Here is a 57,671-nt window from a genome sequence, read left to right on the forward strand (position 1 = left end):
TATGGTAAAGTAAAAAAGTATTTCCCTACATATTAGGAAAATACTTTTTTTAAAGGAACCTCAAAACTCACACATACCCTATACAGTAAAGGAAGTTTGGTACATGCAATTTTCTATAGACGCGATTCGTAATTTCCTCATACATGATATGGAATCCTATCGTGAAATGCTCCTACAAGAAAATGATTATGACAATATGAAATGGAGCTACACTACATTCATCGATATGAATAATTACCTAAAGAAAACAAATATGGATCAAGAGGAAATTCAAGAGTTATTATCGGTGAGCCGTGAAGGGATCTCTTTTGGATCGGTAACAAAACGTGATATGCTCTTTATACATTCTCTTACTAGTCCAAATCGATGTTTGGAACTAGTGGAAACCTATAAATTGATGGAACGAACAAACGAATACGTTCCCAATATGAAAGAAGAATTGCAATGGCTCAAAGATCGATGGGAAAAAGGGTTTTATATTTTTGTTAATCAATAAATATGTTGTATTTATAAAAGCGCTTACCATAGCAAATGTAGAAGATTCAAAGAATATGAATATAGCTTAGAAAAAAGCAAATCTTCTTAAAAGGGAAGCTTGCTTTTTTCTTATTTCCCCTTTTCGAGGGGATGAGCAAAAACCACCCTTAGTGAACTTTATAATTTATGTTTGGTACTTGTTAACAGCAAGAGGAGCAAAATAGGTGTTAAAGAATAGTTATTTTATTGGAATTTCCAACTCGTGTTGTTTTAGTATGTTTATCCGTGAGGAATGAAGACTGGTTTTTATTTAATATTTTTCGAAAATAAAAAAGAGACCTACTAACTAGGTCCCTTTTTATTCTACATTTAAGTTTCATTTCTGTTTGTTTTTGAAATTGTAAGGTATAAAATTGTATATGATGGTGTTTTCTTAACCTTACTATCAATAGCTAATTCGTGGATTTCAAAATTGCTTACTTTCTTAGCTCTACTATTCTGTTCCTTCCCCTAAAATTCCAATATCCCCATAACTTCTTTCGTAAATAATTTAAAATCAGTTAAATGTTTTTCAATAATTTGACGAACAATATCTAAATTTACACTTTGATAATCATGAACAGCAATATTACGAAATCCCACCATCGCCTTTAACTTATTTGCTAGCTCTGCGCTAAGTAATCCTGCTGTAACCAATAAATCAAAAGCCTCTCGACTAGATTGGGGTAATCCTAATTTTTTCCCAGCAACAATATGCATTGCTAAATCAATACTCGCTTCACAAGCTCTTTGTATATTCAATATTATTGAATCTTGCTTTGTGTAATCCTCCAAATTTTCAGGGTCATTTCCATATACATCTTGGATTCTTTTTATACAGCGCTCTATTGTGGAAATTTTATTTAAAATAACCTCATTCTTCATATATAGAACCTCTTTTCTTTATATCATCGAACACTATCTTGCGTTCCTCATTCAATTTTGAATACATTTTTAAAGTTTTCATTTCAAAAATAATTTTCCGTTCTTCATCAGAACAAAATATTGTCTTTCCTGTATGTATAATCTGAGCTTGAAAAACTGTAGAAGCTTCGGATAAATCAACTAAATCAACATCTCTATGAACAATGTTAGCTAACTCCTGTGCTAATAAAAAACGTTCATAGTTCCCTAAAGTTGTGTCACTTAAATAAGCTATATCAATATCACTATCTTCCCGTTCTCTGTTCTCAGCCGTTGATCCAAACACAATTATCCAATAGGGATTCACCGTCTCTTGTAATTTTTCTATAATAGCTGTTATCATGCTTTGAAAAATCATTTAATTAATCCCCCTTATTATACTTGAATTTTATTATATCATAACCATTACAAAATCCATTAAGCTACAACAAGTACATAAACAAAATTAACCTTCTTAGTACTTAAAGCACCTCAAAATTACGTGCTTATCCCTGTAAAAGCAAAAGACTTACAATAACTGTCAGTCTTTTGCTTTTTAAACTCTAAACAAATAGGGGCTATATTTCTCTATCAATGGCGTCTTTTATATGTTAATTCACCTTTGATTTTTCTTTTACTTTTGTATACAGTTCGTCTTTCTTAACCTCTTCCAACTTTTCATAAACGTAAATGACTTCCGTTGCTCCTTCTACATACTTACCTTTGGCATTTTTTTGCTTTTCTATCAACTTGTAGCCTGGAATTTCTTATTAAAGAAGGAATCGAAAAAAATGAAACTAAAAATGATATAGATGTTATGTCACTTGCTTCTTTCCTATCTTCTTCAATGAAAGAAGCTATTATAGCTAGTCGAATATGAAAAAATAATATACACCATCATTATTTTATAGAACAAATAAGACATCTTTTTAATTCATATTCTGCATAAAGAATGCATAAGAAAACTCAAAAAAAATTAGACTCTTTTTTGAGCTCTTTTCTTTTCATAATGCAATTTATTATTTTAAATCTACGCAAATTCTATCCTTTAATGCAGGGTAGATTTATAGCCTGTGAAAATGTTATTTCATTTTTGAAGACCTCTTCACAAAATCCTTAATATCCTTTAATTTTTTTCCACTAATATTATCTTTGATGGTTGAATCTATTTCATTTTCAATATAAAAAGTTTTCTCTTTAACCTTTACCTCAAATTTATATTTATTTTTATTTTTATCCCAATCTATTAAATTGCTTTTTAGTTGCGCAATATCCCTTAAATCAAACTGAATCATAAAAGGTTCTAAAGCTGGATAAAAATGTCCAAGTTTACTATTCTCTTTTAAAAAAACTATATATGTGTCACCAGATTTAGGTTTTATATACAATGGATCTTTATTTTTTACTTTTTTTGTAAACACTTTCGTAGCACCTTTCAGAATTATTCCATTGTCATCAATAACTTCATTACTTTCCTCTAATACAAGGCTTTCTGAGTATCTATGATTTATTAAAATTTTATTCTCTACAGAGTCCCCTTTTAAAATTTCTTTAACATGAAAATTAAACAGATGGCCTTCGACATCTTCATCTTGAATCTCATATGATGAATTGTTTGCCATATTCCATTTAGAGTGTAAACCGTCATATTTACCTAGTACAATTACATCTGCTTCTTCTACCATTTCACTTAAATGATTTGTAGTTTTGAATGTCTTACTTAATACTATAGTTTCAGAATTCGATGAAACATTAGACACTTCTGCTATGTCTGTATTTGACCAAATTGTCTTACCAATAATAATTAAAAAAGTAAATATTAATAAACATAGACTCCATTTTATTACTTTATGTTTATACATTATAATAACGTCTCCTTAAAAGATATTTTATACCATTTTCTCAATATAAACATTCCGAATTTTTAAAAAATATTAATTCAAAACAAGATAATGATGCTATAATTCTCTTGTTAAAAATAATCTTTGGAGGGATAATATGAATTTTAGAAAAGGGATTACTGCATTTTTATTAGGTAGTGTGTTTGTCTTTTCCAGCGTTGGAGTTTCAGAAGCTTATGTAAAAGAAGGATGGAAGCTACCTTCAAAATCAGCTACATATAAGTGGGGAGACAGATTAGACGATGGATCCAGTATCATTAAATCCGGTTGGCAAGCTGCAGATTCAGCCTGGTACACTGCTTCTCGTATTAACTTTACAGTTTCTTCTTCTTCTGTGAACAAATTAAACTCTTGGTTTGAAAGTTCCTCTACTTATTATGGAAGAATGAACACAACTTATAATACATCCACTAAAAAAGTAACGAAATTCGCTGGTGATATTAATGCAGGGAATACAAATATTACAAAATCTAATGTTGCTAAAAGTACAGGAGTACATGAGTTTGGTCATGCAATAGGAATAGGTCACAACAGCGGCACTTCAATTATGAACAGCAATCGTAATCGTACTACTATGCATGTCCCTCAAACTGACGATAAAAATGGTGTGAATGCAATCTATTAACAGAAAAAGGAGATGATTTCTTAATGTTAAGTAAAAAAGCAAAAACTATAGTAATTGCAATTCCTTTAGCTGCAATGATTGGTTTTGGAGGATATTCAGCATATAATAGTCACTTCTCCAATGTTGCTGGCGGAGATAAGAATGCTGAAACTGTCATTCTCAGTAAAGATTTCCCTGCTACAAGTGATTTAAATCAAATGATTAATGAAGCCGATCTAGTTGTAATTGGTGAATATGGAGGTCTTGACTCTAAGTGGAATATGGCACGTAATCCAAATAATCCATCGGAAGAGGACAAAGAAAATTATGTTGAAGGACATCTATATAATTTTAATATTTCCGAAACAATTAAAGGTGTGAATGAAAATAAACAAATAAAAATCAATCATCGTTTCGCTGAAACAGTTAAGCTTGAAGATTCTAATGCAGTTGTTGCACCAGATGGCACAGTTACAAAACAAGCTACTAAGGTAACTACTAAAGAGGTTCAAAATAAGGATCCTTTATATATCGAACCTAAAGTTAATAAAAAATATATGATGTTTTTAAAGAAAGATCAATTATTTGGAAACTACTACGGAGCAATTGAACCATTTGCAATTACTTTTGATGAAAATAACAAAGCTGACCTTCAAACAAACATAGAAACTATTAATGAAAGTAAGATGTCTTCCAAGGCAGAAATTGCAGGTAAAACAATTGTATTGAAAAATGAAATACATGAAACTATTACTGACAATATTAGCGGTAAGACCCTTAATGAATTAAAAGATCAAGTAAAACAAAATGTTAAGTAATAACCATAACTTATAATAATTTATCCTAATTCATACGATAGTAAAAATTAATTTATTAAAGTTGTCAAAAATTAAATACAAATTATCTTAAACTACCCCTACTTCCACATTCGTTTCCATCACTCTATACAGCAATTTCTATAACAATGGATTACCTATTTCAAATAGTGAAAACTACAAATTAGTTGAAAAATTAAACGTTTATGCAGTTGGTTGGACTGCACTATTACCACCAATTGCCGTTATGCATATAATTGAAAAATAGTTCATTTCTAAATTTATAAAGAGGCTACACTGAATATTATATAAATGTAAATATAAGACACTTCACTACACTAAAAATATATCCAGAGGTACTTTCTACCTCATATGATTAAAAGTACAACAGATAGGCTCTTATGCTATTACACATAAGAGCCTATCTGACTAGTATTATTACCAACTATTTTTATAAAAGTCTTTCATACTAAATAAAAGATATCTCTACAATTATTCTGGGAAAATGAAGCTAGAGTTCCCTTCACTATTAGCTGAATCCTCTTTTGGGAATGTAATAGTAGATCCTTCATTTCCCTTATTTCCTTTATTTATTTCTTGTTCCTCAGGAAATACAATGGAAGAATCATTACTTAAGTTTGGTGAAAAACCAAGTTTAGATAAAATGGCTTTTAAGTCAGGTAAAACACCAATTTTATCAGAAGTTGGATCATTAGATTTCGTTCCAGTACTAGAATCACTTAAAATATCCCTTAGCTGGCTTGGTGTATATACTTTCCCCTGATTATTTTTTGCGATCCCTTGAATTGATGCAGCAGCACCAGCAATAATAGGTGATGCACTAGACGTTCCGCTAAAGCTAGATGTATATAGATTTGTCATAAATTCACTTGGTTTTGCATCTGTTGTGTCTACTGCATTTCCCCACCCATAAACATCCACTCTACTACCGTAATTAGAGAAATATGAACGTTTATGAGGGACCCTTGCAGAAGCTGCCCCAACCATAATTGCCCCTGAATCTTTAAAATCTGGACTATTACGATTTAAAACTTGTTTACCATTACGGTCTCTAAATTGATCCAAATCATTTCCGCCGTTTGCACCTGCTTCAATAATAATAATTCCCTTATTTGCTCCTATACGAATTGCATCAAATATATCTGGTTTTACTTCTACAGGAAGATAGTTCTTATCTCCATATCCATCATATGTTGCTTGGGCTTCTAATAAAAGGATATCTCCAGCTTGCATATTGCTAACTGCACTTAATATAGCATCTGCTGTATTATATCTACCGTTATCTCTAATCTGGGATACAACTTTTACCTTAGCTTTTGGTGCAATACCAATTCCGCCTATGTTATTATCTTCTGCCGAAACAATCCCTAAGACTGAAGTACCGTGATCATGGTGTTCACTCTTATTCTGTCCTGATATTAATTCGATTTTCTGATTCACTAAATCTTCATGCGTAAATAACCAGCCATACTCCATATCTACAAAAGTTGTTCCTTTTCCATCTCCACCTTTTATACCCCAGGCATAAGGTGCATTGATTCCTAATGGTGCTGGTTCAAGGTAACCTTGCCTTGTAAGTCTAGGCTCATCATATGGATTAACAGATAAATTCGGTAAACTCTCTTCTGGTGGTGCTTCTTCTTCCTGTAGATATGCCGTTTCAACAAGAGATGATTTCTCAAATTTTACAAGTAATGCTTGTACATCGATATTACCTTGGGTTTCTACAATATAATAATTTAGCAAATTAGAAGAAATATGATCCGAATCTTTTATTTCTTCACCTAAATTTTTAATTTCTGTAGGGTTTAAAGAACTAAAAAGTCGATTTATAGTTATATTTGGGTATTCCGCTAAAATTTTAATTAATTCAGGGTCTTGTTTTTCTTCTTTAATGAATTTTTCTACCCCATCCTGATATGGTAAATTTGCTTCATTTTTAAATTTCAAAATTAATTGTTTAGTAACTTGCTTATGTACAGTAGAATTCAATTGCTTATTTGAATAATTGTAAGTAGCGGCGTAGGCAACTTCTGATTTTTCGCTTGGAAGTATACCACCTACCCCATTAAATGCTGTTAACGCAATTGAAGAAACTAGAATTCCCTTAAAAATTTTCAAAATGTGCACCTCTTTTAATTTATATATGATTATAAAAAAATGTATATTACCTAACTTCTTTTCTTATACAAACGTCTTAAATGTAGGCTTATATTTTCAACTCCATTCATTTTTTAATAATTGCTTATACATCACTAATACAACTAATTCATGTCATCAAATCTATTAATTCAGTCGCTTAGCTGTAACTATTATAGTTACAGCTATAGTGAATAGTCAACCTTATTTTTTATGCAATTTCGCATTTTTAAAAATACATACTTCTAATAATTTGCTCCTAATTATCTTAAGAGAAGTTGAGCTTCTATCATTTTAAGTACTTACATATATATAATAAAAAGCATATAAGGGGGATGGAAACGTGGTAATTTCAAGACAAGATTCCTGGACTAACGATAACGATTTACTTCTCGCAACAATAGTGCTTCAAAATATTCGTAACGGCGGAACACAATTAGCTGCATTTAAAGAAGCGGCTAAACCATTGGCCAGAACTCCTGCTGCTTGCGGATTTCGTTGGAACTCTTACTTGCGAAAACAATATGAAGAAGAAATACAACAGGCAAAACAAAATCGAAAAGTGGAAAATAACATTTCTCCCTCCCAACAAAAAAAAGAAACAAACTCTTTATCTATTAACTTAGATGACATTATTTCATTTCTACAAAATTATAAAGAAATGGATGAATTGACAACTTTACAAAATCAAATTGAATATTTAGAAGCAGAGAATTACTCTCTTTCGCAACGTTTAGCTATGTATGAAGAAGAGTATAGTATGTTACTTAATCATATCGATAAGAAAAGAAATTTAATTGTAGCCAATTAAATTTAGAAATAGATTAACTTTTATAATTTCTAAACCGTAGTATTAGTTAAAAATAAAATTTGATTTATAGGCAAGTCTAAAGAGCATTTTTTGAAAATAAGATCGATAATCAGATTTTGTTATAAATTATCACAAGGTAAAGCAATAATTACTTTACCTTGTGATAATCTTCCACTCTTATTAAGAGTTAGTAAATCCAATAAATTTCCCGCTTTAAATTCATTTAATCCATATAATAGGTATACACATTATTTTATTTCTGTTTTTTCATCTCTTCCATTTCTTGCTGCCATGTAGCACCCACACCTCCTGATGGCGTATTCCAACGGTCCTCTTGTCGTTTAATCCGTTCCATGTCTGCATCACTCGGCTTAAATTCTTCTACTTCCTTACGTTGTTGTTCAACTTCGTTATTATTAGGTTTATGTTTGGTAGTAACTTCTTCGGGCTTATCATTGGCTTCAACATTCTTGCCTTCGTCCATTTGAGACTTGTGATTATTTGACTTACTCTCATTAGATTGCACGCTTATGTTTTTCTCTTCAGCCCAACGATTATTTTTGACATCCCATCCGACAGGAATAACTGAATACATTTCCTTATCTTGGCCAACATAATCCGCACCAAATAACTTACCGTCCTTAAATTGAACTTGTATCACCGCTTCTGGCGCCTCATAAATATATTCAATTAATTCAGTATCAAACTTCTTCGTTTTAAATGCACTTGTCGCATTACGGTGTAATGCCTTAGCTACTTCTTCATATGGCATACCATGTTCAAGTGCTTCAAAGTAATCGACAGGCATTGTAGAACTACTTTCATCTACTGGAAGCTGATACTGCACAATATCAACTTTATCCTCATTTTTTTCCGTATCAATCGCTTTGTTTTCGTTATCCCTTGGCACATTATCATCCAAATTTTCCGCGTCCTTTAATTCATCACGCTTTGTTTCATCTACCTTCTTATCGGCTTGCGCGTCCTTCTTCACTTCCTGCTCACTCTTAGGAGTTTCTTTCTTGGTAGAGGCGTTCTCCTGACCACACCCCACTAATAAACTTGACAACAATAATCCTAATACTAGATATCTTTTCATGTCCATTCTCCCTGTTTGCGCTATATTTATACAATAACATTAGCGTATTTACCTTATATTACCTTATTCCCTTCGTAATATTATAACAATATATTAAAATATACAACAATTTAATTCTCTATTATGCTATCTATTACGAGATATCTAACGAGTTTAATTCTGTCAATCATGCTATGGCTTTCTAACACTTCTTTTGCACACTTTCTTCTTCCCCCCGAGATGCACCTTTAGCGAAAACAAATGAACAAAATTTCGTTAACCTGGTATGTATAGGTACTTATACAAATCAATCATTAATACGTTCACAGTATTGACCAGTCAGACATTTCAATTCACCCCAATATTCACCCTAACATGCGTTTCTCATTGTAAATAAAAAAACGGCGAATCCTCCATGTAAGAGAATCCGCCATCACAAGTAACTAATTATTTCATATCTGTTTTTTCTTTTGCTTTCGTTGGAAGCTCGTCTCTCTTCACTTCCTCCCAAACTTTCCTAAGTAGTATACACGAAGGGGTGCTTCTTTAAGAAGATTCAAGTTGTACCGCTTGTATCATTTCACTGTTTATAAAATACAGTTAGGATCAAAATTCTTCCACTTGAACAACTTTTTTGTTTCCATACCAATTACAAGCCTTTTTAGAGTAGTAGTATCGGTATATCCAAGCTTAATAATTTTTTGCACCAGAACCCACAACTATATTTGGTTCAACTGTTCCGATCACTACCATATCTTTATCAGTGATTATCTTCACCGTTTGATCTTAAATTATAATTTTTTCATAATATATGCAGAAGAAATATAACCTACTAGTTTTTGATCTGCAGTTTTAACTGGATACCATACAAACTGATTGCTACTATCTACAGATTCATCATATGCAGCGTTTCCTTGAATAATCAAGTTCGTATTTTTACTTAACGGTTTCCCACTTGAAGCGGAAGTAGGTTTAGATCTTAAATTTACTCCATCTCTTGTTACAAGGACTTGATCACCTGTTTTTAGGTGATAGATAGAAGAATGTGGATTTGTTAGTATGTACTCCTTCTTTTTAAATACAATATTTGTGCTCGTGTTAGGATCATATTCGAAATCAGCTGTACTGAAAGGAAACTGCCCCAATTTTGTATCATTTAAAAAACTGTATTGTTCTAGAATAGAAAACACTTTTTCTTGGTAAGCATTTAAATTTTTTTGACCGGTAGCTTTATACAAAGGACTGTTTGCAGGTTTTGTTCCATTATAAGCCATAACGGAGAAGTACCAGTTTTCGATTACTTCTGGTCCAGCAGCTTTTACCTTAGGTAGATCTGTTCGCTGATACATGCTACGAAGAACTTTAACACCTGCTTCAATATTATAATTAATATCATATTTTAACTTTTGTTGATCGAACTGAGTTTGATTGGTAATTTGCATAATCCCAATTCCACCATCTTGTGCTATGATTGGCTGGCCGTTTCCATCAAATTGTTTCCATCCACTTTCTTGTGTAGCTACAGCTTTTACAACTTCAGGAGGAACATTTTCTTTTAATGCTGCGTTCGTTAGTAAACAATTTATGTGCTGACGAGAGGGATTTTTGTTAGGCTTAATTTCACCATATGGCTCACACGTAGATGCAGCAGAGACATCTTCATAGGACCAACAAAATATCATGAAGCAAGCCAATATCCCTATTCTTAGTAATTGTACTTTCATTCTAGTATTCTCCAATCTATTTAATAATTTATAGTTATACACATTTTACCATAATATATTTCTAATATTCTATTTTTTAAGAATCCATAGGGTCAATCACGTGAGTGGTAATGGGACACCACGGTCTGGCACGTCAGCGATAGCAGAAATGGACTTCGCCTTTGGTAGCAAAAATCCTACTAACGTTAGTCACTTGCCTATTTAGGGATAGGAGTTTGAATTTAAATAATGAGTTCTGAGACACTACTCCTCTTCTAAAATAGCGTAATAATATTCATCCCACCATTCATTCCCATGTGGTATACACTTTCTGAAATAGCCTTCTCTTCTCATTCCAATCTTCTCCATCACTCGATATGATGGGATATTTTGTGGCTGACATGTAGCGATAATCCTATGTAATTTCATTTCCTTAAAGCCATATTTCAATATAGCTTGTGCTGCTTCAGAAGCATATCCTTTATTGAAATATTTTGGATTGAACACCCAACCAATCTCATAAGTATGCTCACCAAAATATTTATGAAAAACTATATGACCAATCAGGATATCTTCATCTATTAATACCACAGGAAAATTCTTAGCGTTTTTACCACTGTTTTCATTCACAAAGCTCCTTGTATCTTCTTCAGTAAAAACCCCTTCAGGTATGTATTTCATAACATTGATATCTGATGTATACTCATGGACAGCTTGCCAATCTTTGAACTCAAATTTCCGTATTAATAATCTTTCTGCTTTTACAAACATGTACCTTTCCCCCCTCAAAAAATTGTAATTATATTTTAAATTCACATATAACCCTTAAAACAAAAAGAACCTGTAGGAATCTCTACAAGTTCTTTTTAGTTTCAGATGAATATACGGGGCAAACAAACTATCTTACAGATTCATCATAGAAACTACAGGGGTAATGCTTTGACAAATACATTATATAACAAATATTAGCATCCACAGATTTTAATTTTGAAAATTATGTGAATTAGGAACAATAGTAACCTTTTTCTTAACTATTATTAATTTCATTTACTACTAACTTCTTTTTACTTAAATAAACTGCTCGATCTGATATTTTTGCAACTTCTTGTGAATGCGTAACAACAATTACACATTTATTCTCTTGATGGGCGAGCTCCTGAAACAGCTCAATAATCTCTTTCGCTGTTTCTCCATCAAGGTTCCCTGTTGGTTCATCAGCGATTAGTAAATCGACATTACAAGATAGCGCTCGAGCAATTGCTACACGTTGTTGTTGCCCGCCACTTAATTGCAAGACATTTCGTTTCGCTTCTACTTCTGTGAGCCCTACCTTCTCTAATAATTCTAATGCTCTTGCTTTTTTATTTTGTACCTTCACACCTGTAATTTCCATTGCCGTTAATACATTCTGAAGAGCAGTCATATAGGTAATCAAATTATAAGATTGGAAAATTACAGATACATGTTGATTACGGTATCGATCCAAGCCAATTTTTCTAATATCCTTGCCGTTATACAGTACATAACCATTTTTAGGTATATCCAGCCCACAACCTAAGCTAAGAGTTGTAGTTTTACCAGATCCAGATGGCCCTAAAATCGTGTAGAAATGCCCTTTTTGAAAAGAAAAATTCACATTATCTAGTATCGTTACTTTTTTTCCGTTACTTTCATAATAATAATCTAAGTTTTTAAATTGTAAAATTGTCTCCATATCCATCCTCCTTATTCATCTTTTAAAAGAATTTGTTTTGGATTTAAGCGTAGGATAGATAATGCCGGAAGAAGCGTTGCTAATATAGCAATAGTCAGTCCAATTCCCCCCATTTTCCCTAAATCCTCTCCTGTTACACTTACATCAATTTTATCAATTGGATCTTCATTTTGGTTTTGTGGAGTACCACCAGCCCCAACCATCATTACACTACCATTTTGTGAATTGTCTTTTTCTTCGCTTGCTGTAGCAATTTCACTCGAAAGTAAGTTATCCCCTACGAATTGAGAAACTTTAGCTCCTGTTGTTAGGGATAATCCAAATGCTAAAATAGCAATACATGCTACTTCTACTACGAACTGCGCCATCAGTTTCCATTTTTTCTCTCCAATAGATAATAAAATCCCCATTTCCTTACGACGTGCTTTAATCGATAACATAATGATTAATCCTAAAATAATCGCACCTGCAATAGATACCATATAGATAATCATTTGAGACGTAGAAGCGATATTTTCGATAGGACCAATCATTTGCTTGTACAATGAATCATGTGCATCTAACTTAAAATAATTAAAATCAATATCAGATTTTTTTGCTTCTTTTTTAAATGCATCAATATACTGTGGATCGTTCAATAAGTACACGACCTGAATGCTACTCATACCTTCATCTGTTTCTAATTTCTTTAAAGTAGAGTGAGGCATATATAGTTTATTAGCTGGATTCATCATAGGAGGGGGGTTTTGACCCATTGGTTGCTCATTCGTTTCATAAATACCAATAATTTCAACTTCAAGAATTTCCTTCTTATCCCCTGATTGAATTTTAACCTTATCTCCCACTTTCAAATTATTTTGTTCCGCTAATCGTTTTTCCATTAAAGTTACATTCTGATCTTGCATCTTTTCTGTAATTGGTTTCCCATCAATGATTTTACTTTTTCCATTTTTAAAACTTTCTTGTAATAAAGTCTTGCGAACTCCTTCTATCATAAGAGAAGAATTCATATCTATTTCTGAACCTGAACCTGATCCTCCAACCATTGCAACGCTACCTTTTCCTTTTCCTTCATCTTCTCCTTCTGAAGCTCCTACTAATTTAAATCCATCTGCAATTCCGAAATTATGGGTTATATAATTATAGTCTTTAACATATTTGGACTTCGCTAATTGATCTGTTTCTTTTGTATTGAGCTGCGGCGGATTAGGCGCTTCTCCAGTTTCCCTTGCTTGTTTTCCTAATTTATCAAAATCAAGACTTAAAGTAACATCAGCACCCAGTTTTTTTCTTGCTGAATCAGCAGCCTTTTTTGATGCATTCTGGATTGCAAATCCTGCCAGCACTAAGTTTGTAACAATCAGAAAGACCGCCATCAAAATTAATGATGTTCCTATTCTTTTTTTCATACTGAGAATTGCGCGTTTTATAAAATTCATTTTTCCTAACCTCCTTGATAGTTGTTATTCTAAATACACTATCTGGAGTTTATATGAAGATATTCAGTAGATTATCTAAAGATATTAGGGCTTATCTGGAGTGCATATGTAGTGATTCGTTAATATAGTCAAGAAAAACTGGAACACAAATTAAAATACGTAATCGATTTTGAAAATTGGTAGAGAGCCAGTTCATTAATGTGGAGTGAGGACGAATGGAATGATCGTACATATGAAACTAGTAAAATAGAAAAAGCCACCAAAAGGTGGCTGTTAAGTGGTACGTGTTTGTTCCATTAATTTCACGGTTTTTGTTAGTTTTTCACCATTTCGATAAACTGTTACTTTAATTGTATCCCCCAATTTTTTCTTTTCATATAAATATTTACGGAATTGAACGACATTTTCTATTTTTTGTCCATCTAATGCAATCACAACATCATATTGTTGCAATCCACCTTTTTCTGCTGGTGATTGGTTTGAGATATTCCTTAATACTGCACCATTTGATATCTCTTTTGGTAATTTTAATTGATGGCGTGCAGAATCTGTCATTTTCTCCACATCTAATAACTGTACACCCATCATCGGACGCTTAACTGTTCCATCTTTCTCAAGAGACTCCAGGATCGTTTTGGCTATATGAATCGGAATTGCAAATCCAATTCCTTCAACAGCTTGTTGTGCAATTTTACTCGAATTAATTCCAATGACTTCACCCCGTTCATTAAACAAAGCTCCTCCACTATTCCCAGGATTAATAGCTGCATCTGTTTGAATTACCTGTGCTTGCCAATCCACTTGTTGATTTCCGAGGGTACTAACAGGTATTTCTCGTTCCTTGCTACTAATAATCCCCTTTGTTACACTACCTTCTAGCCCCAATGGATTCCCAATGGCTATTACCGTTTCCCCTGTACGAATTTTTTCTGAGTCTCCAAGTGTTGCGACTCTTTTTACATCTGCCCCGTCAATTTCTAATACCGCTAAATCTAATAATGGATCTGTCCCTACTACTTTAGCGGGAACCTTTTTACCATTATTCAATTTCACTTCTACTTTATTCGCACCGTCTATCACATGATTATTTGTAACAATGAAAGCCTTATTGCCGTTTTTTTTATATATGACCCCTGATCCCGAACCAGCTTCTTCTGATTGATCTTGCGTATTAAATGAATCTGCATTTTGTTTATAGTTAATGACACCTACGACAACTTCTTTTGCAGATTCAATCATATTATGAGGATTGCTCACATCTTCTGGTTTGTAAGAGATCGGCGTAGCCTGATTTACTTCGTTATGCTTAGGAGATTGACCTGCACTTCCTTTGATTTCATTTATATAAGGGGTGGTCAATCCAATGGTAATTGCACCAATCACTGCACTAATTATTCCTGTGAAAAAATACCCTGTTTTTTTATAGGCTTTATTCCTATTGCTTTCTGTTTGATTTGTATCATAGTGTCCCATTGTGAACATCCCTTTCTCCTTTAATTTACAATTGAATATTTTTATCTTGATATTTGAAATACGATGTATGAATGTAATATTTAAGAATCACGATTTCAAAAAAAGAAAATTTTACCTTTGGTCATGGTTTAAACATAAATCAACTGTTTTTTCGTAGGGGTAACATTATATTTGAAATTCCCTATGAATATATGTATGACGATATTCAAACCCACTTCGAGCTTGTCTCTAAAAAAAGAGCCTAGTCGGCTCTCAACAAATAGGGTATTCAATGTACAAAGTAGCATGCGTGTTTATACAGGTGTTTTACAAAAAGTGGAAACAAGGGACAATAAACATCCATTAGCCTATTTATTCTTTTGTTATAAACTTAGATCCTAGCATTCTCGTGAGAATGGATGGTAATAGGTTTGTGTGTAAATAAGAAGGAAGGGATAAAATTTGATAGATTGTGTAAATCGTCAACATCATGTATCATTCCTCTCTATTTGGTACATGTATCATACAAACTTAATCTGTATTCTATATGGAGTTAATCTAGAGTTATAGTAAAGATTTTCAGTACCTAATAATTGAATACAAAAATAGAGAGAATCAATTTGATTCTCCCTATTTTTGTTCACTAGACTTATATAGCTTTCTTTTATTTACACTTGTGTATTTGTTTAAGCACGGTGCTGGTTTCAATTTTTGTTTTTTCTCTTTTATGCGTATATTATTCGAATGAGGGACCATCCACAGTTGTACATCTAATAAAGAAAGAATGATGTTTGCTTCCAGTGACATCTTAATTACCTCCCTCTGTCTTGTTATGTATATAACCTATCTCATGCATCTGGATCTGATTTGAAATACATGTAGTTTTCTTGTGAAGTTTTTATGGTGTTTCTAATACGTCTCCATATCAACTCCAGATTGGAAGGTTATAATGACTACAAGAGGTGATATTATGAAGAACTATCACATTCTGGTGGTAGAAGATGATCAAGAAATACAAGAATTAATTAAACAATTTTTAATGACACAACAGTATAAAGTTATAGTTGCATCAGATGGATTAGAGGGCATGAAACAATTTAATAAGCAATCCTTTGATTTAATTCTTCTAGATGTGATGATGCCAAACCTAAATGGATTTGAAGTTGCCAAAATGATTCGAAGTCAGTCAAATATACCAATTATTATGTTAACTGCGCTAGAAGAAGAACAAGATCAAATGAAAGGATTTGATCTTGGAATCGATGATTATATTACGAAGCCTTTTTCTTTTCATGTTTTGATGAGACGAGTCGAAGCAGTACTGAGAAGAAGTAATAATCAAAGTACGGATAATCATTTTGTATTTAGAGAACTACATGTCGATGGCGATGCATATAAAGTATATGTAAATAGGGTTGACGTTCCCTTAACGACAAAAGAATTTGAAATTTTGCAACTACTACTTCAAAATGAAAAAAAGGTACTCACTAGAGAAAATATCGTAGAAAAAATTTGGGGATATGAGTATGCTGGAGACACACGAATGATTGATACGCATATGAAAAACATACGAAAAAAATTAGATATACCCTATATTAAAACAGTAAAGGGCATTGGTTATAAAATCGATGAATAGGATTGTAAAAATCATGAAGATGAAGAGAATTACCTATAAACTCTTTATGACTACATCTCTCATTTTGTTAGCCTTTGCAGCCTTAATTTATGTAACTTTATACTTCTTTCTCCCTAAATTTTATGAGAAATACAAAACAGATCAGCTTCAAACGGGAATCGAAGAAATAATTGATAAATCTAAAGATCTTACGCTTCAAAATGCAACACCACTTGTTGATGAATACGCACAAAAAAATAATGCAATGATATATCTTCAAGATAATGAGGGAAGGCTTATTTATTATCCTTATCTTCGAAGTACTATTCAAGGGAGTACTATTCAAGAGGGTACTGTTCGGGGGGGGACTGTTCAGGGGGGGACTCCAGCAAAAGGTTTTGTTACAACAGTACCAATAAAGGGTTTGGCTCAATCTCGTAATTCATATGAGGCTACCAAGCCAATACAATTCCAAGATGTTAACTTAACGCTTGTGGTGTTCGCAACATTTCAACCAATCGATGAAGCTTCACAGGTCTTGGTACGTTTTCTACCCTATATTAGTATCATTGTACTGGTTATTGGTTTAGGAAGTGCTTATCTCTATTCAAGGTTTATTACTAAACCACTTATTTATATTAATAAAGGTGCACAAAAGATGGCAAACTTGGATTTCTCTGAAAAAATTGAGGTTCGTTCTATGGATGAATTAGGGGAATTGTCCAATAGCTTGAATGATATGTCCATAAATTTACAACAGGCAATTTTTGATTTACAAAAAGCGAATCAGCAATTAAAAAGTGATATTGAAAAAGAAAGAGAAATAGAAACAAAGCGAAGGGAATTCTTTGCTATTGTAGCACATGAATTAAAAACTCCTCTTACTGTTATGAAAGGATACATAGAAGGGATGATATATAATATCGGCCCTTATCAAAATCGTGACCAATATTTAAAGAAGAATTTCCAAATAATTGAAAGTCTAGAACAACTGGTTCGCGAAATTTTAAGCATGTCAAGATTAGAACAACATACCTTTAAACTTCAAGTGGAAGAAGTAAATCTTTCGAAATCAATAGATACAATCACAAAAAACCTCGAATTTTTTGCTTCTCAAAAAGGCATTCAAATAATAAAAGAAGTCGATTCTGACATTTTTGTTTATACGGATTATGTTCTTTTAGAAAAAGCTTTTAAAAACATCATTCATAATGCGATTATGTATTCACCGTATAACGAAAAAGTCTATATAAAGTTAACAAAGGATTCTAAACAAAACAACATCCAAATACGAGTTATCAATACAGGTGTCAAAATAAAAGAAGAAGAAATACAACATATTTTCAAACCATTTTATCGAATCGAAAAGTCAAGAAATCGAAATACGGGAGGGAGTGGTTTAGGGTTATATATTGTAAAACAAATTTTAGAATCCCTTTTTATCACGTATTCTATGAGTAATACAAAACAAGGCGTACAATTTTTGATTACCATTCCATTATCCATAAAGTAAATAACAAAAGAGTCTCAATCTTATTTCACCTTATTGAAATAAGATTGAAATTTTTTATATAGGATACCGTCACATCGATAAAAAGACGTTATTTTTTCCAATGATTTCTCAGAAAGAATAACGTCTTTTTTTATTTTAGGGGATATTTTGTATTGTTAGCCTGATAGCTATATTTCGTGACCCCTATTATAGGAATACTGCATCAGAACATAACAAAAATATAAACAAAAAATAATTATTTAAAATATAAGTTACATTCTAATATTTTATTGTTGATGACTGACAGTATCATTTTACAGCTTATTTAGAAGGGGCATGTACATTTCGAAGAAGTTCCTCAATAAGTTTTGTTTTTTCATTTACCTTTGTGGCATATGTGAAATCACCATAACAATATGGATACCTAAAATTATTTTTATTTCCACCACAAGTGTACATCGCTGGATTTTGATCAACTTTCATCTTAGAAAACTTTTTGGCCGAATCTTCCGAGTGTTGTTTAACTTCTTGACTGGCGATAAAATCAATATACCCTGGTCCCATATTATAGCTTTGAATAATTGTCTCCATGCTAACATCTTTTTCCGTTCCATATTTGTACATTTTTGCAAAGTGCTTTACCCCTTGTTTAATGCTCAAGCTTGTCTCTTGAATTTCATTTGGCTTTAACCCCAGTGATTCAGAAGACTGCATAGGGTCGTTGCCCTCACCTCTACTCTCTTGGTACATAATTCCTAATAAAACTGCTGTTTTCTCTCCTAAATTATATTTTTCTAATTCTTTTTTCAAGGTGAGCTCATATTGCAAAACACGTTTTTCGGTTGCGAGCGCTTTATTTTTTTGAATATTGGTTTTATGATTAAGATATAGTATTCCAAGTATTGTTCCTAAACCTAAAATACTAATAAACAATAAGATAATAATTCGTATTTTACTCGTATTCTTCATATATTCCTCCTCGTATAAGAAATTCTATTTTTCAAAGATAATTGGCTATTCACAAAATATGTAATGAACATCTATCTCTCGCCCCTTTTTAGACTCAAACATCAATACTTTAAGGTTTATAGTTTAATATAAAAATTTAAAGATAAGGTAAAGATAAGATAAAGATAAGATAAAGGGCATTTTTTATGCGTACATTAGTAAAGTATTGGTACAAACGGATATGTGGGAGAACTTGTTGATATGAATGGGTTTAGTGATAATTGAGAGATTATCGTACAAGTTATTAATTTTGGAGATATCATTTTAGAAGAAGATTTACCTTATCTTTTTAATATACTTTATAGAGAAAACTAAGAGATAAAATATAATAAAAACGGCTAACCCTCCACGTAAGAGACTTGGCCGTCACAAATTACTAATTATTTCATACTTGAGATATTATCACCCTTAGCGCTATACAATGAGATATTGGCTTAACCATTGAAAATTATTTAAAGGTTTACTTTTTTCATTTTTTTACTATTTCATAACTTGCTTCAAATTTAATCTTCCGCATTTATTGCCGTCTAACAATCATCATCACACATGACTTAATACATTATTGAAAAGAAACAGTTCTACACTATGCAGGCTTTCTTTATGATTTTACCGTTAAATTATTTATAAAACTCTCTATAGAATTCGCCTGGAATACACGAAAATAAGAAGATTGAACGTCATAATGTTTGTCAGTAATGATAAGGATTGAAGGAAAGAATTTAGAAGTTTTCGGTTGCCAAGATTCATTATGCCATTCTTGGCTATGGAAGTATAACTCATATCTATTTATCTTATCTTGCATTATCTTTTTACTGTACACTGACTTTTGAACTTCAATAAAGAATGGCGATCTACGCCATATTGTAAAAGCATCCGGTTCCATATATTCTTTCCCATACTTTGGTTCAACTTCGAATAGCTTAGGATTTTCATAATGAACGAGTTGTTTGTATACGTCCACAATACCAAGGAAATGAGGAATTTTTTGACTCGTTTTTTTGATAGAACTGGGTTGTGGAAAATAAATGTATGGGTGCTGTAATACGTTAGCATCAACATGCCCATCTCTTCTTAATCGTTTCATAACTGTATTACAACAAGTTATTGCATTCTTTAATCCTTGAAAATGTAAATAAATAATATCGTCACGAGACATACACCTAAATCGTTTCAAGTCATTCAAAATCCCTATATCTCTACTCTTCATCATCTAACACCCCAAATAAAGGCATTTCTTTTTGCAGAGGGTTTTTAGATTTTTTCTCCTCTTTAGCCATACGATATGGCTCAATAATTTGTTTCGCTTTACATAGTGACAAGTAAGGTGCTTGCACTTTCTTTAATCCATTTCTTTTAAAAATCATTTGGCCAGATTGCTCTAAATGCTCTGAACCAGGAGTACCCATGATATTACTATTAATCACACTATCACATTTAAAGCCAATTCTTACAGTCATATTAAGTTTTAACTTACCATCTAACACCTTGGCATCTGGTCGCTGCATACTAAGCATAAGAAAGACTCCAAGTGATCTCCCAACTGCTGAAATCTTTTCTATTGTAGCCATACACTCTTTTTCATCTTTAAGCATAGCTACCTCATCGATAGCAAGTAGAATATATGGTTTTTGATAATTAGGATTTATTTTGTTGTACGCATCAATATGATCAACTTCATATTCTTCCATAAGTTTTCTTCGTTCTCTGATTTCCTTCCATAACTTTTGAAGCATTATTTTCATTTCGATTTCTTCCATACAAACTTCTTTTACATGCTTCACTCTACGCAAAAAATGAAATTCAGAGTTTTTTAAGTCACCAAGATATAAATGCAACTTTTCAGGAAACATATATTGAATAAGTGTGGATAATATAACACGTACCATACTACTTTTCCCACTTCCCGTTTCCCCTGCAATTAATAAGTGTGGTGAATTGGAGTCAATCATATCGTACGCAATCATCTTTCCAAATTGGTCCCTACCGACAACAACAGGTAAACGGTAATCTTTTAATAGTGGTTTCCATCCTTTATAACAGTAATTGTACGATTTTAGCCCAGCGTTCGAACGGAATACATGTAGGACAAATTTTTTCACATCACCTTCAATCGTAATATTTCGTCCTAATATTTGTTGGAAACAAAACCACTTCTTTTCAATCTTCTGTGGATCTAATCCGTTTGGTATGGTAAATACATATCTCACGCTTTCTGCTGAAGAAGAAATATTATGTACCTTTGGATAAACAAGCACTTTCCCCCCGCGTGTTTGATATTCCGTATATAGACCTGCTTTTCCAAATACCTCTATAAGTTGATTCCTTAACCTTTGTTTATGAAGCCACTTCTTAATCAATTTCATATACTCCCCCCTAAAACATGATTACGATGCGAATAAATACATATCCAATCAAACAAACTCCACCAATTCGCATGCCGTGATATATTCCTTCACTTACAAATTTAGCTGCGGATATATAGTCATGTCGTACCAAATATTTTTCTAACATGACTGCCCCGATTAAAACGGTTCCCATTATGCCTAATGCAATGTAAGTATTGAGTACCTGATCCGACATATGAAGGAATGCGAAAGGACTTAATGAATTGTATTTACGTATTTTTTTTTCTTTATCTTCATATGACTGATCCATAAATTCACGAAAAGAAATTGTTTCCTTCCTACCACGCATTTAAATGCCCCCTCTATAAACAGAATGAACAAACTAGATAAAATATAGGTTTTATACGCTTATTACCTTGATAGCATTATCTTGACAGTTAAGGTGGTAGATACTTTGCTAGTTCAAAGGCTAGTTGATTTGGTATCTACTTTGGTAATTAGTTTGCTAGATACCATGGTGGCTACCTTGATACATCATATTGCGTGGGGCTTGTACATTATTAACACTTTTGTTTAAAAAAATCATGCTTTGGAGAAGATGTGATTAATAGAGTATTTAAGAATAGGAGTGTTCACAATGTTTGGCTTGGGGAAACCATTATCAAAGTTTGGTAAATTTTTAAGAAAAAATAATATTACTCAAACCGAATTAAAGGAATGGAGTGGAGTTAATCAAAATACAATTAGTCGTATTTCTCGTTCAAACACATACAAGCCTTCATTAGGGAATGGCCAAAAACTAATTAGGTCCTTAAAAAGAAAAGGTTACAGCGTAGACTTTGAGGATTTCTGGATGTAATAATCAGCTCGTTAAACCGAGCTGATTATTTTTTGAGGATTTCATCATTATATTAATTGAATTGCTGATGATATTAAAAATGAATTATTATAGGTAGGTTTCAAAAGAATTCGATAATTCAATTCTCAAACAAAATTTTTAGAAAATAGAGGCTTACTTTAATTGTTTAAAGAGAAACTAAAAACCTACCTTGAGGCTATAAGGGTTTAAAGTCAACTCGAATAGTGTTCTTTTATTTGATTTTCCATAAAACATTTTTAAAATTCCGTACCATTGGAAATACCTATATAAAAAAATAATTAATTATTAGGAGTACCATAAATGTCTGATGTAATCCGTTTCTGTATTGGGGTAGTCATTGCCTTATTTTTATTTTCTTCCATAGTAATGGAGTTTAAAAAACTCAAAATGATATGTTTTGGTTTTCGATTGAAGTCTTATCTCTCCTCGGAGTTTTACTGCTAATAAAAGAGTTTTTAATTAATCATATAACATAACCCCTTGAATAAAATTCAATATTCCGTCAATAATGTAGACAACATTATATTTTCTCCATTTCCCCTTGGAGATGAGCAGTTAGCTTTTGCTGGCTGCTCTTTTGTATTTTTTTATCCAGTCTTTAATTAGCAACTTTTTCTATTTATCCAATTTCATTAATTTTCACCACAAAAGGTTGATTTTAATATGTAATATTGCATATCTTGTACTTTCAGCCTTTTAACATGCAATAATTTATTTATAAAAATATATGATATTAGTAAGGATGATTTATATGAAAAATTTCCATAAGAAGATGATTCAATCTTTACAAACGTTTTGGGGATGCTTAGCATTTGGTGTATTTATGTTTGCCATCTTCTTGATTATGGATTTATCAGATACCTCTTTAAATACATTAGGCTGGAGAGACTGGCTGGGCTCTGCAGTAGGTGCTGTCATCTTATCTGTCGGTATGTTCACTTTAAGTAAATTGGATTTAAAATAAATACTCCGATAATACTGTAAATAGGCCGTATATCAAAATTCATTTAAAGTAGTTTCCTCTGTATCTCCTTGTATTGAGCTGTTACCTTTTCAACGAGCACCTTTGTATAAGTGCTCTTTTAATTAAAATAACGATCTGTTTCGTTCATTATTTTAATAAATTTCTTTCCTAAGTGCTTTTTCTATGTGCTATTCTAATCCCTAATTAATTGTAGAAAGAATGATAAAAATGAATGATAGATCCTCAAGAAGATGGATAATGCAACAAAAGTTAAGAGTACTAAAAACAAAAATTAGCAATGATACAAACCCTTTATTTAATGAATGTCTTGAATCCCTCGGAGACAAAACGATAATTTTCTCCCAGGAAAAAAGCCAGCAGATTACTACTAATTTAATAAAATCTTTTCCTATAACTGTCTCTGGAAGAATAGATTGGGGCCAGATAGATAATCAATTATTAGTTACAAACAAGGAAAAATTAATTTCACTAATTAATATAAATAAACCAGATTTTGATGAACAGATTTTTATACTATGGGATAACTATAAATTCCCTGTAGTAAGTACAAATCTTGATAAAGTATTCCAATCACTAGTTGACATTGATGCAGTCAGCTTTCATTACTGGTTATTGGATAAAGAATATAAATTCATAATTGAAATAGAAGATGAAGAGATGATTAGAGTTGGGTTTTGCTAATAATCCACTCATTTTTTCTCATCCTCCTTTTCTATAAAATGAGCTGTTTCCATCGATGCTATGACTTTGTACCTCTTTCAATTCAATGGGCCTACATATTTGCTTCTTTAGGTACTTCATTGTTTATCAGCAAGCGATCTGACTTCTCCGAGACAGCAACTGCACTGCCAGCGTCTAAAAACAATGTATAATGTTCCTTATAAAACATTTGAATCTCTTGATATAATTTCTATCGAGAATGAGAATTACCTCTCGCAACCTGTATATTGTCATGTTATTTGCTTTCTACCTAGTAAATTGTAGCGAACGACGAGTCTTTTGTTTTATACTTCTATTTTCGTTCATTAAGGTCGATTGTTTTTTTATCCCCATATAACTCATCCTGTTTCTAATCCAATTAAGAAAAGGATAAACCCTATCCCGATAATTTTTAATATAACTTTCAAAACAATTTCACCCACCTCGTTTATCTATATAGCCATCATCCTTAACAACAAACAAGACGCCACCCAGATTACGGAAGCGCCTACAATACTTGCTATAAATTTTACAAAACTTATTTACCTTCACGTCATTTATTTCTTTGCTTCCATACCCCATTCTCTTTACGATAAGTATTCTTTCCATTCATGAATCCCGCTGCATTACCAGGAATGCTATATTTCTTATTTTTAGCCTTCCTCTTCATCCTTTTTTCTTCTTGAACAGCTTGCAAATCCACCTTCCATTGTTTCAACAAATCCTTTTTACGCCGCATCGAATTTGTGCCCCTCAGATTGAAATATTAACCCATCAATCATATTATATATATTTATATATAATTTTCAATAAAAAGAGAGCACCAATATCGAGGTTGCTCTCAATATAAATTGGGGTTTATCCTGAGCATTGAATAGGACACGAAAAACTCGTCCTATTACATAATATGCTTGTCCTTATCATAATGTGCAATAAAAAAAGCACCCTCGCCCAGGCGCCAAAAGATACATATACGTTGAGGTAACTAATACGTTAGAAAAGACCCTTCCATATCATTGTATGATTATCGCTTATCTTTATACCTAACAGACTCATTAAATACATTTAATGTATAATTTCAATTGATTTAACCCTGCCTAATACTATCCAATTCATGGTTAGTATTCTAAATAGACCAACGATGTATTATAATCCTTTATATACCCAAGGAGGTTCACCATGCTTAATTTTCATAAAACATTCCCCATCTTAGGATTATTTTGGTTTTTATACAGTTTCATCGGTCTCATCTTTTTATTACTATTCCTTAGCGTGTAGTCACAACGCATATAAATCTATGTTTAATGTGTAATTTCTATATAACAAAGAAAAAAGCACCCGTTGTGGATGCTTTTCTAGTTTCATTTTAAAAATACCTCTTTATCATCCGTAATAATTTGCTGACTCTCATCATCATTATCAATTTCTTTTCTTTAGTATTCAAGGGTAATTTCGATTTCTTCCTTATTCTCATAATAAATCCATTTTGTACTTTTAATTTCTTGGTCTAATTGTTTCCCTCTGTCTTGAAGCGGATTGATTTCTGCTCTTACGAAAAGTTTTTTCCTTTCCCCTTCAAACTTTTCACTCACTTTTTTTAGAATATCAATTTTTTTCATCAGAGTAAAGGATTCAAGTTCTCTTTCTTTTTCCACTTTTACAATCGCTTTATACTTTTCTATTAAATTTTTTCCCACTTTAATAATTCATCAAAAATATATTTATCCATCTCCTAATCCCCTCCAAATTAATTCATTCGATAAGAACCATAAATATCCTTTTATTCGAATAGGCAAAATTATATATTTTAAATAAAAAGCCTAAATAGGATATGGAAAAATAAATGAAAAATTCACTATTAGTTCAAGGCTGAGTACTCTCAACCTTCTCGAACCCACCGCATCATATAATTTTCTAGCTCATATTAGCTACGCGCTTTACGTTCGGTGACTAGGAGAAGAATAAGAATCTTCTCGTTTATACTCCATAGAGTCGGACAATACTTCGGCTGTCGCATAGCCTTCACTGACCAACTGTGTTTACACAACGTGATTATATCCAAGACGTATATCTTTCTTCCAACGCCTTGTTTAAACCAATACACTAGAGGGACGGAAGGGGAATATTTCCGCTGTATTGGCTCAAACAAAGAGTGGAACTCTTTGCCCTCGTTTTGGTCATTAATAAGAATCGTGAGTAATTACTAATGTACGAGATCACGTATACTTTTTTAGATTTTTAGAATGCAAGCGTCACCCAATCATGAGCAACCACCCCCATTCCATCTTCAAGAACCGACATACTAGAAAGAAATAGACTTATATTTATTATCAACCCAGAGGACGCATTCTGGGCTGAACACTAAATACAATAAAAACAGCATGACGAATGCGAGTCATCTCACACCCACCACTCTGGAATATGTCATTGTTATACATTGATTGGTCTCTTCGTCTTAATGCGGCTTCTTACCGCCTTGCCCGCCCTACTATGCGGTATACGTTACCGTGACATTCTCGCATCAGAACGTTTCACTAATAGGTGTACTAATCCTCTTCGATATGTTGTTGTCAAAGGGCTTGTACCTATACTTTACTGCCGATTTCATTTGCATAATTCCCCTTATTTTATCGGTTTTTTGTTGATGTTTTTTATTCCATAAAAAAAGCATCCCAATTTTCATGAGATGCATATTTCTTATAAAGAATCTTGCTATTAAGTAAAACAAAAAGATAACATTTCCTTAACGATTATATCTTTGATTGAACTAGCTCATAAAATGAATTCGCTTTTGATGGGGTAGAAAAATTATCAAATACAATAAAAGCATCACCGGAATCCATTGTTATTTTTTTGATAAAAGGGATACTAGACATCTCTAAAACTACATCATTTGTATGACTGAAGTTATTCACCTCAGTGTATGCATATTCCCATTTAAGGCCTTTTCCAAACATATAGTCAGCACAAAACAATAACTTTTTATTTGTAGCAGCTAAAATTCCAGATCTACTAATATAACCAAGATTTATCGCACAATAAAGTGTAGAAATTACTTCTTCATTACTCTGTAAGTATCCTGTTACCGTTTCCAAGTTCGCCTTCACTAGTAATCCTCCATATTTTTAGTATTAAATTATCAACAATATAAATCTATTTTATTATATATTACATTTTAACACTAACACGAAAGCATTCCAACAAAACCCCTTATATTTAAATCATCCCCAATGAAGTAGCAATCATTCGAATTGCATTTTTCTTCTTATAGTAGAAATGATCTTTCTTCATTGAGAGTTCTGTATACATAAAACTATCCTTTAATTTCTCTCCATTCAAATACTTCATCTTGATAATTTCCGCCTCATCATAATCTAAAACGTATTGTAAGGCCTGATTAATTTGTTTGAATTTGATATTTCAAACATGCCTTGTATTCCTTATCTCAGAAAACAGACTAATTCCCTCTTGCTGTAGCTCCACTTCATTCTCAAATCGTGCTTTTAAAGCGCGGTATTCCTTTAGAATTTTCGATTGATAAGCTTCTCAAAAGCCATTCCTCTGTTCCCTTGTCCCATTGTTATTTCTCCTTTCTATTAAAAGGATTATTTTATCATTTTAGCCAAGAAGACTCCTTCCTCAAGGAACGCTAAGTGAGTAGGTGGGAGATGAATTCGCTTCGGACAAGGGATGGCAGGGAGCCATCTTAATTGTTCGACATACATAAATTGTTACTTCACTACCTACCGAATGTATGTTCGTTATATAATAGATACATATCGAAATGGAGGTGAAATGAATGATGATCAATAAAGCATATAAATTTCGTATCTATCCAAATAAAGCACAAGCGACTCTAATCAATAAAACGATTGGCTGTTCTCGTTTTGTATTCAATCATTTCCTATCTCTATGGAATAATGCATACAAAGAAACAGGAAAAGGTTTGACATATGGTACATGCTCTGCCAAACTTCCTGCCATGAAGAAAGAGTTTGTTTGGCTAAAAGAAGTGGATAGTATTGCGATTCAGTCGTCTGTTCGCAACCTTGCGGATGCTTATACACGTTTTTTCCAAAAACAAAACAATACCCCGCGTTTCAAATCTAAGAAGAACAACGTACAATCTTACACCACAAAACAAACAAATGAAAACATTGCTGTTGTAGGAAACAAAATAAAATTGCCAAAACTAGGTCTTGTTCGATTTGCCAAAAGTCGTGAAGTAAAGGGACGTATTTTAAATGCTACGGTTAGATGGAACCCTTCTGGTAGATACTTTGTTTCATTGTTAGTTGAAACAGAAGTGCAAGAACTTCCGAAAACAAATTCTTACATTGGAATAGATGTAGGACTAAAAGATTTCGCCATTTTGTCAGATGGAACAACCTATAAAAATCCGAAGTTTTTTCGATTGTTAGAAGAGAATTTAGTAAAAGCACAGCGTGTTCTTTCTAAAAGAATGAAAGGATCTTCTCGCTGGAATAAACAACGAGTAAAGGTAGCTAGAATTCATGAATACATGGCAAATGCTAGAAAAGATTACTTGGACAAAATCTCAACTGAAATCATCAAAAACCACGATGTTATCGGTATAGAAGATTTGCAAGTATCTAATATGTTAAAGAATCATAAGTTAGCAAAAGCAATTAGTGAGGTATCATGGTCACAGTTTCGAACTATGTTGGAATATAAGGCAAAATGGTACGGTAAACAAGTCATTGTCGTATCGAAAACATTTGCTTCAAGCCAATTATGTTCTTGTTGTGGATATCAAAACAAAGACGTTAAAAATCTGAACCTACGTAAATGGGATTGCCCTTCTTGCCATACACACCATGATAGGGATATTAACGCAAGTATCAATCTAAAGAATGAAGCGATAAGGCTTCTAACCGCAAGGACTGCGGGGTTAGCCCAATAAATTAGAGTTCGATAGAACTCTTTACTTAGGAATCCCCCACTTTCACTTCTAAACGAAGTGAAAGTGGGGGTAGTTCAATAAATTGCTTATACTTTATTTCTCAACCACAACTTATGGAATTATAATGAAATGAATGGTAATATATAGACATCTCAATTACGTTAGAGCTTGTTTCCTTGCAAGCTCTTTTTTTATTAAAATAGCGTTTTTGTTCAAAATGATGACCTTACCCATTTGGACACATTTACCAGTATTTTTACCAAAAAATTCATGATATGGTTATTTAGTCGAGTACGTCATTACTTGATGATTACCCTTAGAAGCCCCGCAGACAATCGGGGTTTCTTTTATTTAAAAAACGATTTTATTCACTTTTATAGCTTACTATTCCTCATAGTTGTGTTTTTCTTCTAGGACTTTTATAAAGTTAAAGTGTCCATCGAGATAACAATCATTGATATAACCCCCAAAATATATTACATTAACTTCGCTTAAAGTAAAATTTTCATTTTTTCATTCAACCAAGTTCATAACATATTCTTTTCCTCCGGTAAAATAATGATTAGGTGCCCCACGCGCATTTTATCCACTGGAAATAACACCTTTTACGTACTTAACTATTAGAAACTTCATTTCTGCTTCTTCTGCAATAGCAATTTTGTTCACTTTTTCGATACATTTATGAAACATTCATATGTTATCTTCAGTATGTTCTATTCTTTTTATAAAACCGTGTGAGATATACCAAAACAAGAAGCCCTAGAGCCCTAACTCTAGGGCTTCCTGTTTTTAAATAAGGATTTTGTTAAGATTCACAAATTTATTTCTTAGGTGAAAACCCTTCATAGAACCACCTTATTTGGACAAATTTACCGGATTAATTAACAGAAATTTCATGTTATTCTTAAATTGTTGAATAACCCAATACATTCAACAATGCTCTTGACCGCATACTTAGTATGCAACCATCCATCCAGATACCTTAGCGAATACGTCCCCCAAATCGTTGTTATTGCTAAGGTATCTTTTTAGATGCCCTGTGTGCAGGGCTTTTTTATTTCAGTGATAATGCTCTTTTTCCCCATATAATTATCTATGCTTGTAGCCTCATTTCTTAACAAAATTCAAATTTGGTCTTACTTTATTCCAGTCGATCCAAACTCAAGATTTCCTCTTTCCGATTCTGATAGCTTGTCTACTTCAAAAAAATTAGCTGTTATTACTGGCGCTATTACGCCTTGAGCAATCCTTGTTCCTCGTTCAACCACATTGGCTTGCATATTTAAACTTATTGGTCTTTCAGTGTGATCAACCAAGACTCCAACTTCTCCACGGTAGCCACTATCCACCGTTCCAAAAGCGACCCTTAACTTTGTATCACGCGTCATACCGCTACGTGGGCGCACCTGCACCACAGTTTCTTTTTTCATTACTTTTTTCCCTTTGCTCCACTAATTAACTTCGTGATCTCGTACATACCGTTCTCCACTTCCATCATTCTTGATACATTCCTTTTATTAGATTCCACAACTCTTTTTCAGTCATCTCATAAAGTTGTCGTCCTGTCTTTTCCTCTTTATAAATTCCTTTTTGCAGTAATACATCGATGTAGATTTGTTTCCTATCCATGTTTCCTCCTAGCTTCTTTTCTTCTCAGGTCTCCTTGTAGGTGTAGTTGCTGCCATTTGTGGACTCCATCCTCTTTTTAATACTCTTGTACTAAATGTGCTATATGAAATACCATTCTCTTCAGCTAAATTGACCATATCTTCCATTGTTGCTCTCAATTTCTTTACAGGCTTTTTCGCCGCTTCCTCTGGTGACATCCCTTTATAAACACGAGTTACAAATGTCATTTTTTTAATCCCATTTTCTAACGCTAGTCTCAACCACTTTTGTTCCCTAAATTGATATTTCCGAGGTGGTGTATTAATTGCCTTATCAATATCCCATCCCATTTGATATACCCTACGATATAACATGTAATAACCAATTCCGTTCTTCTCGGCTGCTTCATAATCTTCCTTTTCAAGCCATCTATTTATCGTCATAGAGCTATGCCTCCTAATCCAAATTCATGATTTCCTCTAAGGTTCTATCCGAAATATAAGTAGTAATGATTTGTATCTTTCCGTATTTCTTTTTAGCCATTTCTATAGCTGTGCCCTCGGACTTAGACTCAAACCAACAAAGCTTCCACTTCTCGTCTTTATCGTAAAATTCTACTGAGTACGTCATAACGCTATTACTCTTCAAAAATCTTTCTGCTGTACTTGTTGCGCTATAATCAAAACTTCCTACTACATCCTCCAGTGTTAGTTGTTTCATGCCCCTAACCCCATTGGACGAGATTTAATTTTGTTCTTATCTGCCTGATCCATGATTAAGGCGGCTATTTCTAATTGATGCCTTCCTAGCTCTTTTGCTATTTCAAGAATATCTTTATCCTCAACCCACATTTCTCGTAATCGAATCACTTCACTTTCATCAAACAATAAGTCCAACTCTTCTAAAGCGATATATAAGTTACGACGCGATTTCTTCATGTACCTTCCCTGCTGCAACGCCATTGTGTAATTCTCCTTTTCCAAATCCGTTCCAAGTCGTGGCATCCCATTTCCCCTCCAGTTGTAATTGATGAATTTCTCTTAGTTCCGCCATAACAGCATGACGTCTTCTATCCACTTCTTCAGGACTGCGATTCCCTGCTTCGCAATTCCCGGCCATAATCGTGTTAAACACTTTCTCATTGAGGTAATCCGTTGCAATGACCTTTGCGATTTCAAGGTTCTTCGCTCCTTCCTCGCTAGTAGGTTGGTAGTTATCAAAATTAGCTTTCTTAATGTTGCTATCTGCAATCATGCTTTGTTGATGAAACATGAATTTCTTCTCATTTGCTTTATCTGCATCGTATTTCGCTTGTTCTTGCTGCTGAAGTTTATTACTTTCGTTTTCAAGGAAACAGCGAGGGCAAACAACTTGTCCACCGAACTTCATCTTATTCATGCCATGCGTATCGCACACATCAGAATCCATAGTCATATTCACCTTTTTTGGCTATATTGGTTGGTATTGCTAGTGCCGCTCTCTGCATTGTTCTTCGCTCCTTTATTTCTTTGGTATTCATCTTCTAAGGCTTCCACATCATCTAAAGTCTTAATGTTTCTGTTAGCCCATTGTTTTAAGATGCCTTCAGCATAATTCCATTTCTTCTGTTGCTTTCATGCACGTTCCATAGCTGCTATAACAAGTTCTTCACTTGTATCTTTAATCCACTGATCTATGCCATCTACCATGAATGGATTTAAAACTCCAATGTTACTTTCGTAGAATGAGAAGGGATTCTTCTTACTACTACTTATTGTTAAATTAGTAGTAGTAAGATTAGTATTGTTAGTGTTCAAATCGTGAACGTCATTGACGTAATAAACATTGGACATACCATCCTGTTCTTTAGATGAACGTTTCTCTTTTGTCACATAACCCATTTCAATTAAAGCGTTTAAAGCCTTGATTACCGTATTCTTTGACATCCCGACTTTCTTTCCGATTGTTGGTAAAGAAGGGAAGCAACTTCCCGTTTCTTGATTTAGATGTCTGCAAAGGACCATGTACACTGGCATTTCTTTATGAGAAAGCCTTGCATCGTCTACAATCTCGTTATCTATCATGAAAAATCCACGTCTTCTTCTATCTATTAATGTCATTTAGTTCACCTTCTTCATCCAACATTCATAACTCACATTGTCTTCCATGCCAGTAAAACGAACCTTGTCTCTCCCCCTGAATTTACCTTCGTGATGGAAAGTTCTTTCTGCTCTATATACCCGCTTAATTGGTGTTACATAGTCATAACCTCGTTTTTCTAAATCACGAACTGCTATTAACATCTCTTTCATCGATCCACGCCTTACAGGTATCTTAAACATCACGCATTCGCCCTTTCGCATACTGCTATGTCGCCTTGAACCTTAATTACTTTGTATCCTGGATAGCGATCGGGAGTAATGTACTCAATCGCCTTTACTCTTGCTTCTTTTTCGTTCCGTGCGCCCTTCCACACCCACTTCGGAAGGACGACTTTAGATTGATTTTTATCTAACATAGGCTTAGCATCTCCTTAGTTTGTCTGTTCTATTTTTTCTGCTTGTTCTTGTTCTTCGATTTCAGAAGTTTCTTTTTCAGCCTGTTTAACCCACTTTGTTGATTTCTTAAGTACTTCTTCAGCTTGTTTTAATGTCAATTCGCCAACTTCTTTAATACATAAGTGTCCTTTAATCGTGTCTTCATCCACTTTTCGAAGAGTAGCTAATTTTTTTATGTTTAATTTGATTGCACCAACTTGTTGAGCAGTAATCATTTCCTCTTGGATCTCTGGTAAATCTTCACCTGCATAGATGTATAATCCTAATCCGTGAAGTTCAATTGCTTTTACTAAGCACCGTTGGATACTCATGTTAATGTCCAAGCTGTTAGGCTCTGCAATCCGCTTGTTCTGATTGTTTAGTATTGGGTGAATCTGACTTAGTGTTATTCCTTGTACAGTTACTTCACCCTCTACAAAGTAACCACAATCTGTTTTGAGATAAGGCGCTCCATCAAATCGTTTTACTTCCCATGTTACTGTTGGATCTACTTCACGAAGTTTTTTAACTGCCATGCGCATGATAAATAGTTAAAGCGCCCTTTCTTTTCAACGTGTTCCGTGCAATCTATTTGAGCTAATTTAGAAAAATAATTTTCAGTTGTCAGATGAATCTTCCTCCCCTTTAAAATGGTGATATTTCTGTTTGTTTACTAACTTCATATACTTCCGTAAGTACCTGTAATCCGTATTCATAAGCTACAACCATCGATGCAGCGTTAGGTTCATTACTTTGCTTATATCGTTCAACTAAACTCTTCATAATTTGAATTTCAGCTTCAATTTTGCTTTGCAGGCTCATTTTACTCACCTGCCACTTTCATAACTGAATGATCAACTACATACTCTTCAACACATTCCATTGAGTTATGTATGTAATCTCCATCAAAATCCAAATACTCTTCACCTAAATAAATCTCTTGAGAACACCCTTCGCAATTTCCGATAGAATCATTGGCTGATGAATCATGATGATTGCCAATTAACATTGGATTTTCAATCATTTCCACATTCCTCCTTATTTACTGTAGGAGAAAACACATATAAATGGGTTATTATATGTGTTTTCTCCAAACCGTCTTAGGGCTAAGGCGGTTTTTATTTTTTCAATAGTACTTACTGAGTATTTTTTTTAATATTTAGTTACCGATATGTGTATCAACCGGACTGTGCTTCTATACGGGCTTTTTTGATGCTTTTGAGCATCGAAATACCCAGGAATCTATCTATTAGGTGGGTTATCCTATTAGATTCTTGAATATTACGATAAGTAAAAGCTTGTCCTATTAACTCTATAAAGACGCTATTACAAACATAATCCCTCATAGCTTCTATGGATTATCAACTTTTTTCATAATTTTTATCCTTGTTTTTTTATATTCACGATTTCGTAACATCTCTATATAATGTTTTATTGAATTTCGTGTTAAACTTATAACATTCCAAGAAGTCCTTTACTTTTAGAATCGACAATTCTTCAATACCCTTAGTCTTGCCCTACATCCCCTGTAGGGCTTTTATCATTTAGCTAGAGTGATATACTTCTTGTATGTTTCCTCAACCTTATCTGCGCCGTTATGTACACCATTCGCTCTTAAATCCTTTACGATCCACAAGATTTTCTTTCGTTCGTATTCATCTCGCTCCTGTTTATCCATTACTGTTCATCCTTCATAAACCTTTTGTCTATCCGATCCATTATTAACTTTTGAAAGAGGACGCAACCAACAAGGATTATTTATACATCAAAATTACCTTCAGAGTGGCGAATTTATAAAAACCCCTTACGTTGAAGGTATACAAAAGATTGTGTCGGATAAAATAGTTGTCATTAACAATAAAGAAAAAATTCTTGAAAAGCTTGATTTTATAGGGATTAACGAAAAGTTTATCTATGGAGATTACGATCATATTGCTTCTTACATAAGAAAAAAATTTCAATAAGATATAAATTCGAATCATATTTCTCAATGGACAAAACAATTTAACATGGTAAAATAATATTTGGATGGGAGTCCAATACATATTATTAAAATTAAAGTGGTTCAAGTCGGAGGAAGGCACCTTTGGGTGTCTTTTTTTATTTTCAAAAGGACCTGCTCAATTCATTCGTAAAAACATAAGGTAAAGTGAATCCATTAAAATACATGAGTGACCTTAATTTTCCCCTCCTACTCAAAGGAGAGATTAAAATGGGCTTTGGTGGTAGTTGCGGTAGTTGTGGCGGAGGATTTGCTTTATTAGTTGTTTTATTTATTTTATTAATCATTGTTGGAGCTTCTTGCTTCTGCTAAAAAACTATCGGAAAAGGCACTCTTATATGGGTGTCTTTTTTTTATAAAATTTACATCAAATTAATTAAACTTTATAAATAGATGTAGTAAAATATAAATTGGGTGGGAACCCAGATATATTTGTGCTGTAAGAAAAGTCTTATGTAGATTGAGTAGAGTAAGGCACCTTTGGGCGTCTTTTTTTTTCTCAATATAAGAACTTTAAGAATATGCTATTATTTAAATACAAATTCCCTTTTGTGCACTGAGATAGTAATACCCAATAAAAAAGCCCACCTATTTCCGTAGGTGGGCCTTATCTTTATTACACAATATCAAAGTATACTCTCTTTTTCTCATAAACTTTATGTAATTATACATATTTGTAAAAATTACACTAAACAAATATTACATGTAGTAAAATATAAATCGTGGACACGTTCTATAAAGCAGATTCTTTTGAAAGACGTAACATATTGACAATTATCAAAAATGTCACGTCACTCTAATATTGATCTCAAATCTCTTGTATTTTGTAAACTAACAATCTGGTATATATAGACGATTCTGTTTTATAGGATGTGTTTACACGTATAACAAAGGGATAATACGGATAAGTTTATACTAAATGAACGTGGTTCAAGTCGGAGGAAGGCACCTTAGGGTGTCTTTTTTATTATTTTTCGACAAAATACGACAATATATAGATAAATAGTTTGCTACCATGAGATGAGAAATCTTACATTTTTTCTGAAATAACTAGTACATAACGGAGGTACTCAACATGAAGCAAAAATTACTTACTACATTAGCATGCAGCGCATTATTTATTGGAATGGCTGCTTGTAGCTCAAATGAGAAGACTACAAATGAATTAAAACCTAAACAAGAAGAAAAGGTTCAGGAAAAGCCGAAAGTTCAAACCATTCAAAAGCAACCTAAAGATAGTTATGTAGTAAGTGAAGATGATTTATCTAAAGCAGCACAGTCGATTGGAGAAATCCGAGATGAGCAAACTATAAATGACATGATGATACATATGTGTCTCCAAAAAATCACATTTCATGGGAATAATCTTCATGGTCCCGGTACCCGTTTTATAGGTCAATTTCAAGTGACCAAAGAAAACATTCAATACCTAAAAAACAACTTAAATGTTATCAATACTGATGATGAAAGACAAAGATATGAATCTCTTCTGAACAAATGGTACGATGGAGATTTTGAATCTCCAGTTGAAGACTATAGTGAAATTCATTATTTACGCTCTGGAAAAAAGCTAAGTATGGAAGGATCTAAACTAGCTAAAAAAACTGATAGTGATGAAAAAGAATTTATTCTCCATTACTTTGGCCAAGAAGGATTAGATATTCATAATAAAGAGTGGAAACATGGAGAATTATAGAAATAAAACTGAATTCTACTAAGAAGTAGAATATTTTTACTCTTTAATACGGTATTTCTTTTTGGAGTATTATGATAACTTAACTTGATTGGCTTGGCATCCAATACATATTATTAAAATTAAGATGGTTCAAGTCGGAGAAAGGCACCTTAGGGTGTCTTTTCTTTTCGGAAAGTGACTCTACACAAAGAAAAGGCCTCATATATTGAGGCTTTATAGTAAACATTTTAGTATTTTCTTCTTACAAGATTTTAGCGAGAAGATTCGTTTAAAAGGCCATTGAATTACTGAAGAATTCTGTCCTCAACATTACATCAGATTTGTATCATATTTATTAATCGTGAATACATTTCACGTTCTTCTTTCAACTTTTTATATAATTGTGAGCAGCATGAAAAACACCAAAAAATTGATTAAAAAAAGCACTGCCAAAATCTTCAGCAATGCTTTCCCATTAAACGTACTATGGTAATGAACGTCTAATTTTTTCTACTCATGAGTTCTGTATACTCATATAAATTTATTTTAGATTTAAAATACGTTCTATTTCCTTCACACTCAATTTACTTGCTTTTGCAATAGTTTCAAGCGGTACACTAATTTCATACATCCCTCGAATCATCTGCATCTTACCTTGCTCAATTCCTTTTTCCATGCCCTCTTGTAATTCCTCTAAATTATTATCTCTAGAAATCTCTTGCACCCCACACTCAAAACATTACGATTATATATATTTGCATTCTCTTCAATATTTCCGACTACCTCTCTCCAAGAATCCATGTCGTTGAATTCTTCATCTAATTGTTAATCTTTGTTAAGATTTTCGTATGCATTTATGCAACATTATATATAGTGATCTAAACTTGCACGCGGTGGCAAATGTAAAGATAAAAAAGTTGTTTAGTCTTGACGCAAAAAAATACAATAACCATCTGTCTATGTAAATGACAGATGGTTATTAAATTCGTTTGAAAATCTAGTTGCGTCATAGAGAATAGGTTTTTGGGTGAATAATAAAGTTTCTTAATTTGTGAGCCAAATAATGAAAATGAACACTCATAATAATAAAGGATTTGCGTTTAAACCCCATACACTAGATTATTTAACTTTTATTTAAAAATATAAGAGCCTCGTTACAAATCATATTGTAGTAAGGCTCTTTAAAGTTGTTTAATTTTTAATCTTTTAAATGTGTTTGTAGACAAAAATCAGTAATAAAATTATTTAAATCTAGTTCAACTAAAGAACCTTTTAGTTTAAGTGTAATTCTTCACAAATCATTGAGATTCTTCTTCGTCTAAATAATTAAAATTACCATCAATTAGATCCTGTAAATACTCATCAAAACTGTTTGCAATCACTTCATATTCATCCGGGTCGTGTAAAAAACGAATTATTTGACCACATACACCTTCATCAGAAGGGTTAAAATCAATATACAGCTTTGATGTTCCACCATTGTTCATACAATCTGAAAAGTGAATATACTTGCCAGGGAGAAGCCCTTCTGGATTTATCTTTGAGTCAACAGCATCCTCGTCATCTTGGTATTCTAAAAGATAGGAGACGTCTTCTTCTTCTTTTGAACTTTCGAGCATCTGCTGTATTGAAAGCAAATAATATGGATACTCTTCAACATCTGAGCCTAAAATACATACCGCAACTTTGTTTTCCCCATATTTCCGCCAATATGTACCATCGATATTTTCAAGTAAAGAGATTAGTGATTCTGGACAATTTGGATATTTCGTCCTTAATATATCAATATCCCCTTTTGTAGCACCATATGCTTTATTTAGTGCTTCGAGATCAGCTGTTGATAATGCTGCTTTCAAACCGTTTAAAAATTTGTTTACCAAATCCATTATTTTGTCCTCCCAATAATCAAATATACATTTTTTTAGTCTATATACCTAACATAAATAAGATTTGACCTTTAACTGTTTTCACATCTAATTTAATTAGTACCATTACGCTCTAGCTCTTCTCGATTAAAGTATTGTTCTAGTAACTCTTTACCTGTTTTGATTGTAGTATAGTACTCTCCACCATACAGTTTACCTTCTGATGGATTGTGAAAATCTTCGTATTTCTTGAAGTCTTCATTTTCTTCAAATGATTTCTTTGCAAGGTCCATGTCTTCTGCTTTTATTTTAGCAAACAATCTACCTATATCGAATACACCGTCTTCATCAGTACTCTCTTCTACTAAATAGTGTGCTTCTTCCTCTATAGGAGTTAGCTTCTTCTTTGTAACAGAATATAAATGTCTCGTTTCCACTTCCTCTACCATAATAAAGAACCAACCAACTCTTACTACTGTACATGGTGCTAATCCTAGTAATGTATAGGCAACTACCTTTTGGTCTTTCACATATTTCCCCATCTTACCTACCCCTTAATTTGTTTATTTTATTCTGTTTAAAGGTCAAAGTATTTTCAACGTGATGATACATATCTATAACCATATAAAACAGTAATTCCCTTTACTACAATTGTATTTTCTTCAATACTTTTCACTATCGCTTCTCCTGTTAAACGATTCATATATTGAATATAAATGGCAAATTCTATAGGTTCCTTTATTTGTTTTGCTTCTTCAAAATAATATAATTCCTCTTCATCGGCACTTAACTCTAACTCCCAATCTGCAAAGTTAGTTTTATTTATGGATAGTCCATGAGATTCAGGCGATCCTATTTCATATTTTAAATCTTTAACAAAAACACGGTCTACGCCATATCAGTTCCTTTTTCTTCCCATTTTGGTCATCCTTTTCGTTCCTATTAATAATTTTTTCTACTTCTATTAAGTAAATTATTGACTATGAAAATATTGGAATATCCCCATTTTTATCATACAGGATAAAAAGTGATTACACCATTTATTTCCATGTGTTTCTATAGTTTTTTGAAATGACGTTGTTAGCTCATTTTAAAAAAGCTTTTTACTTCTAAATGCAAAAAGCTATCATCATTAAACATGATGATAGCTCTTATATTAATCAAAACTAATATCTTCTTTATTTTTTTCTGAATCCCCACCAACTAAAACTAGTTGTAGTTGTTCATAAATTTCCTGTGTATCCGGTGTAGTTTCTGCTTGTTTACGTTCACGCTTAACTGTAGAATCATTTTTAACTAGTAATTCTTCTTTAGTTTCTGCGACCATTTCTATGTGCTCCAGAACCGCTACACGCTCTAAGCCTTCCATTTCATCTAAATCTTCTACATCATCTGCATCGTCAATTATTTCTGGTTCTTCTGTTTGTATAATTTCCTTCCGTTCTTTTTTCAATTCAATTACTGGTTGCTCTTGTACTATGTTCTCTTTTTCAATATTAACTTTAGCAGCTTCAATTACCTCTAAAGGGTTGTTTTTAACAATTGCTATTTTATTTGCTTTTGCTATAGCAATTTTCACTTTCATCGCTCTTAATGAAGAGCATATCTGATTTTGCATTCTTCCTAATCCATAGAAACGAATTGCCTCAACTATAACACCCATTACAATTCCAAAAATCCATGAATTCGAAAAATATCCAACTAAACCAAATGTTATAGCTCCTGGTAAATATAAGCTAGCATAAGCTATTAAATTAGGTATAGCTTTTTCTACTGTTAATTTGAAGCTATATTTAATTATTAAATATATAGCACTTAACCCCACTATTAAACCAGCCAGATTTAATAATAAATTTTTAAAAGTTTCACCTATCATTATAATTTCCTCCCTTTATGAAAGAAAATGTTCTAAGGGCAAATCTATTAGAGGGTTATAGAATGGTTTCACCTCATGTGACACCTTCTCTAATATAATTTCTACATATCCAAGCATGTAATCAGTTAAACTATTAACCTCCTCTACCACGCTTCCACAATCCGCCTTCGGAAACAAGATTTTCTACTCTTTTACCATTTCACTAATACAATAATTCATTTCATATTCATTGAAATTGAACTTTAACACCTAGAAATATTTAAATAACTTCTTGTCATAGTAACAAGGTACAGTCTCCATCTCCTTTTTCTCTAATAATCTTTGATAAATAGGTTCTTCCCATTATTTTGAAGTACCAATTCCATACTTTTCCCACCTATAACGTTACGTATTGCAGTAGCTGGTGATTCTTCAAATGAAAAAGTATATGATCCTTCCATTACCAAACCTCAAACCAGAAATCCCATTATCAATCGCGGCTTTTATACTTTGAACTGTACTATCAATGCCCCTAATTATTGTGCAAAGTAGTAAGGGTACACGCTGCCCTATATCAGCAACAACATGTGCAAAGCAAAAGGCAGATTGATATGTTTTACCTTCTACTAGAATTCCTATCATCTGCGGATGAGTATCAGATCTCTCAACTTCCTCTAAAATCTTAGCTAATCGCTCAAATCCGTCTGGTTCATTCATTTTAGTAGTAACATGCATTATTTTTCCTCCTACTACTTAGTATGAATTTTGTTTAATAAGTTAGTGGAAGTATTACAAGTCCTTTAAAGTAACTGCATAATAAAATTCTTTTTCAAACATATACAACTACCTTCATCCTTTCTTTATAGAGATATTTATATAAACGGCATATGCCTAATTGTTTTTAAACACAAAAAAACCTTTCGGGTATATGAATTTTTGTAAGCAAGGCTACTTTACAAAGTCATTTCCCCGAAAGGGTTGTAGTATTTATGGATTATAAAAAGAAAAAAGAAAGTCTTACATACATTATATAAATTAACAGCATCATATTCAATTTATTTTTCACGTAATATTCGGACTTTTGTGTGTATTTACGTTCTACTTTTTTTATAATATTGATATATTTTAAAAGGGTTAAGCTATAGCTCCTTATTACTATTGATATGATTTCGTAGTATATTACCATCTATTTTAAAATATTGATTAAATTGTGCTATAGTCCCTTATTACCTTCTGATATGTATATAGCAAAAAAGTCAAGATTCCAATTCTTGACTTTTTCGCTATAATTAGATTGATATATATATGCAGACTAATTGTTTGCTATAGTTCCTTATCACTTCTTGATATTATATGATATTTCACCACTGATGGTCTCTAAAATAACATTATTTAGGGATCTCCATTTATGTATAAAAGCACTAACTTTATATACTTAAAATATAACATGTGTAACTTTTGAGTAAGTTCGATAATTCGCCTTAACTATTAGTTCTATAATAGGAGTGGATCTTATGGAAGGAAAAACATTGATAAAATATATTTTTTACTTTTTTTCTTATTTACTTGTTTATATACCCTCATTTCCAGTTATAGTTGTTCTTGGTATGGCTGGCGCTTCTCCTGATGTAGAACATACTATACTAGAATGGATAATTACGATTTTTGAGATATCTGTTATAATTTTAGGTGCTTGGTTTTTTAACTTTATCTTCAAAAACATAATAGGAATTAAGCAGAATACAAAATTCACCTGGACTATCTTTATTCTTCATTTAATTCTTATTCCTTTGACATGGAGGCTTCTTCTTTATTATTAGATTATCAATCTTTTTTATTAATAAAACTATATTTCAAATCCTGATTATTTAATCGTGTACTTGCATACTAAAAAAATAAACCCCTTTGTTTGTCTTAAACAAATACTCTTCATAACAGCATGCATAATAACCTCCTGGATCTAATTTAATCCAATAAATCTCATCTGGTTCTTGTTTGAATACATCTAATAATTGCTCTATTATATATTCCTTCGAAGTCAATCCATTTAAATCATATCCGAACGGTATCTTCCCAAACCAAGAAAACTCTCCATTGGGATATTGGCAAATTAGGAATTCTTTTTTCCATTCTTTCAAGTGGATGAGTTCTAATGTGTCATTACTAGTAGCGTATGTCACCTTTTTGGCAAGGTCAAAAATATTGTCCTTTTTATTTTCTGACATAATACTAAGCTCATAATAATTACTTACATATTCATCCGCATTTATATCAGCAAAATCTCTTAAGATTTTATTAATTGTATTCATTTTTCACTCCTTTTAAACGTTGTTTTAAAATAAAATTTGCTCAAAAACCTCTTATCAACTCACATTCTATTGCACACAAAAAGAATTGATTTTAAAAAAGATTGATTAAAACCAACTCTTTCCTTAGGATTGCGAGACCATTTTTTTAAAAGTTAGTTCATTTTTTGTTTATGTTCCTATACAATTACGCCCGTTTATGCAGTTGGGATTTATTTGATATTCGTACTTTTTAAACTTTATATGTAGGCCCAGTACCAGCATTACCTTGACTCTAATTACAACAACCCTGGTACTGGGCCATGTGTGAATCATCATTCATTCTCGCTTTTTTTAATCACCTTAAATTCACCTAATTTATCTACGCTAAACAAAACATAACTCCCCTTGCCAAAATCCATACCTGAAGAGCTACTTGGCTGCAGTGCTATATTGTAAATGCCTTCTGTTAAAACATTACCTCTGTGAAAATCATTCATAATGCTAAGGATATCTGGTATATTTCCCTTGTTTTTTTCTACACTATAATAATAATTAAAGTTCACTACTCCCATATGATAAGAATTGATTTTAGATTCATTCATTTTTAAAGTTTTGATTAATTTTTTCGTATCTAATTGTTGGGTTTGTTTAAACTTTGCAAGCAATTCTTTTTCCTGTTGTTCATCGATAGTAAAATTTAAATAGTAATAGAAATTTTGTTTCTCCTTATCAAATGCGTCATTTGATTCACTTAATAAGTTATATTTTTTAATAATTTCATTTGATTGTTTTATAACTTCACTATGTTGTTGGACATAAGCACCTTTAAATATATCTAAGAAGACATACTTATCATCATCTTGATCTATCTCATAAGAATTTCGGTCAACAGTTACATACGTAGTGGTATAATATGGTTTTTTTATTTCTATATAAGTTTGAATACCTGTTCCTCCAAGTCGGTTATCATGTGCAGAGAGTATTTTAAAATCCCCATCTTTTATCCCATACTGTTCTTTTAAGTTATCTCCTACTGGTTTATGGATTTGTATTTTTGTAAAAATATCAGTAAATAAATATAGTAATATTCCGCTAAATCCTACTATAAATAGAGTTGCTATTACTTTCTTCACTCTCAGTACACCTGCTTCCTATAACAAATAATACTTTCAACATTGCATATATTATCTAATCACAATTTATATAGATTCATCCTATTTTTTGGTTTTAGAATAGATATTGTTCTAATTTTTGGTTTGGAATACATTTTGATTATAGCTTCAGGAGTTTTATCCGATGATGCAAAACGGTGCAATTTTTTTATAAACAGTACAACTTAATTCATAACTCTATACTCTTTCAAACGATACGACTTTTATTTGAAAATATAACATGTGGAACTAACATAACCATCTATCGTTAAAGAGTTAGATGGTTATGTTAGTTATGAAAAACGATTACATGTTATTTTTGATAAACAATTATTTTATTAGTTCATTGATGTTATTACTGTTTTGAATTTTCTCTGACGTTAGCCAGCGTGAATAACTTGTTCTATCTTTGTTGGATACAAATATATCAAATTTCTCGTTATGTAGTTCTTCTTTAAAAATCGTGACCACCTTTGTCAGATCCTCCATTACATCGGGATCATTTTTATACTCCATAGAACTGTCATTAAAAACTATCGTAGCTTCATATTTTGGACATTTCCCTTCCTTCGGATCTGCACAAGTAATATCTTTAATTACAAAGCGGTCATTTTGAATTTCTTCTAATCTTTCAAAGACTTTTGTTTGTGTTTTAATCAAATATGTCCAATAACCGCTTACTGTGTCTTTCATTGTTAGTAGAAGTTCTTCTTTCGTTATATCCTTTTGCACATTTTCGAAAGGAAGACCAATCGATTTACCATTATGATCCTCAATTTGAAGTTCTGTTATCTTTCTATTACTCTTTTGAATGAGTTGGAATAATGAATGTAAACGATCTAATTCTATTGTTTCAAATTGACTATAATCGATTTCCTTACTCGTTTTTAAGGTTAATAACAACTCATCTGTTGGTTTTCCTGTTGCATTGTTATAATCTACTATATATTGCAGAACATTTTTATTTTCAGATTCCTCGTAACCTAACTTTTTCATTTCTTCAAGAACAGGTTTGAATTTCTTATATTCCTCGTATGTGTTTTTCCCATATTCGTATTCATCACCTTGTATTGTGGAATAGAAGATGCCATTTACCTCTACACGAAATTGAATATTTTTATTATCTTTTGCTTGAACAGTATGGTATGTATGTCCCATATTTCCTTCATCTATCCCACCCCAATCTGTTACAACAACATCGAACCCATGTTTTTCTTTTATATATTTTTTCACCTGATCTTCATTTTCATAATTGCATCCACTCAAACATAAGAAACATAACACTAACAACCATATATTTTTCATTCTTTTCATATAATCCCTCATCCCCCTTCCTTACATAAGAAACGTTGCTTGCTAGAATACAGTATAAATATTAAAGTAAAGCAATCTTTTGAATAACGTACTTCATTCGTTCAATTAGAAAGAACTCACTCATTAAAACAAGTATTCAAAACAACCCTTTTCACTATAAAATGCCCCTATAGATATAAAAATCCAAAGGGGCAAGACATGATGTCTTTGTTTTAACACCGATATTTTATTTCAAAGTTTCATTTAATTTGTATATCCAATAAGTCATTATAAATGCTTCTGTATTTCACAATATTTACGTCTATTTCCGTTAAGAGTATTCACTACATTAAGTAAAAATATTAATCCGAATGTACAAAATAAAAATGGATGTATCCATGTTCTAAAATTAACAAGACTAATAATAAGCATGATAATACAAATCATAGCTCCTATAGTATCTATGCTGAAAAACAGTTTGTTTTTTATAGTTTTCACAAAAATTCCCTTCTAAAGTTCACAAACATTTGTAATTTTCCATATAATAATACCATACAATTATGTTCCAAACCATAATTTAACATTTCATAACCCCTATTTGAACAGATTGAAGATCCCATTTTTTACAACGTCATATCTTTCTTTAAACATAGTGACTTTATTTCTAATAAACAAATACATGTAGTTTTAAATATTGTTTCATCTTTTAATTTATTATTATTAAATCCGATGAAATTTTACGAGTATTACATTTATGTTCATACGGTGTATTAGTTCAATATATGTTCCAATTTCAAAAGCTTTGTAACGGAAAACATTACATACTTTATTCAATTCTTAAGAATCCTTAAGAATTTTCACCCTACTTTCTTTATGTGTTTATTTTAAACTAGAGATAGCACGTTGAAATTTTGAACAAGTAAAATATACTGTTAAATATAGACTAGGAACAGATGGTTACGGAAAATACCGACGACCATTTGCAAGACTTTATATTCCTAATGTAGACTATTTTGTTTTAGAAGCAATCTTATTAACGATAGATAAAGTTTAATATATTAGGAATTATTTTAAAAAGGTTTGTATATCAATCTTTTGCTAAAATAGATATGAAATGGAACCTTAGAAATGTACTACTAGCGTATATCTATAACAGTTCAATATAAAAACAAGGGTGAATACTATGTCAGGTAAAATTCTTATTGTTGATGATGATAAAGACATCAGAAATCTTATTTCTGTTTATTTAGAAAATGAAGGTTTGCAAACACAAAAAGCTGAAGATGCTATTGAAGCTTTGAAATTATTGAAAGAAAAAGAGTTTGATCTCATACTTTTAGATGTTATGATGCCTAACATGGATGGGATTGAAGCATGTTTGAAGATTAGGGAAGAACAAACGATTCCCATTATCATGCTTTCTGCAAAATCAGAAGATATGGATAAGATTCAAGGACTTACTTCTGGTGCTGATGACTATCTATCAAAACCGTTTAACCCACTAGAATTAATTGCTAGAGTTAAATCCCAATTAAGAAGACATAAAAAATATAACACTGACACGAACAAGAATAAAAACACTATCGAAATGGTAGGATTAACCATAAATACAGATACACGTCAAGTATGGGTGAAAAATCAAGAAGTGAGGCTCACTCCTAAAGAATTCGATATACTGGAACTTCTTGCTCGTAACAAAGGGATGGTATTAAGTGTAGAAAAAATATATGAAGCTGTTTGGAAGGAACAGTTTTATAAATCGAATAACAATGTAATGGTACACATTACAAAAATTAGAGATAAAATAGAAGAAGATTCTAAACACCCTATCTATATTAAAACCATTTGGGGAGTAGGATATAAAATATGAGGATGTTTCAATTTAAAAATAAATTGGCTGTAAAACTACTTTTTGCGGTAGGAATTAGCTTTATCACCTCATTTGGGGTGATAATAATAACTATCTTTACTCCAATATATAATGAACTCTCACCTTTCTATTCTATACTAACTTTTTTTTCAGTGATAATCTTCACTTTTATTGGAGCATTGCTGTTACTGCTGCGAAAAAAATTACTATATTTGAAACTTATTACCGAGAGTGTTCACAATATTGCTAATGGAGAACTAGGGTTAACAATCAGAATAGATAGCGGGGATGAATTGGCTCTTCTTGCACAAAATATCAATTATATGTCCAAAGAATTAGAGAATAAATTTGAATATGAAAGAAAATTAGAACGGACAAAAAATGAACTCATTACAAATGTATCTCATGATTTACGTACACCTTTGACATCTATCATTGGTTATTTAGATTTGTTAAAAAAGGGAAAATATAACGATGAAAAACAACTTCAAGAATATATTGAAACCATTTATTCAAAGTCGCAGAGACTGAAACATTCAATCGATGAGCTGTTTGAATATACTCGTGTTTCAAGTCCGGATGTTATGCTAAATCTCAATAAGGTTGATCTGACAGGTTTATTACAACAAATAATAGGAGAATACATACCTATATTTGAAAAGAAAAGCTTACATGTCCAAACATCCATACCGAATGAAGAGATACTGGTTTTCATAGATATAGATAAAATGGTCCGCGTTTATGAAAATCTATTTATAAACGCGATAAAATACAGTTCAGAGCCATCTGAATTATCAATACATCTCGAATGTATTGATAATAATGCGATTTTGAAAATATCAAACACCACAGAAAGGCCTCTCTTAGGTGATATAAATAAAGTATTCGAACGATTCTTTACGGGAGAGAAAGCTAGAATGACTAAGCAGGGAACTGGTATTGGACTAGCAATCTCAAAAAGAATTGTGGACCTTCACAATGGTACCATTACTGCAGAATATATAGACGGACGAATGACTTTTGTTGTTGAACATCCATTACTTATGTACGGAAATTAAAATTCCGTGCTCCCTTTACGAAACACTTCATAAAATTCCTCAAAATTTTATGAAGTGTTTTTTTGTTGTTGTAAATGTTTTAAATAGTATACACAGATAAGCAAGAGAGAATATTTAGGCAGTGCTGGCTAAATGCTATCGTTCACTATACATAAAAAAAGACTATGTTTGATACAAAACAATGTATTTGTTAGATATGATTGGAAATGTTTTTTTCTTTAGCAAATAATTCATATAGGACTCTTCTCACTCCCCTCTGCCCCCCTCCACTTTGATGTACATGCCCAAACTATAGAAAAATAAGGTAAGTTTGTTTGATCCAAAATAAAAAAAGACCAAATTTGTAACCTACCTAAAAATCTAAAATTTTATCTTTAGTGCGAAAGCTTTCTATTTTTTTCTTAAGAAAACTTAATAAATATATACAGGGTTTATTAAGAATTTCTATTTATAATTCAAACTATCTTACAAAATAATTATTAGGAGGTAAATATGATGAAAAAAGGCACACTGATTACTTTACATTATTTTAGCATTTTATTTACATCATTCTTCATTCCAAAGATTATGTACTATGTAACAGAAGACGCAGTGAAACATCATGCCTAAATGCAACGTTAATACAATTAAATCTATATACACATATATATAAATTGTAGATATTTTTATGCATTAGTGGAAAAACAACTATTCAATGTAATAGGAACCAATAGCTGTTTGGCTCCAAGGGTTCACAATAGAAAAAGAAACATAGGAGGATATAGATGTCAAAATCAGTTGTAGATGTGAAAAACATCCAAAAAGTATACGGTAAAAAAGGAGAGAACCAATCACACGCGTTAAAAGGTGTATCATTCTCCATTCAAGAGGGTGAATTTGTTGGTGTTATGGGACCATCTGGTTCTGGTAAAACGACATTATTAAACGTAATTTCAACGCTTGATAAAGCGACAGGCGGCGTTGTTGAAATTGCAGGAACGGATATTACGAAAATGAAGCAAGGTGAGCTTTCTGATTTCCGTTCACAAAAACTAGGATTCATCTTCCAAGATTTTAACTTGTTAGAAAACCTGTCTATTTATGAAAACATTGCACTTCCACTTTCACTTCAAGGTTTCTCATCACGAAGTATAGGAGCGAAAGTAGAAAAAGTAGCTGATATGTTAGGAATCTCAGCAATACTTCAAAAGTATCCATCTGAAGTATCTGGTGGACAAAAGCAGCGTTCCGCAGCAGCACGTGCGTTAGTTCATGAACCAGCAATTATTTTAGGAGACGAACCAACAGGAGCTCTTGATTCTAAAAATGCAGCTAGTTTACTAGATGCGATGACAAACTTAAATAAAGAGCAAGGCGTATCCATTATGATGGTTACTCATGATCCATATAGTGCAAGTTACTGTCAGCGTATTTTATTCATTCAAGATGGTGAGCTATATAAAGAAATTTATCGCGGTGGTACACGTGAAGAGTTCTATAAAGAAATTTTAGACGTGCTTGCAAACTTAAGTACACAAAAAGTGTAAGGAAGGAAGTTCAATCATGTTATTTAAGCTTTCCATGTCAGGCCTAAAAAATAAGTTGCAAGATTACATTGTCTTACTTGTTGGTCTTATTGTCTCTATTTCAACTTTTTATATGTTTCAAACATTAGCACTCAATAAGGCGTTCCTTGAATCTAACTCTTCTATTAGAGATATTGTGTTTGTATTTAAAATTGGGTCCTTTTTGTTAGCGTTTATCACATTTTTTTATATTTTATATGCAAACTCTTTCTTATCATCTCTTCGCCAAAAAGAATTTGGTATGTATATGATGTTAGGAGCAAAAAAGCATAAAGTTACCTTACTTATGTTTATCGAAACAATTATATTAGGTGCCGCATCTCTTGTGATTGGAATTACAGTTGGTGTAGGGCTCGCAGAAGGTATCGGTCAGTTACTAATGAAACAATTAGAACTTCCTGTTAGTGGTTATCAAGCATTTTACATGCCATCTATGGCGGTTACTTGCATCTTTTTCTTTGCATTATTTGTACTATCAGCAAGTATAAGTAGCATTAAGCTAGCGCGTTTTTCTGTATTACAACTTGTACATGCAGATGCACAAACAGAATGTGTCGCCATAAAAGGAAAAATGACAGTTGTAGTTGCAATCCTTGGTGTGATTTTATTGGGTATTGGTTATGCATCACTGATTTATATGTCACATGCAAACCCGCTAATTGGTCTGGGATTAATGGCCATTGGATTAATCACAGCAACCGTTGGTACTTACCTTATATTTGGATCACTTCTCCCAGTTATGATTAACAAGTTAAAGAGTAATAAAAAACGTAGTGAAAAAGGCCTTAATGTTTTTACTTTTGCACAATTAAATTTCCGCATTAATGGCCTAACAAATGTGCTTGCAACAGTAGCAATCTTAGTGGCTCTTGGTGCTGGTGGAATCGCGTGTGGTATGGCATTTAAAAACAACGTAATAAAAATGGTTAATGGTAGTGAAATTTACGATTCAGTCGTTCATAATCCAACAGCTAAAGAAAAGAAAATTTTGAATACTATCTTATTTACAGAGGAGCTTGAATATCATTACAAAATAGATGGTCAGTCTATTTACTATTTAAAAGATGATTTAGAGAAAAATCGTCCTTTAGTAGAAAAAAATGGAAGCGAAAGAGAAGATTATGGGAAAACAAAGAGAGTGTCAGAAGAGCTGCCAATTGGTGAAAACATGAAGAAGTCACCGCAACAATGGGGTGAAGCGTTCCAGACAATCCAGCCATATTATATGTATCCTGATCATGAAATAAAAATTGTAGACAAAAACATGTACCATAGTATAAAGGGCCGAGAAAGTACTGTGTTTATTGGGAAAACAGATGATTTTAAAACATATTTAAAAGAATGGAAACATCTTGACGAATTACAGTTAGCGAAATATACAAGTATAAAACCTGAAGAACTGAAGAGTAAATATCGAATGTATAATTCTTTTCATGGTATGTTCAGTGGATTAATGTTCATGGGCTTTTTCGTCGGAATTGCGTACTTAGCAATGATGGCAAGTTGCCTGATGTTTAAAATTTTGTCTGGTGCATCCAAAGATTGCACACGTTATCAAATGCTTCGTAAAATCGGTGTACGCCGAGAATTATTAACACAATCGATTTATAAGGAGTTATTCTTTGTGTTCTTAGTCCCAGCAGTTGTTGGCATTGTTCATGTATTAGTTGGTATGAACATGTTCAGAGTCATTTTGATTGATCCATATTTTCGTATTTGGTTACCAATTGTTATTTTCGTAGTGATTTACTCGATTTATTACTTCATTACAGCTCAATTGTATAAAAGAATCGTACTTCCGAAAGAAGAATGATGTAAAGTGTTATATATTGTTTTGGAATAAAATTTAATCAGAAATGTTTTACAAACCTCTATTTGATAAGAAGCAAAAGGAAGCCATTTTGAAAAAGATTGATCAAAATGGCTCCCTACTTTGTGAAGCATTATACAATTTTTGTAAAAAAGTTTAATCAAAGTATTGCTGCAAATATTGATTTCATAAAATAGAAGAAACCCACACACTTTGAAAAAGTTTGATCAAAATGTGCGGGTTTTAATTTTGAATTCCTTTAGTTTTTATAAAAAAGATTAATCATTTTAAGTGTTCTACTTACGTATTACGACATGATCTAACTATTCTGGTTTGTTTTTTGGTAAATTAAAAGCTTTAAAAACTTCTAAATGTACTCCAGTAATTTGCCCCTCTATAAAATCGATAAATTTATTAATCTCTATATCAGATGCCTTTGAATTGAGAGTGAAATCATAAGAAACAATAGCTTTAGCACCATCAATGTCATAGTATGTTAGATTAAATTTCGGATGATTTTCTACTCCTTTGACTAGTTCATCAAAAAAGTCTTTAATTGAGAAACCATACACCTTTGGCCCCTCTCTCTCTTCAATCACTTCTACTTTAAGTTTCACATCTTCAATTTTAGTAATATTTATTTGAACTTTCTTCATAAGAGCAGTTTTTGGTTCGCCATAATTTACAAGTGCATACGTAGTATTCATTTCAAGTTGTCTTAAATCCATGTTCATCGCTGCATCTCTTGATAAAAATACTTTCACAATTATATCCCCCTCTCTAAACTATTTAACAAATAAACACCGATTATATAAGCCCGTTAAACATTGCTATCAAATAGATTCTTACCATTTTGGCGAAGAATTCTCTTTCCTCAAAGAATGTGAAGTGGTTAAATGGAAAATGAATTTCGGTTTGGCATAACCAAAACATTTGATAAACTAGCTATATGAAGTTCTTTGATAACTTGATATATGGGGTTGCAAGAAGTAAACAGGGTGCGAAAAACAATCCATCCGGTTCCTGCGTAAAATATCAACAGTACTAAGAGAGCGTCAAAGCGTCGGACATCTAGGAGGGCCCCAAAAAGTAACACTTAGGGAGATGAAAGATTACTTTCTTCGCGGAACTGAAAGGTTCCCACATCATACTTTGCTAAGTGGCGATTAGTTCACCGCTCCAATAGTTCCTTTATTTTTCCCCTAATGTCACGATAGCTTACTCCATAATCTCAACGGGAAAAATCATTAAAAAATATTGAATTGCTGAGGAATTCAACCCTCGACATAAAATCAGATTTGCATCAAAAATGTAAATCCTCATTTTCCTGGTATTGCCCTTTATTAAGTCTTTGTCTTATAAATAATTCTGCAACAATTAAATTTGGTACCCACGCTAATCAAGCAATAACAGCGTAACTAAGGTCAAACTGCTCTACTCCAAATAGCAATACAAACAAAGGTAGCCAAATTCTTAATGTAACTGCCGCAAAGGTTAAGGAATAATTTCTAATCATCCAATTTCGATGGTCTTGAATTTTCTTATTCTTAACTCTATTTAATGGTTGATATGCTGATGTTAGCCAAAATACGGATAACAAACCGAAACCAAGCTTTGCTACCAATCCCCCCATAGCGTAAAAGGATAAGTACAGTCCTGAAACGCCGCCTAATAATATACCAATCATATAGATTCTTCCAACTATTCGATGAAGGTTGATATTCTTTCCTCTAAATTTTGCGGATAATGTAAACGGACCGATTACTAACGCTACTATACTAGTTGTAATATGTATAAATAACATAATGTACCAAAAAATACTTAATTTAGAAACGAACATAAGCTTCATTTTGACCAGCCCTGTTTGAAATCCATCCATAATAAGATATTGGACAACAACATAACTAGCTACTAAAATAGCTAAAAAAGTAAATATAAACCAAATTTTCCTGTTCAAATTTACTTCCTCCTTGCTACATTTAGGGACAGTAGATTATACATTACTTTTCATTCTAGTAATGAGTAGAAAAGCCTTCTTTAATTATCTATTCAACACATTGTTTTTTCATTAAAACAACTCTAATTGAAATCTATAAAAAATGAAATTAGATATATCTCAAACAAAAGTTGAGCTGTGCATATCGATTCATCGTTAGAACAACAAAAAGCTGCTTCAGCATATTAACCTGAAGCAGCTCTTGTTATCTCAAAAATGGTAACGGTGCTTGCTGAATTCCGTTTTGAGTTGAGATATAAAAAGATTTTGCGAATCCCTCACTGTGAATGCATTCATCTATTACAAGCATTATAGGAATTTTTCTTAAGTCTAACATTAGCTCCATTCTAACATGTTCTGCTAAAGCGAGATTAGATATAGATAATATAAAAATTCCTGGTAAACTCTTCGTGTTTTCGAAATTCAATAAATTATTTGGTCCATTTTGAATCTGATCTTCCCAAATTTTCAATCGCGATTTTAAATGTTGCGCATATCGCTGACCTTGTTGTACCCTTTCAAATATGAAGTTTTGATTTCCAATTGGAGTTTTAATTTCTCCAACAGCAATTGGATTATAACCATTACCAGTACCTTTTAGCTTTGGATACCAGCACCAGTTTTTTAATAGCTGTTGGCCTACTGCAAACTCATATTTTATTTGATTCATAGTGACAAATCTTTGTACCCCTACTACTCCAAGCCTTAACCACTGTTCTGGCTTTAAAGAATAGTTTGTATTACGGTTATGATAAGCCCACATCATCAAATGACCAGCAGTATTTAAAGTGATTGGAGCAGAGGTTTTGGGCTGATCCGGAAATAGCGCCGATTTTATCTCCCATCTACTAACAAATCCATACAGTACCAGTTTTTTCAGCGATTCTGAAACCTGTGACCTACTAATTTTAGATTCCACAAAATTTTTAATTTGAGCTTCAGTAATCGCTAATGAATCCCAAATAAGCTTTAATATTAAATTGTCCTTTTCATTTATAAAACCTGAATTAATTCTGTCATATATACTACGTAAATCTGTGAGGGGTTTAAATTTATCTGGAAGAATTGGTCCCCCCTGTAAAGAGGGGTCATCCCAAAGTGATAACGATTCGTCCCTATTAAGCCAATATTGAACCGCCTTTCCATTCTCTTGTACGGAAACCTGCGGCGCACCCATTAGTTATATAAAAACGCCGTTGGATCGTTAACTTTTTTGCGTCCAAATGGAAACTTAAAGATAACCCCCGACCCTCTCTCTTTTTCCACATCCACACTTACAATTCTCATACTTACTACGTCATCCAATACTGGCTGTTCGATTGTTTTAGGGACAATTCCTTTAATTGTGCAGCCTTGGTCCAATTCAACAAAAACACCAAAACGCGGGTCAACATTTACAACCCTTCCTACAATTGTATCCCCTTCAGCTAATTCAGATAATAACTGATAAGGATTTTCCACGGCAGCTTTTCTAGAAACGTGGATTAGTCGCTGTTCTGGATTAAATTGTAGAACCTTAACTGGGATACGTTCACCAATTGGTGCATAGCGATCCACAGCGTTTTTATACACTCTTCCATAGTTTAGTTCATGTAATTTCATGAAGCATTCCGCACCATTGATGCGTAAGAATATAGTAGGAACCTGAGCATTCATGTTATATCCAGTTACCTCAGCTTTGTAAGTAGGTACTTGAAGTCTTTCATCTTGCTCCAATTCTATTAACTCACGAATTAACGCATCTGCCGATCTCCTGCTAGCTTCTTTTACTGAAACCTGTACTTTATTTATATCCAGTTCATCAGACATTTGTGTAATTACTACATTAAAAATATTACCTGTGAATTGAGTAATACTTCTAAAAGAGTAATCAGAGAAGTCTTCTTTTTTACAAATACCTATAATCTTACCATTTTCAAGGGCAAACTCAGCATATTCAGTATCTGGATCGTCTTTATCGTGTCTTTTAACCGTTCTCAATACTGCTTGAATTGGCTCTTTATATCTACGTAGTCCCTGTAGCTTTTCATAAGTTTTTGAATCCATAAAAATATCTCCTCTCCCTTGTTCAATATTTATAAAGTTCAAAAATAATACTTCTACTTGAATTATTGTTACTTTTAACTAAGAAACTAAGTTTTTTAGAAATTTCCCCTAAAATTTTTAATTGTTTTTTATATTAGACCTGTCACTTACTTTATTTATAGGGATTAACGTTAATGTTCCATATGTATTTAGGATTGGTAATTGTGTTATAATTTAAAGAAGAGGGAGGTTGCCCTCCCCTTGTTTTAGCGTCTTGTGATTCATTTGCTTCTTGGTAGGTTGCGACGAACCACAGGGCTTTTATTTTATTATTTTCTATCCTTTCTTCATTTTTCTCTTCTCTTAATTCCTTCGTTTTTTCTATTATGTCCAGAATGTTTTTAACAAGTTGTATAACAAGCAATTAAAGAATTACAATTCAATCACTATCATGTTCTTCATTCTATTATATTTGCATTATAATATTAAACAATCCGTATATTTAAAGCATCTGAAGTGGCTTGTGCTACGGTTTGGATTAATCCTTAATCAGGAATGTTTTGTTGTCTAATAAAAATAGGGCCGTTACTTCCACGTTCTTGAGGGCTTTGTGTCATTCCTGTATACGTTTCATTTTCAATAAATAATGAGCGAATACTATCGTAATTCCATGCGTTACTTTCAACTAATTGTGCCCATGCATCATAAAGATCACGACTGCCACGTACTGCAGCCATAAAATTATGTTGCGAGCCTCCACCAATTAATCGATCACCCGATAATTTAAGCTGCCGTCTAATAGTTTCCTCTGTTTTAGAAAAAACGTTAAAGGAAATCTTATTATCATTAGCTAAATTTACTGCTGTCGCAATAGAAGGACTACTGTTTGGCATATTCGTTCCCGCTTCAAGAACAAGCACGGAAGTACATTTATCATCCGTTAATTTTTTAGCAATTACCCCTTCGGCAGTACCGGCACCAATTACGATGTAATCAAAAATATATTTTTTTGACATGCTATTATTCCTTTCAATATAAAAATTTAAAACAACAAATTCAAGTCCAATATACTATTAACATATTGGACTAGCTGCCTGTACTTATGAAGGAGATTAATAGTTTAGAAAAGGCTTAGTTCTTATAATGAGACGTTATGTTAACTAATTTTGAATATCGTATACAGACTAAAAACAGAAAAAATGTCCTGTTGTGTAGGTTGTTTTTTCTGTTTTTTGATGATAGTTGTTAACTGATGTCTCACATTTCAAAAAAACAAATTTTTTGTTTGCTTGTCCACACCATTTCACCTCTTTATGAATTTTATAGTATTAAAGGAGGTGAAAAGAATGAATGAAGATATTATTTCAATTGGGGCAAATTGTATAGTGAGAATTAGAAACAGATTCTTTCTTCTAGTAGAAATTGAAGTGGAAGTTGGAAATGTAGCCATAGAGGAATTTGTTTTTATTCGAATATCTGAGCAAGAAGCTAGAACATTGTTAGCAGCGGGTATTCAACGTTGTACTATTTCTAATTGTATTCCTAGGTCTCATGATGATTTAGAAGTAGAATTCATTTGTGTTTTAATCGTGGGTGGGGAAGCATTTGCGGTTTTTGATGTAGAAGACGATGTTGATGAAGCTGTACTTGTTCCAATTTCATTAAGAGAAGCCGAGCGTTTAATCTGTAGAGGAGCAAGACGATGTACAGTTATTAATAGATAAGAGTAAGCCTTTTTGAGCGCTAAAGAGGTTTCATTTTGTGTGACTTCTTTTAAGGATGATGATGTAAATATGAATATCCTCCAGAGTACTTAACTGGAGGATATTTTTGTAGACTTCTAGATGTATTAACTACCAATAATAGGACGTTATGTTAACCGAATATGTATAAGATATACATCATGAATTTTATTAGGCGTAAACCAAACATACAAGCCAAAGTACTAGATTCGAATACATATAATTATATTAAATTTCGAAAAAAGGAGATGAATTGTTTTGAACTCATATTTTTCAAAACAAAGATGCTGTCATAGACTTTTTCCTGC

The 57,671-nt window shown here is 32.5% G+C and carries 59 protein-coding genes and 12 pseudogenes (1 of these 71 running past the window's edge); 22 read left to right on the top strand and 49 right to left on the bottom strand.

What is annotated here, in order from left to right; translation table 11 throughout:
* Window positions 1-103: 103 nt before the first annotated feature.
* Window positions 104-496, top strand: coding sequence for a hypothetical protein (locus tag JDS98_RS07395; protein ID WP_097953838.1), 393 nt, complete (start codon window positions 104-106; stop codon window positions 494-496).
* A gap of 491 nt (window positions 497-987) precedes the next feature.
* Here the strand turns inward: JDS98_RS07395 and hepT are convergent, their stop codons facing one another.
* From hepT to JDS98_RS07410, 3 genes are all read right to left on the bottom strand, one after another.
* Window positions 988-1,401, bottom strand: coding sequence for a type VII toxin-antitoxin system HepT family RNase toxin (gene hepT / locus JDS98_RS07400; RefSeq protein WP_000787545.1), 414 nt, complete (start codon window positions 1,399-1,401; stop codon window positions 988-990).
* Window positions 1,391-1,798, bottom strand: coding sequence for a type VII toxin-antitoxin system MntA family adenylyltransferase antitoxin (mntA, locus tag JDS98_RS07405; RefSeq protein ID WP_000577221.1), 408 nt, complete (start codon window positions 1,796-1,798; stop codon window positions 1,391-1,393). Before mntA ends, hepT begins: the two co-directional genes overlap by 11 nt.
* A gap of 232 nt (window positions 1,799-2,030) precedes the next feature.
* Window positions 2,031-2,168 carry a hypothetical protein gene (locus JDS98_RS07410; protein WP_199633729.1) on the bottom strand — a complete coding sequence of 46 codons (138 nt, stop codon included), beginning with the start codon at window positions 2,166-2,168 and terminating at the stop codon, window positions 2,031-2,033.
* A 17-nt stretch (window positions 2,169-2,185) separates the two neighbouring features.
* Between JDS98_RS07410 and JDS98_RS30185 the strand changes: the two are divergent.
* Window positions 2,186-2,368 (top strand): annotated as a pseudogene (locus tag JDS98_RS30185) (TetR/AcrR family transcriptional regulator); the annotation flags it as partial.
* A gap of 133 nt (window positions 2,369-2,501) precedes the next feature.
* Here JDS98_RS30185 and JDS98_RS07415 read toward each other — a convergent pair.
* Window positions 2,502-3,281 carry a hypothetical protein gene (locus tag JDS98_RS07415; protein ID WP_199633730.1) on the bottom strand — a complete coding sequence of 260 codons (780 nt, stop codon included), beginning with the start codon at window positions 3,279-3,281 and terminating at the stop codon, window positions 2,502-2,504.
* A 136-nt stretch (window positions 3,282-3,417) separates the two neighbouring features.
* Between JDS98_RS07415 and JDS98_RS07420 the strand changes: the two genes are divergently transcribed.
* The 3 genes and pseudogenes from JDS98_RS07420 to JDS98_RS30190 form a co-directional block, all read left to right on the top strand.
* Window positions 3,418-3,945 (top strand): matrixin family metalloprotease, encoded by a 528-nt coding sequence (locus JDS98_RS07420; protein ID WP_001011319.1) that lies wholly within the window; start codon window positions 3,418-3,420, stop codon window positions 3,943-3,945.
* 23 nt (window positions 3,946-3,968) lie between these two features.
* Window positions 3,969-4,742 (top strand): hypothetical protein, encoded by a 774-nt coding sequence (locus tag JDS98_RS07425; protein WP_061530295.1) that lies wholly within the window; start codon window positions 3,969-3,971, stop codon window positions 4,740-4,742.
* Between the two features lie 151 nt (window positions 4,743-4,893).
* A pseudogene (locus JDS98_RS30190) lies at window positions 4,894-5,007 on the top strand (DUF3221 domain-containing protein); the annotation flags it as partial.
* A 224-nt stretch (window positions 5,008-5,231) separates the two neighbouring features.
* Here JDS98_RS30190 and JDS98_RS07430 read toward each other — a convergent pair.
* Complete coding sequence (locus tag JDS98_RS07430) at window positions 5,232-6,881, bottom strand: S8 family peptidase (RefSeq protein WP_199633731.1); 1,650 nt, start codon at window positions 6,879-6,881, stop codon at window positions 5,232-5,234.
* A gap of 361 nt (window positions 6,882-7,242) precedes the next feature.
* Here JDS98_RS07430 and JDS98_RS07435 point away from each other — a divergent pair, with 361 nt between their 5' ends.
* Complete coding sequence (locus tag JDS98_RS07435; protein ID WP_199633732.1) at window positions 7,243-7,710, top strand: RsfA family transcriptional regulator; 468 nt, start codon at window positions 7,243-7,245, stop codon at window positions 7,708-7,710.
* Between the two features lie 253 nt (window positions 7,711-7,963).
* Here the strand turns inward: JDS98_RS07435 and JDS98_RS07440 are convergent, their stop codons facing one another.
* The 8 genes and pseudogenes from JDS98_RS07440 to JDS98_RS07470 all read right to left on the bottom strand — a co-directional run bounded on the left by JDS98_RS07440 (window position 7,964) and on the right by JDS98_RS07470 (window position 15,903).
* Window positions 7,964-8,809 (bottom strand): hypothetical protein, encoded by an 846-nt coding sequence (locus JDS98_RS07440; protein ID WP_000833317.1) that lies wholly within the window; start codon window positions 8,807-8,809, stop codon window positions 7,964-7,966.
* A gap of 426 nt (window positions 8,810-9,235) precedes the next feature.
* A pseudogene (locus JDS98_RS30855) lies at window positions 9,236-9,345 on the bottom strand (YxeA family protein); the annotation flags it as partial.
* Window positions 9,346-9,579: 234 nt separating this feature from the next.
* Window positions 9,580-10,512, bottom strand: a complete 933-nt coding sequence (locus tag JDS98_RS07445) for a transglycosylase SLT domain-containing protein (protein WP_002106758.1) — start codon at window positions 10,510-10,512, stop codon at window positions 9,580-9,582.
* Between the two features lie 243 nt (window positions 10,513-10,755).
* Window positions 10,756-11,262, bottom strand: coding sequence for a GNAT family N-acetyltransferase (locus JDS98_RS07450; protein ID WP_199633733.1), 507 nt, complete (start codon window positions 11,260-11,262; stop codon window positions 10,756-10,758).
* Window positions 11,263-11,518: 256 nt separating this feature from the next.
* The gene (locus tag JDS98_RS07455) at window positions 11,519-12,205 is read right to left on the bottom strand and encodes an ABC transporter ATP-binding protein (protein WP_000447838.1); all 687 of its coding nucleotides are present in this window, start codon (window positions 12,203-12,205) and stop codon (window positions 11,519-11,521) included.
* A gap of 11 nt (window positions 12,206-12,216) precedes the next feature.
* On the bottom strand, window positions 12,217-13,644 hold the full coding sequence (locus JDS98_RS07460) for an ABC transporter permease (RefSeq protein WP_199633734.1): 1,428 nt from the start codon (window positions 13,642-13,644) through the stop codon (window positions 12,217-12,219).
* A gap of 273 nt (window positions 13,645-13,917) precedes the next feature.
* Window positions 13,918-15,126: a S1C family serine protease gene (locus tag JDS98_RS07465; protein WP_199633735.1), complete on the bottom strand. Its 1,209-nt coding sequence runs from the start codon at window positions 15,124-15,126 to the stop codon at window positions 13,918-13,920.
* 600 nt (window positions 15,127-15,726) lie between these two features.
* Window positions 15,727-15,903 (bottom strand): hypothetical protein, encoded by a 177-nt coding sequence (locus JDS98_RS07470; protein WP_000050962.1) that lies wholly within the window; start codon window positions 15,901-15,903, stop codon window positions 15,727-15,729.
* Between the two features lie 163 nt (window positions 15,904-16,066).
* On the opposite strand from JDS98_RS07470, the gene JDS98_RS07475 reads away from it, so the two are divergent.
* Together JDS98_RS07475 and JDS98_RS07480 are read left to right on the top strand one after the other, a co-directional pair.
* Entirely contained in the window at window positions 16,067-16,732 is a 666-nt protein-coding gene (locus tag JDS98_RS07475; protein WP_000800737.1) for a response regulator transcription factor, read from the top strand.
* 13 nt (window positions 16,733-16,745) lie between these two features.
* Entirely contained in the window at window positions 16,746-18,224 is a 1,479-nt protein-coding gene (locus tag JDS98_RS07480) for a sensor histidine kinase (RefSeq protein ID WP_000782790.1), read from the top strand.
* A 300-nt stretch (window positions 18,225-18,524) separates the two neighbouring features.
* On the opposite strand, the gene JDS98_RS07485 is transcribed toward JDS98_RS07480, so the two are convergent.
* The gene (locus tag JDS98_RS07485; RefSeq protein ID WP_000799426.1) at window positions 18,525-19,172 is read right to left on the bottom strand and encodes a lysozyme family protein; all 648 of its coding nucleotides are present in this window, start codon (window positions 19,170-19,172) and stop codon (window positions 18,525-18,527) included.
* 216 nt (window positions 19,173-19,388) lie between these two features.
* On the opposite strand from JDS98_RS07485, the pseudogene JDS98_RS30195 reads away from it, so the two are divergent.
* Window positions 19,389-19,514, top strand: a pseudogene (locus JDS98_RS30195) (vancomycin resistance histidine kinase VanS); the annotation flags it as partial.
* Between the two features lie 295 nt (window positions 19,515-19,809).
* On the opposite strand, the gene JDS98_RS07490 reads toward JDS98_RS30195, so the two are convergent.
* From JDS98_RS07490 to JDS98_RS07500, 3 genes are read right to left on the bottom strand one after another with little or no spacing between them, the layout of a single operon-like run.
* Window positions 19,810-20,367: a replication-relaxation family protein gene (locus JDS98_RS07490; RefSeq protein ID WP_199633758.1), complete on the bottom strand. Its 558-nt coding sequence runs from the start codon at window positions 20,365-20,367 to the stop codon at window positions 19,810-19,812.
* Window positions 20,368-20,407: 40 nt separating this feature from the next.
* Window positions 20,408-21,574 (bottom strand): FtsK/SpoIIIE domain-containing protein, encoded by a 1,167-nt coding sequence (locus tag JDS98_RS07495; RefSeq protein WP_199633736.1) that lies wholly within the window; start codon window positions 21,572-21,574, stop codon window positions 20,408-20,410.
* Window positions 21,575-21,584: 10 nt separating this feature from the next.
* Entirely contained in the window at window positions 21,585-21,905 is a 321-nt protein-coding gene (locus tag JDS98_RS07500) for a hypothetical protein (RefSeq protein WP_199633737.1), read from the bottom strand.
* A gap of 288 nt (window positions 21,906-22,193) precedes the next feature.
* On the opposite strand from JDS98_RS07500, the gene JDS98_RS07505 reads away from it, so the two are divergent.
* The 3 genes from JDS98_RS07505 to JDS98_RS07515 all read left to right on the top strand — a co-directional run bounded on the left by JDS98_RS07505 (window position 22,194) and on the right by JDS98_RS07515 (window position 24,102).
* Window positions 22,194-22,415: a helix-turn-helix domain-containing protein gene (locus JDS98_RS07505; protein ID WP_000467340.1), complete on the top strand. Its 222-nt coding sequence runs from the start codon at window positions 22,194-22,196 to the stop codon at window positions 22,413-22,415.
* A 772-nt stretch (window positions 22,416-23,187) separates the two neighbouring features.
* Complete coding sequence (locus JDS98_RS07510) at window positions 23,188-23,400, top strand: hypothetical protein (protein ID WP_098711058.1); 213 nt, start codon at window positions 23,188-23,190, stop codon at window positions 23,398-23,400.
* A gap of 228 nt (window positions 23,401-23,628) precedes the next feature.
* Window positions 23,629-24,102, top strand: coding sequence for a CDI toxin immunity protein (locus JDS98_RS07515; RefSeq protein ID WP_098711059.1), 474 nt, complete (start codon window positions 23,629-23,631; stop codon window positions 24,100-24,102).
* Window positions 24,103-24,673: 571 nt separating this feature from the next.
* Here the strand turns inward: JDS98_RS07515 and JDS98_RS07520 are convergent.
* The 4 genes and pseudogenes from JDS98_RS07520 to JDS98_RS30565 form a co-directional block, all read right to left on the bottom strand.
* On the bottom strand, window positions 24,674-24,859 hold the full coding sequence (locus JDS98_RS07520; RefSeq protein WP_098016299.1) for a hypothetical protein: 186 nt from the start codon (window positions 24,857-24,859) through the stop codon (window positions 24,674-24,676).
* A gap of 694 nt (window positions 24,860-25,553) precedes the next feature.
* Window positions 25,554-25,817, bottom strand: a complete 264-nt coding sequence (locus JDS98_RS07525) for a hypothetical protein (protein WP_223268717.1) — start codon at window positions 25,815-25,817, stop codon at window positions 25,554-25,556.
* Window positions 25,818-26,870: 1,053 nt separating this feature from the next.
* The gene (locus JDS98_RS07530; RefSeq protein ID WP_098711866.1) at window positions 26,871-27,227 is read right to left on the bottom strand and encodes a PH domain-containing protein; all 357 of its coding nucleotides are present in this window, start codon (window positions 27,225-27,227) and stop codon (window positions 26,871-26,873) included.
* A 109-nt stretch (window positions 27,228-27,336) separates the two neighbouring features.
* Window positions 27,337-27,651 (bottom strand): annotated as a pseudogene (locus JDS98_RS30565) (ArpU family phage packaging/lysis transcriptional regulator); the annotation flags it as partial.
* Between the two features lie 268 nt (window positions 27,652-27,919).
* On the opposite strand from JDS98_RS30565, the gene tnpB reads away from it, so the two are divergent.
* A complete protein-coding gene (tnpB, locus tag JDS98_RS07540; RefSeq protein WP_199633738.1) occupies window positions 27,920-29,044 on the top strand; it encodes an IS200/IS605 family element RNA-guided endonuclease TnpB in 1,125 nt (374 codons plus the stop codon).
* Between the two features lie 1,136 nt (window positions 29,045-30,180).
* Here tnpB and JDS98_RS07545 read toward each other — a convergent pair.
* From JDS98_RS07545 to JDS98_RS07610, 14 genes and pseudogenes are all read right to left on the bottom strand, one after another.
* Window positions 30,181-30,456 (bottom strand): annotated as a pseudogene (locus tag JDS98_RS07545) (dUTP diphosphatase); the annotation flags it as partial.
* 82 nt (window positions 30,457-30,538) lie between these two features.
* A complete protein-coding gene (locus tag JDS98_RS07550) occupies window positions 30,539-30,673 on the bottom strand; it encodes a Fur-regulated basic protein FbpA (protein WP_000375382.1) in 135 nt (44 codons plus the stop codon).
* Between the two features lie 8 nt (window positions 30,674-30,681).
* Window positions 30,682-31,095, bottom strand: a complete 414-nt coding sequence (locus tag JDS98_RS07555) for a hypothetical protein (protein ID WP_199633739.1) — start codon at window positions 31,093-31,095, stop codon at window positions 30,682-30,684.
* Window positions 31,096-31,108: 13 nt separating this feature from the next.
* A complete protein-coding gene (locus JDS98_RS07560; RefSeq protein WP_199633740.1) occupies window positions 31,109-31,372 on the bottom strand; it encodes a hypothetical protein in 264 nt (87 codons plus the stop codon).
* A complete protein-coding gene (locus JDS98_RS07565; protein ID WP_142345903.1) occupies window positions 31,369-31,614 on the bottom strand; it encodes a helix-turn-helix domain containing protein in 246 nt (81 codons plus the stop codon). Before JDS98_RS07565 ends, JDS98_RS07560 begins: the two co-directional genes overlap by 4 nt.
* A complete protein-coding gene (locus JDS98_RS07570) occupies window positions 31,571-31,771 on the bottom strand; it encodes a hypothetical protein (RefSeq protein WP_180235686.1) in 201 nt (66 codons plus the stop codon). Before JDS98_RS07570 ends, JDS98_RS07565 begins: the two co-directional genes overlap by 44 nt.
* Window positions 31,748-32,086 (bottom strand): annotated as a pseudogene (locus JDS98_RS07575) (ATP-binding protein); the annotation flags it as partial. The pseudogene JDS98_RS07575 and the gene JDS98_RS07570, both read right to left, overlap by 24 nt.
* Window positions 32,070-32,751, bottom strand: a pseudogene (locus tag JDS98_RS07580) (DnaD domain protein). The pseudogenes JDS98_RS07580 and JDS98_RS07575, both read right to left, overlap by 17 nt.
* On the bottom strand, window positions 32,752-32,973 hold the full coding sequence (locus tag JDS98_RS07585) for a hypothetical protein (RefSeq protein WP_000472845.1): 222 nt from the start codon (window positions 32,971-32,973) through the stop codon (window positions 32,752-32,754). It lies immediately after the preceding pseudogene.
* Window positions 32,973-33,149: a hypothetical protein gene (locus tag JDS98_RS07590; protein ID WP_000884759.1), complete on the bottom strand. Its 177-nt coding sequence runs from the start codon at window positions 33,147-33,149 to the stop codon at window positions 32,973-32,975. The genes JDS98_RS07585 and JDS98_RS07590 overlap by 1 nt, the downstream gene beginning before the upstream one ends.
* Before the next feature lie 15 nt (window positions 33,150-33,164).
* Window positions 33,165-33,826: pseudogene (locus JDS98_RS07595) on the bottom strand (Sak single strand annealing protein).
* Complete coding sequence (locus JDS98_RS07600; RefSeq protein ID WP_176549951.1) at window positions 33,814-33,990, bottom strand: hypothetical protein; 177 nt, start codon at window positions 33,988-33,990, stop codon at window positions 33,814-33,816. The pseudogene JDS98_RS07595 and the gene JDS98_RS07600 overlap by 13 nt, the downstream one beginning before the upstream one ends.
* A gap of 1 nt (window position 33,991) precedes the next feature.
* A complete protein-coding gene (locus tag JDS98_RS07605) occupies window positions 33,992-34,192 on the bottom strand; it encodes a hypothetical protein (protein WP_000572106.1) in 201 nt (66 codons plus the stop codon).
* A 516-nt stretch (window positions 34,193-34,708) separates the two neighbouring features.
* Window positions 34,709-34,846, bottom strand: a complete 138-nt coding sequence (locus JDS98_RS07610) for a hypothetical protein (protein ID WP_000360683.1) — start codon at window positions 34,844-34,846, stop codon at window positions 34,709-34,711.
* A 534-nt stretch (window positions 34,847-35,380) separates the two neighbouring features.
* Between JDS98_RS07610 and JDS98_RS07615 the strand changes: the two genes are divergently transcribed.
* Both JDS98_RS07615 and JDS98_RS07620 read left to right on the top strand, forming a co-directional pair.
* Complete coding sequence (locus tag JDS98_RS07615) at window positions 35,381-35,482, top strand: YjcZ family sporulation protein (RefSeq protein WP_079995239.1); 102 nt, start codon at window positions 35,381-35,383, stop codon at window positions 35,480-35,482.
* A gap of 763 nt (window positions 35,483-36,245) precedes the next feature.
* Window positions 36,246-36,866, top strand: a complete 621-nt coding sequence (locus tag JDS98_RS07620) for a DUF6241 domain-containing protein (RefSeq protein ID WP_098711893.1) — start codon at window positions 36,246-36,248, stop codon at window positions 36,864-36,866.
* 520 nt (window positions 36,867-37,386) lie between these two features.
* Here JDS98_RS07620 and JDS98_RS07625 read toward each other — a convergent pair.
* The 6 genes and pseudogenes from JDS98_RS07625 to JDS98_RS07645 form a co-directional block, all read right to left on the bottom strand.
* A pseudogene (locus tag JDS98_RS07625) lies at window positions 37,387-37,530 on the bottom strand (Rpn family recombination-promoting nuclease/putative transposase); the annotation flags it as partial.
* Window positions 37,531-38,143: 613 nt separating this feature from the next.
* Window positions 38,144-38,731 (bottom strand): SMI1/KNR4 family protein, encoded by a 588-nt coding sequence (locus JDS98_RS07630; protein WP_098711892.1) that lies wholly within the window; start codon window positions 38,729-38,731, stop codon window positions 38,144-38,146.
* Between the two features lie 92 nt (window positions 38,732-38,823).
* Window positions 38,824-39,252, bottom strand: coding sequence for a hypothetical protein (locus JDS98_RS07635; RefSeq protein ID WP_098711891.1), 429 nt, complete (start codon window positions 39,250-39,252; stop codon window positions 38,824-38,826).
* A 53-nt stretch (window positions 39,253-39,305) separates the two neighbouring features.
* Complete coding sequence (locus JDS98_RS30205) at window positions 39,306-39,566, bottom strand: transposase (protein ID WP_307838285.1); 261 nt, start codon at window positions 39,564-39,566, stop codon at window positions 39,306-39,308.
* Between the two features lie 300 nt (window positions 39,567-39,866).
* Entirely contained in the window at window positions 39,867-40,586 is a 720-nt protein-coding gene (locus JDS98_RS07640; RefSeq protein WP_098911872.1) for a hypothetical protein, read from the bottom strand.
* 411 nt (window positions 40,587-40,997) lie between these two features.
* The gene (locus tag JDS98_RS07645) at window positions 40,998-41,300 is read right to left on the bottom strand and encodes a hypothetical protein (RefSeq protein WP_199633741.1); all 303 of its coding nucleotides are present in this window, start codon (window positions 41,298-41,300) and stop codon (window positions 40,998-41,000) included.
* Between the two features lie 779 nt (window positions 41,301-42,079).
* On the opposite strand from JDS98_RS07645, the gene JDS98_RS07650 reads away from it, so the two are divergent.
* Window positions 42,080-42,385 (top strand): hypothetical protein, encoded by a 306-nt coding sequence (locus JDS98_RS07650; RefSeq protein WP_098711888.1) that lies wholly within the window; start codon window positions 42,080-42,082, stop codon window positions 42,383-42,385.
* 48 nt (window positions 42,386-42,433) lie between these two features.
* On the opposite strand, the gene JDS98_RS07655 is transcribed toward JDS98_RS07650, so the two are convergent.
* The 3 genes from JDS98_RS07655 to JDS98_RS07665 all read right to left on the bottom strand — a co-directional run bounded on the left by JDS98_RS07655 (window position 42,434) and on the right by JDS98_RS07665 (window position 45,318).
* Window positions 42,434-42,874 (bottom strand): hypothetical protein, encoded by a 441-nt coding sequence (locus tag JDS98_RS07655; protein WP_098711887.1) that lies wholly within the window; start codon window positions 42,872-42,874, stop codon window positions 42,434-42,436.
* A 311-nt stretch (window positions 42,875-43,185) separates the two neighbouring features.
* Entirely contained in the window at window positions 43,186-43,986 is an 801-nt protein-coding gene (locus JDS98_RS07660) for a hypothetical protein (protein WP_098711886.1), read from the bottom strand.
* Between the two features lie 348 nt (window positions 43,987-44,334).
* On the bottom strand, window positions 44,335-45,318 hold the full coding sequence (locus tag JDS98_RS07665; RefSeq protein WP_199633742.1) for a hypothetical protein: 984 nt from the start codon (window positions 45,316-45,318) through the stop codon (window positions 44,335-44,337).
* Window positions 45,319-46,480: 1,162 nt separating this feature from the next.
* Between JDS98_RS07665 and JDS98_RS07670 the strand changes: the two genes are divergently transcribed.
* The 4 genes from JDS98_RS07670 (at window position 46,481) to JDS98_RS07685 (ending at window position 51,603) form a co-directional block, all read left to right on the top strand.
* Window positions 46,481-47,167: a response regulator transcription factor gene (locus tag JDS98_RS07670; RefSeq protein ID WP_199633743.1), complete on the top strand. Its 687-nt coding sequence runs from the start codon at window positions 46,481-46,483 to the stop codon at window positions 47,165-47,167.
* On the top strand, window positions 47,164-48,225 hold the full coding sequence (locus tag JDS98_RS07675; protein ID WP_199633744.1) for a HAMP domain-containing sensor histidine kinase: 1,062 nt from the start codon (window positions 47,164-47,166) through the stop codon (window positions 48,223-48,225). Before JDS98_RS07670 ends, JDS98_RS07675 begins: the two co-directional genes overlap by 4 nt.
* Before the next feature lie 764 nt (window positions 48,226-48,989).
* On the top strand, window positions 48,990-49,751 hold the full coding sequence (locus tag JDS98_RS07680) for an ABC transporter ATP-binding protein (protein ID WP_199633745.1): 762 nt from the start codon (window positions 48,990-48,992) through the stop codon (window positions 49,749-49,751).
* Between the two features lie 16 nt (window positions 49,752-49,767).
* Window positions 49,768-51,603: an FtsX-like permease family protein gene (locus JDS98_RS07685; RefSeq protein WP_199633746.1), complete on the top strand. Its 1,836-nt coding sequence runs from the start codon at window positions 49,768-49,770 to the stop codon at window positions 51,601-51,603.
* A 320-nt stretch (window positions 51,604-51,923) separates the two neighbouring features.
* On the opposite strand, the gene JDS98_RS07690 is transcribed toward JDS98_RS07685, so the two are convergent.
* The 5 genes and pseudogenes from JDS98_RS07690 to JDS98_RS07710 all read right to left on the bottom strand — a co-directional run.
* Window positions 51,924-52,364, bottom strand: coding sequence for a hypothetical protein (locus tag JDS98_RS07690; protein WP_098711879.1), 441 nt, complete (start codon window positions 52,362-52,364; stop codon window positions 51,924-51,926).
* Window positions 52,365-52,903: 539 nt separating this feature from the next.
* Window positions 52,904-53,557 (bottom strand): annotated as a pseudogene (locus tag JDS98_RS07695) (DUF2306 domain-containing protein).
* Between the two features lie 244 nt (window positions 53,558-53,801).
* Entirely contained in the window at window positions 53,802-54,773 is a 972-nt protein-coding gene (locus tag JDS98_RS07700; protein WP_199633747.1) for a hypothetical protein, read from the bottom strand.
* On the bottom strand, window positions 54,773-55,642 hold the full coding sequence (locus JDS98_RS07705) for an RNA-binding protein (RefSeq protein WP_199633748.1): 870 nt from the start codon (window positions 55,640-55,642) through the stop codon (window positions 54,773-54,775). The genes JDS98_RS07700 and JDS98_RS07705 overlap by 1 nt, the downstream gene beginning before the upstream one ends.
* Window positions 55,643-56,169: 527 nt before the next feature.
* Window positions 56,170-56,637 (bottom strand): annotated as a pseudogene (locus JDS98_RS07710) (GMC family oxidoreductase N-terminal domain-containing protein); the annotation flags it as partial.
* Between the two features lie 330 nt (window positions 56,638-56,967).
* On the opposite strand from JDS98_RS07710, the gene JDS98_RS07715 reads away from it, so the two are divergent.
* Together JDS98_RS07715 and JDS98_RS07720 are read left to right on the top strand one after the other, a co-directional pair.
* Entirely contained in the window at window positions 56,968-57,345 is a 378-nt protein-coding gene (locus JDS98_RS07715) for a hypothetical protein (RefSeq protein WP_001001283.1), read from the top strand.
* A gap of 276 nt (window positions 57,346-57,621) precedes the next feature.
* Window positions 57,622-57,671 carry the start of an endonuclease/exonuclease/phosphatase family protein gene (locus tag JDS98_RS07720; protein WP_199633750.1) on the top strand. The gene runs 1,000 nt beyond the window's last position, so the window shows 50 of its 1,050 coding nt (coding positions 1-50); the start codon lies at window positions 57,622-57,624; its stop codon lies beyond the right edge, outside the window.

Origin of the sequence: Bacillus cereus group sp. N11, from assembly GCF_016483605.1 — a bacterium.
In the GTDB taxonomy this organism is placed as follows: Bacteria; Bacillota; Bacilli; order Bacillales; family Bacillaceae_G; genus Bacillus_A; species Bacillus_A toyonensis.

What these genes read in the sequence shown, in the direction of transcription:
- JDS98_RS07395 (WP_097953838.1), top strand. Translation starts at nt 104, where the DNA reads ATGCAATTTTCTATAGACGCGATTCGTAATTTCCTCATACATGATATG.
- hepT (WP_000787545.1), bottom strand. Translation starts at nt 1,401, where the DNA reads ATGAAGAATGAGGTTATTTTAAATAAAATTTCCACAATAGAGCGCTGT.
- mntA (WP_000577221.1), bottom strand. Translation starts at nt 1,798, where the DNA reads ATGATTTTTCAAAGCATGATAACAGCTATTATAGAAAAATTACAAGAG.
- JDS98_RS07415 (WP_199633730.1), bottom strand. Translation starts at nt 3,281, where the DNA reads ATGTATAAACATAAAGTAATAAAATGGAGTCTATGTTTATTAATATTT.
- JDS98_RS07420 (WP_001011319.1), top strand. Translation starts at nt 3,418, where the DNA reads ATGAATTTTAGAAAAGGGATTACTGCATTTTTATTAGGTAGTGTGTTT.
- JDS98_RS07425 (WP_061530295.1), top strand. Translation starts at nt 3,969, where the DNA reads ATGTTAAGTAAAAAAGCAAAAACTATAGTAATTGCAATTCCTTTAGCT.
- JDS98_RS07440 (WP_000833317.1), bottom strand. Translation starts at nt 8,809, where the DNA reads ATGAAAAGATATCTAGTATTAGGATTATTGTTGTCAAGTTTATTAGTG.
- JDS98_RS07445 (WP_002106758.1), bottom strand. Translation starts at nt 10,512, where the DNA reads ATGAAAGTACAATTACTAAGAATAGGGATATTGGCTTGCTTCATGATA.
- JDS98_RS07450 (WP_199633733.1), bottom strand. Translation starts at nt 11,262, where the DNA reads ATGTTTGTAAAAGCAGAAAGATTATTAATACGGAAATTTGAGTTCAAA.
- JDS98_RS07455 (WP_000447838.1), bottom strand. Translation starts at nt 12,205, where the DNA reads ATGGAGACAATTTTACAATTTAAAAACTTAGATTATTATTATGAAAGT.
- JDS98_RS07460 (WP_199633734.1), bottom strand. Translation starts at nt 13,644, where the DNA reads ATGAATTTTATAAAACGCGCAATTCTCAGTATGAAAAAAAGAATAGGA.
- JDS98_RS07465 (WP_199633735.1), bottom strand. Translation starts at nt 15,126, where the DNA reads ATGTTCACAATGGGACACTATGATACAAATCAAACAGAAAGCAATAGG.
- JDS98_RS07470 (WP_000050962.1), bottom strand. Translation starts at nt 15,903, where the DNA reads ATGTCACTGGAAGCAAACATCATTCTTTCTTTATTAGATGTACAACTG.
- JDS98_RS07475 (WP_000800737.1), top strand. Translation starts at nt 16,067, where the DNA reads ATGAAGAACTATCACATTCTGGTGGTAGAAGATGATCAAGAAATACAA.
- JDS98_RS07480 (WP_000782790.1), top strand. Translation starts at nt 16,746, where the DNA reads ATGAAGATGAAGAGAATTACCTATAAACTCTTTATGACTACATCTCTC.
- JDS98_RS07485 (WP_000799426.1), bottom strand. Translation starts at nt 19,172, where the DNA reads ATGAAGAATACGAGTAAAATACGAATTATTATCTTATTGTTTATTAGT.
- JDS98_RS07490 (WP_199633758.1), bottom strand. Translation starts at nt 20,367, where the DNA reads ATGTCTCGTGACGATATTATTTATTTACATTTTCAAGGATTAAAGAAT.
- JDS98_RS07495 (WP_199633736.1), bottom strand. Translation starts at nt 21,574, where the DNA reads ATGAAATTGATTAAGAAGTGGCTTCATAAACAAAGGTTAAGGAATCAA.
- JDS98_RS07500 (WP_199633737.1), bottom strand. Translation starts at nt 21,905, where the DNA reads ATGCGTGGTAGGAAGGAAACAATTTCTTTTCGTGAATTTATGGATCAG.
- JDS98_RS07505 (WP_000467340.1), top strand. Translation starts at nt 22,194, where the DNA reads ATGTTTGGCTTGGGGAAACCATTATCAAAGTTTGGTAAATTTTTAAGA.
- JDS98_RS07510 (WP_098711058.1), top strand. Translation starts at nt 23,188, where the DNA reads ATGAAAAATTTCCATAAGAAGATGATTCAATCTTTACAAACGTTTTGG.
- JDS98_RS07515 (WP_098711059.1), top strand. Translation starts at nt 23,629, where the DNA reads ATGAATGATAGATCCTCAAGAAGATGGATAATGCAACAAAAGTTAAGA.
- JDS98_RS07520 (WP_098016299.1), bottom strand. Translation starts at nt 24,859, where the DNA reads ATGCGGCGTAAAAAGGATTTGTTGAAACAATGGAAGGTGGATTTGCAA.
- tnpB (WP_199633738.1), top strand. Translation starts at nt 27,920, where the DNA reads ATGATGATCAATAAAGCATATAAATTTCGTATCTATCCAAATAAAGCA.
- JDS98_RS07550 (WP_000375382.1), bottom strand. Translation starts at nt 30,673, where the DNA reads ATGGATAGGAAACAAATCTACATCGATGTATTACTGCAAAAAGGAATT.
- JDS98_RS07555 (WP_199633739.1), bottom strand. Translation starts at nt 31,095, where the DNA reads ATGACGATAAATAGATGGCTTGAAAAGGAAGATTATGAAGCAGCCGAG.
- JDS98_RS07560 (WP_199633740.1), bottom strand. Translation starts at nt 31,372, where the DNA reads ATGAAACAACTAACACTGGAGGATGTAGTAGGAAGTTTTGATTATAGC.
- JDS98_RS07565 (WP_142345903.1), bottom strand. Translation starts at nt 31,614, where the DNA reads ATGGCGTTGCAGCAGGGAAGGTACATGAAGAAATCGCGTCGTAACTTA.
- JDS98_RS07570 (WP_180235686.1), bottom strand. Translation starts at nt 31,771, where the DNA reads ATGGCCGGGAATTGCGAAGCAGGGAATCGCAGTCCTGAAGAAGTGGAT.
- JDS98_RS07585 (WP_000472845.1), bottom strand. Translation starts at nt 32,973, where the DNA reads ATGTTTAAGATACCTGTAAGGCGTGGATCGATGAAAGAGATGTTAATA.
- JDS98_RS07590 (WP_000884759.1), bottom strand. Translation starts at nt 33,149, where the DNA reads ATGTTAGATAAAAATCAATCTAAAGTCGTCCTTCCGAAGTGGGTGTGG.
- JDS98_RS07600 (WP_176549951.1), bottom strand. Translation starts at nt 33,990, where the DNA reads ATGAGCCTGCAAAGCAAAATTGAAGCTGAAATTCAAATTATGAAGAGT.
- JDS98_RS07605 (WP_000572106.1), bottom strand. Translation starts at nt 34,192, where the DNA reads ATGATTGAAAATCCAATGTTAATTGGCAATCATCATGATTCATCAGCC.
- JDS98_RS07610 (WP_000360683.1), bottom strand. Translation starts at nt 34,846, where the DNA reads ATGGATAAACAGGAGCGAGATGAATACGAACGAAAGAAAATCTTGTGG.
- JDS98_RS07615 (WP_079995239.1), top strand. Translation starts at nt 35,381, where the DNA reads ATGGGCTTTGGTGGTAGTTGCGGTAGTTGTGGCGGAGGATTTGCTTTA.
- JDS98_RS07620 (WP_098711893.1), top strand. Translation starts at nt 36,246, where the DNA reads ATGAAGCAAAAATTACTTACTACATTAGCATGCAGCGCATTATTTATT.
- JDS98_RS07630 (WP_098711892.1), bottom strand. Translation starts at nt 38,731, where the DNA reads ATGGATTTGGTAAACAAATTTTTAAACGGTTTGAAAGCAGCATTATCA.
- JDS98_RS07635 (WP_098711891.1), bottom strand. Translation starts at nt 39,252, where the DNA reads ATGGGGAAATATGTGAAAGACCAAAAGGTAGTTGCCTATACATTACTA.
- JDS98_RS07640 (WP_098911872.1), bottom strand. Translation starts at nt 40,586, where the DNA reads ATGATAGGTGAAACTTTTAAAAATTTATTATTAAATCTGGCTGGTTTA.
- JDS98_RS07645 (WP_199633741.1), bottom strand. Translation starts at nt 41,300, where the DNA reads ATGCATGTTACTACTAAAATGAATGAACCAGACGGATTTGAGCGATTA.
- JDS98_RS07650 (WP_098711888.1), top strand. Translation starts at nt 42,080, where the DNA reads ATGGAAGGAAAAACATTGATAAAATATATTTTTTACTTTTTTTCTTAT.
- JDS98_RS07655 (WP_098711887.1), bottom strand. Translation starts at nt 42,874, where the DNA reads ATGAATACAATTAATAAAATCTTAAGAGATTTTGCTGATATAAATGCG.
- JDS98_RS07665 (WP_199633742.1), bottom strand. Translation starts at nt 45,318, where the DNA reads ATGAAAAGAATGAAAAATATATGGTTGTTAGTGTTATGTTTCTTATGT.
- JDS98_RS07670 (WP_199633743.1), top strand. Translation starts at nt 46,481, where the DNA reads ATGTCAGGTAAAATTCTTATTGTTGATGATGATAAAGACATCAGAAAT.
- JDS98_RS07675 (WP_199633744.1), top strand. Translation starts at nt 47,164, where the DNA reads ATGAGGATGTTTCAATTTAAAAATAAATTGGCTGTAAAACTACTTTTT.
- JDS98_RS07680 (WP_199633745.1), top strand. Translation starts at nt 48,990, where the DNA reads ATGTCAAAATCAGTTGTAGATGTGAAAAACATCCAAAAAGTATACGGT.
- JDS98_RS07685 (WP_199633746.1), top strand. Translation starts at nt 49,768, where the DNA reads ATGTTATTTAAGCTTTCCATGTCAGGCCTAAAAAATAAGTTGCAAGAT.
- JDS98_RS07700 (WP_199633747.1), bottom strand. Translation starts at nt 54,773, where the DNA reads ATGGGTGCGCCGCAGGTTTCCGTACAAGAGAATGGAAAGGCGGTTCAA.
- JDS98_RS07705 (WP_199633748.1), bottom strand. Translation starts at nt 55,642, where the DNA reads ATGGATTCAAAAACTTATGAAAAGCTACAGGGACTACGTAGATATAAA.
- JDS98_RS07715 (WP_001001283.1), top strand. Translation starts at nt 56,968, where the DNA reads ATGAATGAAGATATTATTTCAATTGGGGCAAATTGTATAGTGAGAATT.